Origin of the sequence: Terrabacter sp. 2TAF16 (assembly GCF_052115065.1) — a bacterium.
Taxonomy (GTDB): domain Bacteria; phylum Actinomycetota; class Actinomycetes; order Actinomycetales; family Dermatophilaceae; genus Terrabacter.
In genome coordinates, this window is record NZ_JBFRFZ010000020.1 from 1 (window position 1) to 55,793 (window position 55,793).

A 55,793-nucleotide genomic window follows, 5' to 3' on the forward strand; every position below is an offset into this window, starting at 1 on the left:
CCGCGCGCTCCACCTCAGCAGGTGTGAGCGACTTCTTCGCTGCTCTCTCAAGCGGGCTCACGCCCACCAGTGTGTCGGTCATCATCCGACCCTTCCCGCTGAACCAGTCAGCGCGTTGGGCCAGTTACACCGTTACTCGGACAGTCTCGACCACGGGGCCACTCGACGATCAAGGGGTGTGGGGGGTGGGGCTCGTGGGACGGAGGGGCCACTCGAGTGGGGTTGGGCGCTCACTCGACTCGGCGGGTGGGGCGGGTGGAGTCCCTCAGGCGGGGAGGCGGAACCTCTGCCGCGACAAGGGCTCCACGAGGCCGTCGGCGACGAGCGAGTCGAGGCAGCGCATCACCTGCACGCGGTCGGCGGCGGAGTCCTCGAGACGGGCGAGGGGCAGCGCCGCGTGGGCGTCGCGCAGGCGGCGCAGCAGCTCACCCCGCACCTGGCGATCGGTGCCGTGCCAGGACTGCCCCCGACGGGGCGGTCCGTCGTAGGCCGGTCGGCCCGCGACGTTCCAGGCGCACAGGTCGGCGACCGGGCACTCGTCGCAGCGTGGCCCACGGGCGACGCAGACGAGAGCCCCGAGCTCCATCACGGCGACGTTCCACGTGTTCGCGGCACCGCGGTCGGCCGGCATCGAGTCGGCGGCGAGTAGGGCCTCGGCGCGGTTGAGCGTGAGGTTCGGGAAGGCCTTGCCCTCGACCGTGCGCGCCAGCACGCGCCGGACGTTGGTGTCGACGACGACCTCGGGGATGCCGAAGGCGAAGCACGACACGGCGGCAGCCGTGTAGGCACCGACCCCGGGGAGCGCCAGCAGGCCCTCCGGGGTGTTCGGCACCTCGGCACCGTGACGCTCGACCATGACCCGGGCCGCCTCGTGCAGCCGCAGGGCACGCCGGGGGTAGCCGAGCCGCCCCCAGGCGCGCACCGCGTCTCCCGGCGCAGCGGCCGCGAGGTCGGCCGGCGTCGGCCACCGCTGCATCCACTCGCGCCAGATCGGCTCGACCCGGGCGAGCGGGGTCTGCTGCGACATCACCTCGGAGAGGAAGACGCCCCATGGGCTGGCGTCCGGCGCCCGCCACGGCAGCTCCTTGCGCCCGGACTCGGCGTACCAGGCGTTGACGCGCTCGTGGAGCAGCGACAGCGGGACCTCGCGGGACGGCATACGGAACGATGCGGCGGCGGAGCCGGTCAGACGTAGCGCTCGAGGATGCTCGACTCGGCGAGCCGCGACAGGCCCTCGCGCACGGCGCGGGCACGGCCCTCACCGACGCCCTCGACGAGCATGAGGTCCTCGATGCCGGCGGCGAGCAGGCGCTGGAGCGACTCGAAGTGCGACACGAGCCGGTCGACGATCGCGGTGGGCAGGCGCGGCACCTTGGTCAGGAGGCGGTAGCCCTGCGGCGACACGGGGGCATCGAGGCTGTCGCCGACGACCGAGAAGCCGACGGCGCGGGCACCTGCCGCGAGGTCGAGCAGCTCGACGGAGTTGAGGGCCTGGAGGTTGGCGAGCGCGTCGCCGACTGTGAGGCCCGACTTGGTCGCCGGGAGGTAGTCGCGGATGACGAGCTCGCGGTCGTTGCCGAGCCCGCCGACGAGCTCCTCGAGCTGGAGGCTGAGGAGGCGACCGTCGGTGCCGAGCTCGACGACGTAGTCCTGGATCTCGGCCGAGATGCGCCGCACCATCTCGAGGCGCTGGAGCACGGCGGTGACGTCGCGGATGGTGACGAGGTCCTCGATCTCGAGCGCGGACAGCGTGCCGGTGACCTCGTCGAGGCGGGCCTTGTAGCGCTCGAGGGTCTGGAGGGCCTGGTCGGCGCGCGAGAGCGTCGTGGGCGAGCCCTCGATGACGTGCCGGAGGTCGCCGACGTAGAGCGCGACGACGCCCATCGACTGGCTGACGGAGATGACGGGGAAGCCCGTCTGCTTGGCCACGCGCTCGGCCGTGCGGTGACGCGTGCCGGACTCGGTGGTCTCGATGCGGGAGTCGGGAACGAGCTGGGTGGCGGCGCGCAGGATGCGGGTGCCCTCGCGGTCGAGCACGACGGCGCCGTCCATCTTGCACAGCTCGCGCACGCGGGTCGCCGAGAACTCCATGTCGAGCACGAAGCCGCCCGTGCAGATCGAGTCGACCACGCGGTCGAAGCCGAGCACGATGAGGGCTCCGGTGCGTCCACGGAGGATGCGTTCGAGGCTGTCGCGCAGCTCCGTTCCGGGTGCCACGGCGGCGAGGGCCGCACGCAGCAGCAGCTCGTCGTTCCGGTCCATCACTTCCCTGTTCGCAATGGGGGCGCCGAGCGCGTCCACCCCGGTCGGTCGCAGTCTAGACGGTGCCGACGGCCGGTGCGCTCGTTGACCGTCCACCGGCGAGGCGTCCCATCGCCTCGATGGCCCGCGGGACGTCGGCGACCTCGACGGCACGGATCCCGGCGGGCACGGAGGAGTCGGACAGGCTGCCCGCGGGCACGAGCGCGTGGCGGAATCCGAGGCGGGCCGCCTCCGCGAGACGGCGGTCCAGACCGGTCACCCGACGGACCTCGCCGGCGAGGCCGACCTCGCCGAAGGCGACGACGTCGCTGGCGAGGGGCTTGTCGATGACGGACGACGCGACGGCGCAGACGATGGCGAGGTCGGCAGCGGGCTCGGTGATGCGCACCCCTCCGACGGTGGCCGCGAAGATGTCGCGCGAGCCGACCGGCGCCCCGGCCCGCTTGTCGAGCACGGCGATGATCATCGCGAGCCGCGAGGCGTCCAGACCGCTCGAGGTGCGTCGCGGCGACGGCAGCGTGGACGGTGCGACGAGCGCCTGCACCTCGGCGACGAGCGGTCGGCGACCCTCGAGGGTGACGGTGACGCACGTGCCCGGCACCGCGTGGTCACGCGTCGACAGGAAGAGCCCGCTCGGGTCGGCCAGTCCGGTGATGCCGATGTCGGACAGGTCGAAGCACCCGACCTCGTCGGTGGGGCCGAAGCGGTTCTTGACGGCGCGTACGAGGCGCAGGCGCGAGTGCCGGTCGCCCTCGAACTGGATGACGACGTCGACGAGGTGCTCGAGGACCCGGGGACCGGCGATCGAGCCGTCCTTGGTCACGTGGCCGACGAGGAGCACGGCGGTGCCGCGCGCCTTGGCCGCCGCGATGAGGGCACCGGCTACCTCGCGGACCTGCGAGACGTTGCCGGCCTGGCCCTCGACGTCGGCACTCGCGATGGTCTGGACGGAGTCGACGACGAGCAGCCCCGGCGAGCGGGCCTCGACGTGGCCGAGGACCGTCGCGAGGTCGGTCTCGGCTGCGAGGTAGAGCGTGTCGGCCATGGCCGAGATGCGCTCGGCGCGCGTGCGCACCTGCGCGGCCGACTCCTCACCGCTGATGTAGAGGACCTCGGAGCCCGACCGGGCCGCCCGGGCGGCCACGTCGAGCAGCAGCGTCGACTTGCCGACGCCCGGCTCCCCCGCGACGAGGACGACCCCGCCGGGGACGAGGCCACCGCCGAGCACGCGGTCGAACTCCGCCACGCCGGTGGGCCGCGCGGCCGCCCGGGTCACATCGACGTCGGCGATGCGCAGGGCCGGGGTGACGACGGAGGCCGCCGTGGTGCGGGCGGCCGTGGGCGCACCCGTCTCGGCCACGGTGCCCCACGCCTGGCACTCGCCGCACCGACCGACCCACTTGGCGGTGGTCCACCCGCACTCACCGCAGCGGAAACCGGGGGTGCGTCGGGTCGTCGTCCTCGTAGCCATGGCACGACCGTACGGTGGCGGTGCGACAGCGCTCGTGAGGGGCGGCCGCGGCGCCGTGAGAAAATGTCGGCATGGAATCGGTCATGCCCTATGTGCTCGCCATCGTCCCGACGGTCGGTGTGGGCGCGCTCTTCTACTTCGTCATCAAGAGCATCCTCGAGGGAGACCGTCGCGAGCGCCTCGCCCAGGCCAGGTGGGAGGCCGAGCACGACCGCCGCGAGGCTGCCGCGAACGAGGCGTCGCAGGCCGCCGCGCCGGGCGCCGAGGCCACCCCGACGACGGAGCGCTGAGCGCCGGAGCGCCGAGCGCCGAGCGCGTGTCGACGACCGCGCGTCGACAAAGGACCCGCCACGGCAGGAACACCGCCTTTCCGTCATTCCTGCACGCGTCGGTGCATCTCTTTAGCGGTCGACCGCGCCATTGTTTTCGATGGAAATGCATTTACGGACTCTTCGCGCTAAATTGATCGTGCCCCGCGAGTCGCGTATTCGCGGAATCCCCTCCGAATTAGCGAACAACTTCAGATGGAGAAACATGGCTCAGCGTGTCGAAGTGGTGTTGATCGATGACATCGACGGTGGAAAGGCTGCCGAGACGGTGACCTTCGCGCTCGACGGCGTCACCTACGAGATCGACCTGTCCGACAAGAATGCCCGCAAGCTTCGCGACGACCTCGCGACGTGGACCGGTCACGCACGTCGGGCAGGTTCGGCCAAGGCTGCCTCGCGTCGTCGCGCGGGCGCCGGCTCGGCCAAGCGCAGCGACCTCGGCGCGGTCCGTGAGTGGGCCCGCGCCAACGGCCACACCGTCTCGGACCGGGGCCGCATCTCGGCCGACGTCCAGGCGGCCTACGACAAGGCGCACTGACCCGGTCAGCGATGCCACCGAGAGGGCCCGGCACTCCGAGTGCCGGGCCCTCTCGCACGGCACGGGGAGGGTGTATGCTGTCACGGCCTCGTGCGAGCGGGCCCCCTCGCCTCCCGGCTCGCCCACCGCAGCGGTCAGCCCGTGACCTCGACGGCCAGGTCGCCGTCCCGGGCTACGCGGTCGAGCACCTCGTCGGCCGTCAGCTGCTCGAGCTCGCCGCCGTCGGCGCCCGCCTCGATCTCGTCCCACGACCGCGGCGCCGCCACGGTCGGGCGGTCACGGCCGCGCAGGGAGTAGGGACAGACCGTCGTCTTGGCGGCGACGTTCTGGCTCCAGTCGAGGAAGATCTTGCCCGGGCGCAGCTCCTTGGCCATCTTCCACACGATGAGGTCGGGGTGGGCCTTGGTCAGCTCCTGCGCGAGCTGCTGGACGGTGTCACGGATCTCGTCGCTCGTGTGCGCCCCGGGCAGAACGGCATACAGCTGGAGTCCCTTGCTGCCGCTGGTCACCGGGACGGTGTCGAGCCCGATGCGGCCGAGGCGTTCGCGCACGACGAGCGCGACCCGGGCGCACTCGAGCAGGCCGGTGCCCGGCCCGGGGTCGAGGTCGATGACGAGCCGGTCGGGGCCCCGCGGCACGGCATCACGCCCCTCCCCCTCGTAGCGCCACTGGTGCACGTGCAGCTCGAGCGAGTTGAGGTTGGCGAAGAACGTCAGCCCGGCGAGGTCGTCGATGAGCGGGAAGACGGGGTCGCGCCCAGCGCGCCGGATCCACGCGGGCGTGCCGGCTGGGATGTTCTTCTCGAAGAACTGCATGTCGCCGACCCCGTGCGGGAAGCGGATCCGCGTCACCGCGCGGTCGCGGAGGTGGGGAAGGATCACCGGCGCGATCCGCGCGTAGTAGTCGATGACCTGGGCCTTGGTCGTGCCGGCCCTCGGGTACATCACCTTCTCGAGGCTCGACAGCTTCATCCGTCGGCCGTCGACCTCGACGGTCACCTTGGTCGGCACGTACGCCATCACTCACCATCCCCGTGGTCGTCGACGTCACCGGGCGTGAGGTCGCTGCGCAGGCCCTTGTATGCCGGCTGGCGCAGTCTCCCCTGACCGCTGAGTCCCAGCGACTGCACGTCGGCGACAAGCACCGGGTGCACCCACGTCGCGCCGTTCGAGTCCTCGGCGGGGACGTCTGTGGCGAAAGGCGACTCGGCCGACGTGAGAGCCTGGAGGTCGCGCATGAGCGCCTGCCCCGTCTTGCCGGCCAGGCCGGAGCCGACGCGCCCGAGGTAGCGCAGGCCGCCCGGCCCGGGGACCCCGACGAGGACGGCACCGAGACGGCTCGACACGGTCCCCGTGGCCTCGGGCCGCCAGCCGCCGATGACGACGGAGACGGTGCCGCGGTGGGGCGACTTGAGCCAGTAGGGGGAGCGGAGCCCGGGCACGTAGACGGAGTCGACGCGCTTGGACACGATGCCCTCGAGGCCCTGCTCCTTCGTCGCGGCGTGCAGCGTCGCCCCGTCGGCGAACGTCGGCGGCGTCTGCCAGCGCGCGGCAGAGAGCTCGAGTCGCTCGAGCGTGGCGCGCCGGTCGGTCCACGTGCGCGGCATGAGGTCGACGCCGTAGAGCCGCAGCAGGTCGAAGGTCATCAAGGTGACCGGCGCGGCCTCGGCGAGCATCGCGGCCCGGCGGGCGTCGGTGACGTGGAACCGCTCGGCCATCGCGGCGAACGACGGCACGCCGTCTCGCATCGAGACGATCTCGCCGTCCAGCAGCATGTCGGCGTACTCGTTCGCGAGCCCGCGCAGCTCCGGGAACGCGACGGTGACGTCGCGTTCCGTGCGGGAGAAGAGGCGCATCTCGCCGGCCACGACGTCGGCCAGCACCCGCATGCCGTCCCACTTGACCTCGTGCTGCCAGCGGTCGCCGACCGGAATCGTCGTCGTCGGCGTCGCGAGCATGGGGCGCATGGGTGCATTCTTGTTCTCATGCGAGCCATCTGGAAAGGCGCCGTGTCGTTCGGCCTCGTCAATGTGCCGGTCCGACTCTTTTCGGCGACCGAGAACCACGACGTGCAGTTCCGGCAGGTCCACGAGAAGGACGGCGGCCGCATCAAGTACCAGCGCGTCTGCTCGATCGACGGCGAGGAGGTGCCCTACTCCGACATCGCCAAGGGCTACGAGGCCGCCGACGGGCAGATGGTCGTGCTGACCGACGAGGACCTCAAGAGCCTTCCGACGCGGTCGACGAAGGAGATCTCGATCGAGAAGTTCGTGCCGTCCGAGCAGATCGACCCGCTGCTCTTCGACAAGAGCTACTACCTCGAGCCCGACAAGACGGGACTCAAGCCCTACGTGCTGCTCCGCGACGCGCTCGAGAAGGCCGACCGGATGGCGCTCGTCACCGTGTCGGTGCGCACCCGGATGACGCTCGCGGTGCTCCGCGTGCGCGACGGCGTCATCGTGCTCCAGACGCTGCTGTGGGCCGACGAGGTGCGCGCCCCCGAGTTCGAGTCCCTCTCGGAGGAGACGCACGCGACGGCCAAGGAGCTCGCCATGGCGTCGTCGCTCGTCGACTCGCTGTCGGGCGACTACGAGCCCGACGAGTTCGAGGACGACTACTCCGAGGCCGTGACCCAGCTCGTCGCGACGAAGATCGAGGGCGGCGACATCACCGAGACGCCCGAGGCCAAGGGCGAGGAGACCGAAGTCGTCGACCTGCTCGCAGCCCTGCAGCGCAGCGTCGACAAGGCCAAGGCCGCCAAGACCGGCGGCTCGAGCGCCTCCGACGCCGACTCCGACAAGCCCGCGAAGAAGACCGCTGCGAAGACCACGGCCTCGAAGGCCACGACGCAGAAGAGCGCGGCGAAGAAGTCGACGGCCAAGAAGTCGACGGCCAAGACCACGGCGAAGAAGACGGCCACCAAGAAGGCCAGCTGACCGGCCGGCTCCGCCCCAGTCGCCGACCCGCCCCGACCCCCGCCACGCGCGGAGGGTTGGGGCGACGTTCGTCACGCCGGACGGCATACGCCCTCGCGGTGGCCCGCGCTGCGCGAGGATGAAGGAGTGCGGACGGCGACGATCGACGAGCTCACCCAGCGGCTTCGAGCCCTCCCGGAGAACCCCCGTGTCGTCGTCAGCGGCAACATGGCGGTCCCTTGGGAGGCGGTCCGGGCGCTCGACGCGGCCCAGCCGACCTACGTGCTCCACGCGCTCAATGCTCCCGCCGGCCTGCCCGACCGCGACGGCGTGACCGTCGAGACGTGCTTCGTCGGACCGGGTATGCGTCGGCACCCGCGGCTGCGCTACGTTCCCTCGCGCCTGTCGCTCGTGCCGCTGCTCTACGGCCGGGCGCTGCCGCCGGACGCCGTGCTGCTCCACTGCGCGCCGCCGCGCAACGGCCAGGTCAGCATGGGCCTCGAGGTCAACGTCCTGCCCGCGGCCCTCGAGGCGTGCCGGGCCCGGGGCGGGCTCGTCGTCGCGGTCGTCAACCCGCAGATGCCCTACACGTTCGGCGACGCCCAGGTGCCGATCGAGCACGTCGACCTCGTCGTCGAGGTCGACGCGCCGTTGCCCTCGCACGCAGCGACCGAGCCCGACCCCGAGAGCCGGCTCATCGGCGAGCGCGTGGCGGCCATGGTCCAGGACGGCGCGACGATGCAGCTCGGCATCGGCGCGGTGCCCGACGCGACGCTGTCCGCACTGACCTCGCGCCGCGGCATCCGGATGTGGACGGAGATGTTCTCCGACGGCGTGCTCGCGCTCGACGAGGCCGGCGCCCTCGACCCGGACCACCCGCTCGTCACGTCGTTCAGCTTCGGCTCGACCGACCTCTACGCGTGGCTCGACGGCAACCCACGCGTGCGGATGATGCGCACCGAGAAGACGAACGACCCTGGACTCATCGCCTCGCAGCGGCAGATGACCTCGGTCAACACCGCGCTCGAGGTCGACCTCTTCGGCCAGGCCAACGCCTCGCGCATCAACGCGCGCATCCACTCCGGCTTCGGCGGGCAGACCGACTTCATCGTCGGCGCGCTGCACTCCGCGGGCGGCCAGTCGTTCATCGCGCTCCGCTCGTGGCACCCCCGCGCCGACGTGTCGACGATCGTGCCGCTGCTCGACGAGCCGGTCACGAGCTTCCAGCAGAGCGCGATCGTCACCGAGCAAGGGGTGGCGCCGCTGTGGGGTCGCAGCGAGACGGACCAGTGCCACGACATCATCGAGAACTGCGCCCACCCGCGGGTCCGCGACGACCTCTGGGAGGAAGCCCAGGCCCTCGGCCTGGCCTGAGCCCGCGTCTGCCCGACCGAGGCCGTATGCCGTCCCCCGCCACACTCGAGTGAGCGCCCCCACCGTCCCCGTCGAGTGAGCGCCCCGCAACAGTCGAGTGAGCAGCCCGCCACACCAGCCCCGCGGATCGTGGGACGGAGCGCTCCCTCGAGTGGGACTGAGCGCTCACTCGAGTGGGACTGAGCGCTCACTCGAGTGGGACTGAGCGCTCACTCGAGTGAGGGCGGGGTGGGGCTCGTAGGGTGGCGGGATGAGCTCTGCGCCCCCGTCCGACGCCCCCGCCACCGACGCGGACGGGCGGCCGGTCGCGGTGGTCACCGGCGGCACGCGCGGCATCGGGCTCGCCCTCGTGCGGGACCTCGCCCCGACCCACCACCTCGTCGTCGGCGGGCGCAGCGCCGAGTCGGTCGCGGACGTCGTCGCCTCGCTCCCGTCCGCCGAGGGGCTCGTCGCCGACCTCGCCGACTGCTCCCCCGGCGGGTCGCTCGACACCGCCCTCGCGGCGCTCGTCCCACGCCTACATCGGGTCGACGTGCTCGTCCACTCGGCCGGCGTCCTGCGCAACGGCACCGTCGCCGACGCGCCCGTGCAGGACTGGGCCGACTCGATGACCGTCAACGTCGTCGCCGTCGCAGCCGTCACCCGGGCGCTCCTGCCTGCCCTGCGCGTCGCCCACGGCCTCGTCGTCACCGTGAACTCGGGCTCCGGCCTGACGGCGACCCCTGCCTCGGGCGCCTACTGCGCCTCGAAGTTCGCCCTCCGAGCGCTCACCGACTCGCTGCGGCAGGAGGAGCGCGAGCACGGCGTCCGCGTCACCTCGCTCCACCCCGGCCGGGTCGACACCGACATGCAGCGCGAGCTCGTCGAGTTCGAGGGCGCCGAGTACGACCCGGGCTCCTACCTCGACGTCTCCTCGGTCGTCCGGGCCGCGCGCCTGGCCATCGACGCCGGCCCTGACGCGAGCGTCGACATGGTCTCGGTGCGCCCTCGCGGCTGGCGCCCCACGACCGCCTGATCAGATGCGGCTGGCGCCTCGGGTCGGGACGAGGGAGAGCCGGGCGAAGGCCAGCGCCTCGGCGAGATCGACCTCGCGCTGGTCCCGCCCCACCTTGCGCGTCGACACCTCGACGACGACGTCGCCGCCCCAGCCGCTGTCGGCGAGGTGCTCGAGCACGGCGCCGCACGGCTCGCCACCGCGCCCGGGGACGAGGTGCTCGTCGAGGAACGAGCCGAGTCCGTCGGCGAGGTGCAGGTGCGCGAGTCGCGACCCGAGCGACTGCGCCATGAGCAGCGCGTCGGAGCCGGCGGTCGCCGTGTGCGAGAGGTCGAGCGTCACGTTGTCGTAGGGCTGGCCCACCGGGTCCCAGTGCGGGAGGTAGGCCATGACCTCGCGCCGCGCCGTGCGCCACGGATACATGTTCTCCACCGCGAGCCTGATCCCCGACTCGTGCTCACGCAGCGCCACCCCGTCGACGAACCCGGCGGCATACTCCCGCTGCCAGCGGAAGGGAGGGTGCAGCACGACGGTGCCGGCACCCACCTCGAGCGCGAGGTCGATGGAACGGTCGACCTTGCCCCACGGGTCGGTCCCCCACACGCGCTGGGTCAGCAGCAGGGTCGGCGCGTGCACGGAGACGATCGGCAGGGCGTGCAGCTCCGACAGCGCCCGCAGGGCACCGGCCTCCTGCGTCACGGGGTCGGTCCAGACCATGACCTCGACCGCGTCGTAGCCGAGCCGCGCCGCGGTCGCGAAGGCGGTCGCCGCGTTGTCGGGGTAGAGCGAGGCGGTCGACAGGCCGACCCGGATGGTCATGCGGCCATTCTGCGCCACGCACCCGGGGCGGGTTCGGGCCGGTCCATGCGTCCGCTGTGAATCCGGTGCGTCACGACGTCAGGTGGTCGAGGCGACGGAGGATGAGGCCCTCGCGCAGGGCCCACGGGCAGATGTCGAGCTGCTCGACCTGGAGCAGGTCGAGCGCGGCCTCGGCGACGAGCGCGCCCGCGTAGAGCTGGCGGGCGCGACCCTCGGAGACCCCCGGCAGGTTCGAGCGTGCGGCGGTGTCGAGCCGTCCGACGCGAGCCACGATCTCGTGGAGGTCGTCGCGCGAGAGCGTCCGCGGCACGAACGGGCCCTCGGCGCGCGGCGCAGCACCCGCGATGCGAGCGAGCGAGCGCATCGTCTTGGAGGTCCCGACCGCTCGGTCGGGGCTCCCGGACGTCAGCAGCGGTCGCACGTGCTCGGCGAGGCTCGACCGGACGTGCGCACGCAGCTCGCGAGCGGCCAGCTCCGAGGGCGGGTCACCGGGCAGCCGCTCGCGGGTCAGGCGTCCGGCACCCAGCGGCAGGCTGAGGGCCACGTCGGGCTCCTCGTCGAGACCGCACGCCAGCTCGAGCGAGCCGCCGCCGATGTCGACGACGAGCAGGTGCCCGCTCGACCAGCCGAACCAGCGACGCACGGCGAGGAACGTCATCCGCGCCTCGTCCGCGCCGCTCAGGGCCTCGAGCTCGACGCCGGTCTCGGTGCGCACCCGCTCGATGATCGCCTCGCCGTTCGGCGACTCGCGCAGCGCCGACGTCGCGAAGGCGAAGAGGTCGCTGACGCCCTGGTCCTCCGCGACGTCGAGGCACTCGCGGATGAAGGCGACGAGCCGGTCGGCCGTCGCGTCGCTGACCCGGCCGTCGGCCTCGAGGCTCTCCGAGAGGCGCAGCTCGGTCTTGTGCGAGAAGGCAGGCAGCGGCTGCGCGCCGGGGTGTGCGTCGACGACGAGGAGGTGGATCGTGTTGGACCCGATGTCGATGACGCCCAGGCGCATGCCCCAACCCTAGTCAGGCCGCCGAACCCAGGACGCGGCTCCCGTGCCGGGCCGATCACGGAACGTGGCGTATGCCGTCAGGCGGAGCGGCGGCTCAGCGTGAGCGAGGCGAGGGCGAGGGCTCCGGCGATGAAGGCCGCGACGATGCCGAGGTCGCCGAGCACCGCGGTCACAGGGTCGGCATTGCGCGCGATCTCCTTCATCGCGTCGACGGCGTAGGAGAGCGGCAGGACGTTGCTGACCCATTCGAGGACGGTCGGCAGCTGGTCGCGCGGGATGAGCAGCCCGCAGAGCAGGAACTGCGGCAGGAGGAAGGCGGGCATGAACTGCACCGCCTGGAACTCGGTGCGCGCGAAGCCGCTCGCGAGCAGGCCCAACGCCGTGCCGAGGACGGCGTCGAACACCGCGACGACGACGAGCAGCCACACCGGCCCGGCAACGCCGAGACCGCACACCCAGACCGCGAATCCCGTTGCGATCACGGCCTGCACGACGGCGAGCGCTCCGAAGGCCCCGGCATACCCGAGCATGAAGTCACCCTTGCCCATGGGCGTGGTGAGCAGACGCTCGAGCGTGCCGGACTGGCGCTCGCGCAAGGTCGCGACGGAGGTGACGATGAACATCACGACCATCGGGAAGACACCGAGCAGGGCCGGGCCGATCGCGTCGAAGACGGGCGTGCCGGTGTAGATCCACGCGAGCAGGCCGAGCAGGACGCACGGCACGACGATGATGAGGCCGATGGTGCGGTGGTCGGTGCGCACCTGGCGCAGGACGCGGCCGGAGGTGGCCGCGGTGAGTCCGGCGTTCACGACGAGCTCCTCTCTCCGGACCGGGCGGTCTCGGCGTCGATGAGGGCGAGGAAGGCGGCGTCGGCATCGACGGCGCCCGTCTGCTGGAGCAGCTCGGCCGGCGTGACGTCGGCGAGAACGCCACCCTCGCGGAGCAGCACGAGCCGGTCGCAGCGCGTCGCCTCGTCCATGACGTGGCTCGACACGACGAGCGAGTGTCCGCGATCGGCGAGGTGGCGGAAGAGGTCCCACAGGTCACGGCGCAGGACCGGGTCGAGGCCGACGGTGGGCTCGTCGAGCACGAGCAGGCTCGGCCGGCCGACGAGTGCGGCGGCGAGGGAGACGCGGGACTCCTGACCACCCGAGAGGTCCTGGACGAGCTGGTCGGCGTAGGGCACCAGGTCGACCTCGGCGAGGGTCCGGTCGACGGCCTCGCGCAGCTCGGCGCCACGAAGCCCGATGGCCCGACCGAAGTAGGTGACGTTGTCGCGGACGCTGAGGTCGGCATAGACGCTGGGACTCTGCGTGACGTAGCCGACTCGGTCGCGCAGCGTGGGCGAGCCCGCCGGATGGCCGAGCACCGTGACGGTGCCCGACTCGACGATCTGCACGCCGACGATGCAGCGCATGAGCGTCGACTTGCCCGAGCCGGACGGCCCGAGCAGGCCGACCACCTGGCCGGCGGGGATCTCGAGGTCGAGGCCCGGGATGACCCGCCGCTTCCCGCGCACGACCTGCAGGCCGCTCACGGCGACCGCCGGACCACTGTTATTCATCATGTGATGAAATCTACTCCTGCTCGGGCACCCTGTCCACGAGATGGTGCTGGAGGACGGGTCCGATGCGCTCGACGAGCTGCTCCCGCGTCGCGTCGGCGAGCGCGGGCACCCGGATGACGTAGCGCGCCACGACGAGCCCGATCATCTGCGACGCGGCCAGGGCGCCGCGCAGCTGCGGGTCCGAGGCCCCGGTGCTCGCGGCGATGCGGCCGAAGACCTCGCGCCCGAGGAACTCCCGCAGCATGCGCGCGGCCTCCTCGCTCGTCATGCTCGACCGGACGAGCGCCACGAGGGCGTCACGCCGCTCCGGCGGCTCCCAGACCGTCAGGAAGGTCTCGACGATCCGCCACCCGAGCCGGTCGACGTCACCCGACGTGATGCGCGCGATGAGCTCGGCCGGGTCGACCGGCACGTCGAGCGTGGCCGCGAAGAGGCCCGCCTTGCCCTCGAAGTAGTGGTGCACGAGCGCAGGGTCGACGCCGGCCTCACGGGCGATCCCGCGCATGCTCGCCTTGTCGTATCCCTTGGCCGCGAACGACTTTCGAGCGGCGTCGACGATCACGGCGCGCGTGTCGGTGCCGCCGGGACGGCGTCCGCGCCCCTTCGGCGTCGTGTCGCTGCCGGCTCTCGACGTCATGCCCACACGCTAGCCCTCGAGTCGCGGGGCTCCTGGCGTATGCCGTCCGGCGGCGTCGCGCAGCACGGCCGCGGCGCGCTCGCCGCGGGCCCAGACCGCCCAGCGGTAGGGCGTCGTGCCGTGCATCGCGTCGACGACGGTCGGGTCGGCTCCGGCGTCGAGGAGCGCAGTGACGAGCTCGACGTCGTCCATGAAGGCCGCCTGATGCAGCGCCGTGCGACCGTTGCGGAGGCTGTCGACGCGAGCGCCGGCGGCGACGGCGGCGCGGACGGCTTCGGGCGTGGCCGCTCGATGGATGTCAGGCACCCTCGGGTCACCCGGCCACGTGCCGGTGACCGGGATGTCGTCACCCACCACGTCGTCCGGTGCCAGGTGCAACGCTCCCTGTGGCGCGAGGCCGTGCGCGACGAGGAGCGCGAGGCGGTCGACGAAACCGTGGGCGCGCGCCCAGTCGACCTGCCGCGCGAGCATCTCGTCGATCGTCTCGGCGGGCTCGCCCGTGCGGCGGGCCCAGACGTCGGAGGAGGGCCGGCCGAGCCCGTGCTCGAGGAGCAGCTCGAGGTGGCTGTCGTCGCGGTTGAACATCCGGTTGTAGAGCGCCTGCCGGTCGTTGGGGTCGGCGCCGCGCTCGAGGAGCAGCTCGCCGAGCGCCCGCCACTGCGGGTGCCGGGGCTGGCGGCCCGGCCCCTGCTCGCCCTCACCGAAGACGCCGGTCAGCGCGGTGAAGGCGGTGGGCAGCCCCTGCCAGAGGTAGCCGCTGTCGGGGTCGGCCCCGGCATCGAGCAGCACCCGCGCCGAGGAGACCGCCTCGCCCTGCGGCATCCGCGAGTAGACGACGTAGAGCAGGGGCGGCCATCGGAAGGGGCCGCCCTCGCGGGTCGCCGCTCCGCGGTCTGCGGCGACGTGCGATCGCAGGGCCTCCGCGTCGCCGGCGGCCGCGGCGACGAAGACGTCGCGGTTCACGAGATCCGGATCGTCCGCGAGCAGCCGCACCGCTCGGGCCCATCGCTCGGGCTCGTCGCGGTCCGTGTACGTCAGGCAGGCGAGCGCCGCTGCGAGAGAGGCGGACTCGCCAGTCGCCTCTCCGTCGGCTCGGTCGGCGCCACCCGACGCCGGGTCAAGGACGGCGGGGTCGCGGCTCAGGTCCGCGGCCGCCGTCAGGTAGGAGCGCAGCCGCGGCCAGCTCGCGAAGCCGAGCCGTCGCGCCACGACGAGCTGCGCGTCGGACAGCGCAAACGACGCCGTCTCGCCTCGCAGCCCCTCGGGGTGCAGTCGGGACACCAGGCGCAGTGCGACCGGTTGGGCGGACCGGACGGCGCGCTGCAGGCTGCGTGCATCGCGCCGCAGGTGCTCGAGGTCGGGGTTCTGGGGCAGGGACAGGGCCATGACGGCCTCCTCTCGTCGTGCCCGCGTGCGCTGGTCGGGCCGAAAGGAGGTCGGACCGCATGCTGCCGTGCCCCAGGGAGGCTGAGCCCCTTCCCGCGCACCGGAGGCGCCCTGGACGCCACGGTCAGCGTACGCCGATGCCCGCACCCGGAGAAGCACACGGCATACGCACGCAGGGCCCGCTCGCGACGCACCATCCACGGGGTGGGCGTCGTCGGCGCGGTGGAAACGTCGGCGACATAGGGTGAGCCGGTGGCTGAAGCACCTCTGGACCTCCCCCGCGTCTGGGTCGAGTTCACCGACCCCGCCGACACGAACCAGCGCTACCGCTGTGACCTGACGTGGCTCACGAGCAGCTGGACGTGCATCTTCGGCAGCGGCTGCCAGGGCATCTACGCCGGCCGGCCCGACGACGGGTGCTGCACCCTCGGCGCCCACTTCACCGAGAAGGACGACTGGAAGCGCGTCGCCAAGGCCGTCGAGGACCTCGGCGAGGACGAGTGGGAGTACCACTCGGTCGGCCGCGCCACGGGGAGCAAGGACGACTGGACCGAGAAGGAGGACGGCGCGCGCAAGACGAAGGTCGTCGACGGCGCCTGCATCTTCCTCAACCGACCCGGCTTCCCGGCGGGCGCCGGGTGCGCGCTCCACCAGCACGCGGTCCTCACCGGCGTCGAGCCGCACACCCTCAAGCCCGACGTGTGCTGGCAGCTGCCGATCCGCCGCACCTTCCGCACCGTCGAGCTGCCCGACGACTCGAGCTACCTCGAGGTGACGATCACCGAGTACGACCGCCGCGGCTGGGGCCCCGGCGGCCACGACCTCGACTGGTACTGCTCCGGCAACTCCGCGGCGCACGTCGGCCGCGAGCCGGTCTACCGCTCCAACGCGCCCGAGCTCACCGAGCTCATGGGACCGCTCGCCTACGCCGAGCTGGCGATCCGCGCCGAGGCGCACCTCGCCCAGGTCAAGGCTGTCCGCGCGCGCGGTGTGCGCAAGCTGCTGCCGCTGCTCGTGCACCCCGCCACGATCGAGGCGCAGCGCAACCCATGAGCGACGACTCCGGGATCATCCCCTCCCCCAACATCTGGGAGACCCCCGACGTCTACGAGGTCGAGAACCGCGGCGTCGACCGCGCCCACGTCATCGAGGACGCGATGCGCTCGGTCCTCGACTGGTCGGGTCTCGACGTCGTCGACATCGGGTGCGGCACGGGCTACCACCTGCCGTTCTTCGCCCGCGATGCACACTCGGTCATCGGGGTCGAGCCACACCCACCGCTCGCTTCGCTTGCGGCACAACGCATCTCGGGTCTGCCGTCCGTCTCGGTTCGTGAAGAGGGCGCGGCTGCGATGGGGGTGGCCGACCGGTCGTTCGACGTCGCGCACGCGCGGTGGGCGTACTTCTTCGGCCCCGGGTGCGAGCCGGGGCTCGCCGAGCTCGACCGCGTCATGCGGCCGGGCGGCGCGGCGTTCGTCGTCGACAACGACGCGACCCGCTCGACGTTCGGTCAGTGGTTCCGCCGGGCGCTGCCGGGCTACGACCCGCGCGCGGTCGAGCGCTTCTGGGAGCGGCAGGGCTGGCAGCGCGAGCGCCTCGACATCCGGTGGGACTTCGACTCGCGCGAGGACTTCGAGGCCGTCGTCGGCATCGAGTTCGCACCCGAGCACGCCGACCTCATCCTCGCCGAGCATCCCGACGCCACCGGCGTCGACTACGCCGTCAACCTCTGGCACCGACGCTACTGACGCCCGTCGAGAGGCCAGCTCGGGCCGCCCCAGACCCGTCGAGAGGCCGGACCCGACGTGGTCATTCCTACCCATGCCCTGCGTCGGGGATGGGCACCGCTGCCGACGCGGTGACCGCCCTGCCCCTCCTACCGTCGAGACATCGACCACCGGGAGGACACCATGGAGACCATCGAGACCGTCATCATCGGCGCGGGCCAGGCAGGGCTGGCCATGGCGCACGAGCTCGCCGAGCGGGGGCGTGAGTGCGTGCTCCTCGAGCGCAACGAGGCCGTCGGGGACGGCTGGCGCCAGCAGTACGACTCGCTCCGGCTCTACTCCTCCGTCCGGCACGACTCCCTGCCCGGGATGCCGTTCCCGGGCGACCCCCGGTCGTTCCCCGGCAAGGACGAGGTCGCCGCCTACCTCCAGTCGTATGCCGCCCGCTTCGGTCTGCCCGTTCGCCTCGGCGTGCGGGTGGAGCGGCTTGCAGCCGCGCCGGCGGGTGACGGCTTCGTCATCACGACCGACCGCGGCAGCATCGCCTGTCGCAACGTCGTCGTCGCGACGGGGACCTTCGGGCGGGCGCCGCACGTGCCGGCCTTCGCGGCCGACCTCGACGCGTCGATCCTCCAGCTGCACTCGAGCCAGTACCGGCGGCCCAGCCAGCTGCGCGACGGGTCGGTGCTCGTCGTCGGCGCCTCGCACTCCGGCTGCGACATCGCCTACGAGCTCGCTGAGGGCCGGCGCACCGTGCTGGCCGGGCGTGACTGCGGCCAGATCCCCGTGCGCTGGGACACCCCCGCCGTGCACGTGGCGTTCCCCTTCCTGCTCTTCGTGTGGCGTCACGTGCTGACGCGCCGGACGCCGGTCGGCCGGAAGATGATGGCCGAGATCCGCCACCACGGCGGACCGATGCTCCGGGTCAAGCGGGAAGACCTCGCCGCGCGTGGTGTCGAGCGCCAGGTGCAGCGCGTCACCGGCGTGACCGACGGACGCCCGACCCTCGACGACGGGACGGTCCTCGACGTCGCCAACGTCGTCTGGGCCACGGGGTTCGAGCAGCGATTCGACTGGATCGACCTCCCCATCACCGGCGAGGACGGCTGGCCGCGGGAGTACCGCGGTGTCTCGACGGACGTGCCCGGCCTCTTCTTCTGCGGGCTCGCCTTCCAGTACGCGTTCGCCTCGATGGTGCTGCCCGGCGTCGGTCGCGACGCGGCCCACGTGGCGACCCACATCGCCAGGCGGTCGACCGCGCCCACCACGCCGCTCGAGGTGGGCGCCGCTGCCGGGTGAGACCACCCGGGGGGTGCGGTGCCGGACCGGTCGAGGGTCTCGACCGGTCCGGTTCCCAGTGGTTCGGCGAGGTCAGGGCTGACGGCGTACGAGGTCGTGCTCGAAGGCGAAAGCCGCTGCGGCCGTGCGGCTCCCGACGTCGAGCTTGGTGAAGATGTTGCTCAGGTGGCGGGCCACGGTCCGGTCGCTCAGCACGAGCGCGGTCGCGATCTGGGCGTTGCTCCGGCCCTCGGCGACGAGGCCGAGCACCTCGGCCTCGCGCTCGGTGAGGCCCGCGGGTCGCGTGCCGGGTGAGCCCAGCCGGTCGAGCGCGACGACGTCGGGTCGGGCGCCGAGCGCCACGAGCACCTCTCGCGCCGAGGCCAGTGACCGCCGGGCAGACTCGTCGTCGCCGAGCGCGAGGAGCGCCCGCCCGCCGGCCGCCTGGGCGAGCGCGGCCTCGTGCGGCACGTCGAGGCGCACCCAGGCCTGGTGCGCCTTGCGCAGGTAGGGCAGCGCACCCGCCGGGTCGCCGGCAGCCAGCTCGACGCGGCCCCAGGCCGTGGCCGCCGTCGCGGCGAGCACCTCTGACCCGAAGGACTCCGCGAGGCCGTCGAGCTCGCGAGCGCCGTCCCGGGCTGCGTCGACGTCGTTCGCGGCCAGCAGGACCTCCACGGCGGCCGGCAGGATCCTGCTGCGTCGCACCGCCGGTCCCGGCTCACCGAGCAGCCTGCGCACCGCGGCGAGCGCAGCAGCCGTCCTCCCCCGGGCCAGCCAGAGCAGGGCCGACCCCGGCTGCGGGTCGTAGCCGTGCTCCGCACTCAGCTGGTAGGCCGCGTCGGCGGCCTCGAGGTCGCCGCGCAGGCGCAGCAGGTCGCCGCGTTCGCAGGCGGCCTGCCCGACGGCGTCGGTGGCACTCGCCAGCCGGTAGCGCTCGATGGCGGCCGTGAGCTCGTCGAGCGCGGCGTCCCAGGCGCCGTGGGCGCGCATCACCTGCGCGCGGTGCAGGCTGCACTGCCCGGTGAAGGTCACGAGGCCGGGTTGGTCGGTGCACCAGCGGTGCAGCAGCTGCGTCCACTCGACGACGCGGCGCAGGTCGGAGACCTCCTGACAGCCCTCGATGGCCGTGCAGTAGACGTGCCCGAGCATGACCGGGGCCAGGGTCCGGGTCGTCGCCTCGAGCATCGACTCGTCGAGGAGGGAGAGACCATCGGTCACGCGGTCGCCGTAGATGGCCATCCGACCCTGGGCGCACAGCCCGGTCGCCAGCAGGCCTGCGTCGTCATGGCGTCGTCCGGCCTCGGTCGCCTCGAGCGCGCACGCGTGGGCCTCCGCGAAGCGACCCGCACCGAGGTGCGTGAACATCCGCGCGAACGCGACGTAGCCGGACTCCAGGCTCCCGTCGGGCAGTGCCGCGACGAGGCGGTCACCGCGGCTGAGCCACGCAGCTGCCGCAGAGTGGTCTCCGCTCGTGCGGCCGATCATCGACAGGTGGAAGGCGCACCGAGCGGCCCCTGCGGTGTCGTGCTCGGAGAGCCTGACGTCGAAGGCCCGCCGATAGCGCTCGACGGCGTCCGTCATGCGTCCGAGCAGGTGCGCTGCGGCGGCGGACGACTCGAGGTCGTCGGCCGTCAGCCCCGCGGGCTCGACCGCGGACCACCGGTCGAGGGCGGCCGACCACTCACCGCGCTCGAACTCGGCTCTGGCGCGGACCAGCTCGTCGACGACACCCACGGCACCCTCCTGCCCCGCAGGCTACGCCCGCCGACGTGACCTTTCGACGGGTTCAGTCGGTGAGGTCGAGGGCGATGTCGACGATGGGTGAGCTGTGCGTCAGGCCGCCGACCGACACGAAGTCGACCCCGGTCCCGGCGTACGCCCGCACGACCTCGAGCGTCAGACCACCGGTCGCCTCGATCTCGACGGGCTCGCCGGCGGCGCGGAGCAGGGCGACGGTCTCGCCGAGCACGTCGACGCTCATGTTGTCGCACATGATGAAGCGCGCCCCGGCGTCGTAGGCCTCCTGCGCCTCGGCCGGCGTCGTCACCTCGACCTGCACGTCGACGTCTGGGAAGCGCCCGCGGACGAGCGCGTACGCCGCCGCCACCGAGCCGGCCGCGAGCTTGTGGTTGTCCTTGATCATCGCGACGTCGTAGAGACCCATGCGCTTGTTCGTGCCGCCGCCGCAGCGCACGGCGTACTTCTCGAGCCAGCGCATGCCCGGCGTCGTCTTGCGCGTGTCGAGGACCATCGTCGACGTGCCCTCGAGCGCGTCCGCCCAGCGACGGGTGTGGGTGGCCACGCCCGACAGCCGGCTCAGGATGTTGAGGATCGTCCGCTCGGCCACGAGGATCACCTGGGTGGGCCCGGTCAGCCGCGCGATGACGTCGCCGCGCTCCAGCCGCGAGCCGTCGTCGCCCACGACCTCGACCGTCGGCACGTCGCGGCCGAGCTGCTCCGCGACCGCCGCCAGCACGAGGCCGATGACCGGCACGCCTGCGACGACGCCCGGCGCCCGCGCGACGATCTCGGCCGTTCGCGTCTGGTCGGAGGGGATGGTCGCGAGCGTCGTCACGTCGACACCCTCGGGACCGAGGTCCTCACGCAGGGCGACCGTGACGAGCTCTCGCGCCCACTCGTGCGGGAACCCGCTCAGCCCGTCGCCGCTCACTGCGTCTCCTCCGTCGATCCCACCGGTTGCGTATGCCGTCCAGCCCCGTTCGCGGGTCGCGCCCCGTCCGCGCGGTCCTCGTCGAGCACGTCGAGCGGCACCGAGCCGTCGAGGTCGAGGCCGTCGAGGTTCGAGCGGGGCACGGGCACGACCGTCGCCTCGAGCACGCCGGAGCCGGAGCGCTGCAGGTGCACGTGGTGCAGGAAGTGCGCGTCGTCGCGGGCCGGGTGGTCCTCGCGCACGTGACCGCCACGGGTCTCGTCACGCAGCGCCGCGGCATACGTCAGCGCGCGTCCGAGGTGGAGCAGGTTGGTCGTCTCCCAGCTCTTGGGACCGCCCTGCTTGTCGGCGTCGTCGGCGACGGCGCGCGCCGCGAGCGCCGCGAGGGTCTCTTGTGTCGCGGCGAGCGACGCGGCTGAGCGCACCGTGCCGGACCCCGACGTCATGGCGCGCTGCACGTCGAGGCGGCGCTTGCCGCGGATCAGCTCGGGCTCACCGACCGGTGCGACGGGCGTCGTCTCGGGGAGCTCGCCGGCGCCGAGCCGGGCGGTGAGGTCGTCGGCGATGCGGCGCGCGAAGACGAGCCCCTCGAGGAGCGAGTTGCTCGCGAGGCGGTTGGCGCCGTGGACGCCGGTGCACGAGGTCTCGCCGCACGCGTAGAGGCCCTCGAGCGAGGAGCGACCGCGCAGGTCGGTGCGCACGCCACCGCTCGCGTAGTGCTGCGCGGGTGCGACCGGGAGCAGCTGGGTCGCAGGGTCGAAGCCGAGCTCGCGGCAGCGCTGGACGATCGAGGGGAAGCGCTGCTCGAGGAACTCGGCGCCGAGGTGGCGGCAGTCGAGGTAGACGTGGTCGGCGCCGGTCTCGCGCATCCGGGCGATGATGGCGCGGGCCACGACGTCGCGCGGCGCGAGGTCGGCGAGCGGGTGCTGGCCCTGCATGAAGCGCTCGCCCGCCTCGTCGACGAGGAAGGCGCCCTCGCCGCGGACCGCCTCGGAGATGAGCGGCTGCTGGCCTCGCGAGCCCTCGCCGAGCCACAGGACCGTCGGGTGGAACTGGACGAACTCGAGGTCGGCGAGCACGGCGCCGGCACGCAGTGCGGCCGCCATGCCGTCTCCGGTCGCGACGGACGGGTTCGTCGTCGAGGCGTAGATCTGGCCGAGTCCACCGGTGGCGAGCACGACGGCACGGGCGTGGGCCGCGCCGACCCCGTCGACCTGCCCCTCGCCGATGACGTGGAGCGTCACGCCGCACACCCGGGCGTCCGCGTCGGTCAGCAGGTCGACGACGAGAGCGTGCTCGATCACCTCGATGCCGGGGTCGTCGCGCACGCGGTCGAGGGCGGCGATGAGGGCTCGGCTGATCTCGCGGCCCGTGGCGTCGCCACCGGCATGGAGGATGCGATCGCGGTGGTGCCCGCCCTCGCGGGTCAGCGACAGCCCGCCCGTGTCGCCACGGTCGAACTCGGCCCCGAGGGCGATGAGGTCCCAGACGGCGTCGGTGCCCTCGCGCACGAGCGCCTCGACGGCGTCGACGTCACAGAGACCGACACCGGCGACGAGGGTGTCGTGGATGTGCTCGGCGGCGCTGTCCTCCGGCGACATGACGGCGGCGATGCCGCCCTGCGCCCAGGCCGTCGAGCCCTCGTCGAGGACGGTCTTGGTCACGAGGAGCACGCGGTCGACGCGGCGCCTCAGCCGCAGGGCCGTCGTGAGGCCGGCGACGCCGGAGCCGACGACGATGACGTCGGCGGTGGTCGTCCAGCCGGGCGCGGGCGCACGCAGCCGCCGGGGGACGGTCACGTCGGGGAGCCCGCTCTGCGGCATACGGCTGGCCTCTCAGTCCTGGTACTCGTGGTGTCGCTCGGTGACGGCGGAGGTCATGAGACCGAAGCCGTCGGGCACGTCACCTGCATCGTGCCCCACCTCGATGATGCGGTTGTCGTCGTCGACGAAGACGACCTGCGGCTCGAAGGTGCGTGCCTCGGCATCGTCCATCGCGGCGTACGCGATGATGATGACCGTGTCACCGGGCGAGATGAGCCGGGCCGCCGCGCCGTTGATGCAGACGATGCCCGTGCCGCGCTCGCCCTCGATCGCGTAGGTCGTCAGGCGGTTGCCGTTGTCGACGTCGACGACGTCGACCTGCTGGCCCGGCCACAGGTCGGCGGCGTCGAGCAGGTCGCGGTCGATCGTCAGTGAGCCGACGTAGTGCAGGTCGGCCTGCGTCACCGTGGCCCGGTGGATCTTCGAGTGGAGCATGAAGCGCTGCACGGCAGGGTCCTCGGAATCGTCTGTGTGGAGGGGGACTCAGGGGTGGGAGAAGGTCTCGAGCGCGCCGCCGCCGGGGCCGACGAGCACCGGCAGGTTGTCGATGAGACGAGTCGTACCCACTCGGCCCGCCACAGCGAGCAGCGCCTCGCCGCGATACCACTCCGGCACGTCCTCGAGCGTGTCCGGGTGGACGAGCACGAGGTAGTCGACGAGCGCGAGCGGCTCGCGCACGAGCACGGCCCGCGCGGCCCGACGGACGGCCGACGGGCCCTCGGGAGCGGCGTCGGCTCCCGCTCGCAGCGCGGCCGACAGGCACAGGGCCGTCTCTCGGTCGGAGTCGGTGAGGTAGGTGTTGCGGCTCGACATCGCGAGACCGTCGGGCTCGCGGACGGTCGGCACCGCCACGACCCGCACCGGGAAGTCGAGGTCGCGGCACATCCGGCGGATGAGGAGCAGCTGCTGGGCGTCCTTCTGCCCGAAGTAGGCGGCGCTGCACCGGGTCAGATGCATGAGCTTGCCGACGACGGTGAGCATGCCGTCGAAGTGGCCGGGTCGCGACTGGCCCTCGAGGACGTCACCGAGCGGGCCGGCGGAGACGCGGACGCCCGGGTCGCCGTCGGGGTAGATGACGTCGGGCGTCGGGGCGAAGACGACGTCGACGCCCGCGGCCGTGCAGATCTCGAGGTCGGCGTCGAAGGTGCGCGGGTAGCGCGAGAGGTCCTCCTTGGGCCCGAACTGGAGCGGGTTGAGGAAGATCGTCACGACGACGTGGCGGTGGGTCTTGCGTGCCTGGTGGATGAGCGTCGCGTGCCCCTCGTGCAGCGCGCCCATCGTCATGACGACGGCGACGTCGTCGTCGTCGAGCGCCGACCGGGCGTCGCTCAGCTCGTCCCTCGTCCGCGCCACCACGGGCGACGCGGGGCGCGTGTCGGTGATGACGGCGGCGTCGGCGGTGTGGTCGCCGGCGCCGGTGGTCGTGCCGGTGGTCGTGCCGGGTGTCGTGCCGGTGGCGGTGGTGTCAGTCACGGTTGGTCCTCCTCGTGCGCGAGCAGCTCGAGCAGCGGGCCGGCGTCGGAGGCGCGGAGGCGTCCGCTGAGCAGCGCTCGCTGCGCCGTCGCGCGGGCCAGGGCGAGGTAGGTCGGGCGAATGTCCGGGGCGACCTTGCGCAGCATCGCGACGTGCCCGGCCACGGTACCGGCATCGCCGCGCGCGACCGGACCGGTGAGGGCTGCGTCACCCCGGCGGAGGGTGTTGGAGAGCGCGGCGGTCAGGAGCGGTTCGAGCACGCGGGCCGGGTCGTCGACGCCGGCCTCGCCGAGCAGCTGCATCGCCTGGGCCACGAGCGTCACGAGGTGGTTCGAGCCGTGCGCGAGGGCCGCGTGGTAGGTGACGCGGTCCTCCTCGGCGATCCACACCGGGTCGCCGCCCATCTCGATGACGAGCGCCTCGCCGAGGGGCCGCGCGAGGTCGAGGGTCGTCACCCCGAAGCAGCAGTCCTGGAGCCGGTCGAGGTCGAGCTCGGTGCCGGTGAACGTCATCGCCGGGTGGATCGCGAGGGGCACGATGTCGCTTCCGGCCGCCGCCTCGAAGACCGAGATGCCGTGCGCCCCGGACGTGTGCATGACGAGCTGTCCGGGCGTGAAGGTGCCCGTGGCGCTGAGACCCGCGACGAGGTCGGCGAGGGCGTCGTCCGGCACGGCGAGGACCACGAGGTGGGCACCCGAGACGACCTCGGGGATCGGCTTGACCGGTACACCCGGCAGCAGCATGGCCGCCCGTTCGCGGCTCTCCTCGCTGACGGCCGAGACGCCGCTGACGACGTGACCGGCTCGTGCGAGGGCGGCCCCGAGGACGGCGCCGACGCGACCGGCGCCCACGACGCCGACGTCGAAGCGCGCGGGACGCTCGTGCGGGGTGCTCACCCACGGCACGCTATCGCCTACAGTCGGCGGTCGTGGATCCCGTTCCCTGGCGCGAGGCGTGGCACGAGGCGTTGTATGCCGCCGGGCAGGGTTTCTACGTCACGCGCGGTGGGCCCGCGGCGCACTTCACGACGGCCGCCCACGGTCCGACGGGGGCGGCCCTGGCCCGGGCCCTGCTCAGACTCCCCGAGCACCCCGTCCGAGTGGTCGTGGACCTCGGCGCCGGACGCGGCGAGCTGGCCACGCACCTCGTGGAGGCCATGGACCCGACCGAGCCCCGGGGTCGGCGCACCCCCGACACCACGAGGGTGGTGGCGGTCGACGTCGTCGACCGGCCGGACGGGCTCGACGACCGGGTGGACTGGGTCCGCTCCCCCGGGGGCTCAGTCCTGCCGCCCGAGCTGACCGGCCTGCACGACGCCCTCGTCATCGCCCACGAGTGGCTCGACGTCGTGCCGTGCACCGTCGCCGAGGTCGACAGCGACGGCGTCCTGCGCGAGGTGCTCGTCGACCCGACGATTGGCGTGGAGTCGCTCGGGCCCCGGCTCCGCGACGCCGACCGGCGCTGGGCCGAGGCCCACTGGCCCACGAGCACGCCGGGCGACCGCCTCGAGATCGGCCTGACCCGCGACGAGGCGTGGGCCGACCTCGTCTCCCGGGTCGAGGACGGGACGCTCATCGCCGTGGACTACGGCCACACGGCGACGGAACGTCCGTCCGGGGGGACGCTCACGGCATACGCCAGCGGTCGGCTGACGACGCCCGTGCCCGACGGCTCGTGCGACGTGACGGCCCATGTCGCGATGGACACCCTCGACGCCGACGAGGTGCTGACCCAGCGCGAGGCACTGCAGGCGCTCGGGCTGACGGGCACCACGCCGTCGCACGCGGTCGCGACGACCGACCCGCTCGCCTACCTCGCCGCGCTCGAGCGGGCGAGCGTCGAGGCACGGCTGCTCGCCCGGGACGGCTTCGGCCGCTTCCGGTGGGCGGTGAAGCGCGTCCGCGGGCACGACGTAACCTGAACGGCATGCGTCGTCTCGCCTCCGCGCTGCTCGCCCTCGGACTCCTCGTCGCCGTGCCGGCGACCGCCTTCGCGCACGACGTCCTCGAGCGCACGAACCCCGCCGACGGCACGAGCGTCACGCAGCTGCCGGGCACCGTGGTGCTCACCTTCTCGGAGGCCCCGCTCGAGATCGGCACCCAGGTCGTCGTCACCGGGCCGACGGGACCCGTGTCGTCCGGCAGCCCGACGATCGAGGGCCGCGACGTGACGCAGGCCCTCGCGCCGAACGCGCCCGGGGGCGACTACACGGTGTCCTACCGCGTCACCTCCGACGACGGCCACCCCGTCACCGGCACGTTCTCCTTCCACGCGGCGATCGGGCTCGACGGGTCCACCGCCACGGCCGGTGCGACCGTGCACGTCAAGCCCGCCGCCGGCACCGACGACGCCGAAGGCTCGCTCCTCGTGCCGATCCTGCTCACCATCGTGGGCACCGTCGTGCTTCTCGGGGTCGGTGGCTTCCTCGTGCTGCGTGGCCGCGAGGCCGACCGCACCTGACGAAGGCTGGCGCGGCCAGACGCGGCCGGCGAGCCCGTCAGTCGGGCTCGGGCAGCGACTCCGGCAGCGACTCCGGCACCGGGTCCGGCACCGGCTCGGGCAGGGGCTGGTTGAGGAACCAGCGGTGCCCGAACGGGTCGTGGAAGACGGCGAGCCGGCCGATCGGCGGGTTGTCCTCGGGTGCGCGGTCAACGGTGGCCCCTGCGCCCTGCACCCGGCGGCAGAGGGCGTCGACGTCCGTCACCGTGAGGTGCAGCGTGACGGCGTTGCCACGGCCCGGGTCCGGCGGGGCGACTCCCGCGGACTCGAACGCGTCGGACATCATCCACCGGGCGCCGTCGACAGCCAGCTCGCAGTGCCCGACGTGCCCGTCGTCCATGACGATCGGGTCGACGACGACCTCCGCGCCGAGGTGAGCGCGGTACCACTCGATCGCGGCCCGCGAGTCGGCCACGCAGATGTACGGCGTCAGCTCAGCCATGTCGTTCTCTCCCTCGGTCGGTGCTCCGGTCAGGTCCTGCGCTCGGCGCGACGACGAGCCGCTCGTAGCCGCGCAGCACGAACGTCGGTCGCCGCACCGCGTCGACGACCTCGATCGGCCCGAGCCGCTCGAGGAGGGCTCGAGTCGAGATCTGCAGCTCCATCCGCGCCAGCGGCGCCCCGAGGCAGAAGTGGATGCCGGCGCCGAAGGCCAGGTGCGGGTTGGGCTCGCGCGATGCGTCGAAGCGGTCGGGGTCGGCGAAGACGGCCGGGTCGCGGTTGGCGGCCCCGAGCAGCGCCGCCACCTTCTGGCCGGCCCTGACCGTGACCCCGTGGAGCTCGACGTCGGCCGTGGCGGTGCGCTCGAAGAGGTGCAGCGGTGAGTCGTGCCGGAGCATCTCCTCGACGAGTCGCTCGACGGAGGCCTGGTCGTCGAGGGCGTCGAGCACCGCGTCACGCTCCCCCGCGTCGGCGAGCAGCGACGCCAGACCGTTGCCGAAGCCGTTGACGCTCGCCTCGTGCCCGGCGTTGAGCAGCAGCACGACCGTCGCGACGAGCTCGCGCGGCGAGAGGCGGTCGCCGCCGTCCCGCTCCTGGACGAGCGAGGTCAGCAGGTCCTCGCCGGGCGCGGCCGCCCGCTCCGCCGCGAGCGCGTCGACGTACGAGGCGAACTCGTCGCAGGCGCGCTGGGCGTCCCGCTGGGACTCGGGGTCGGGGTCGACCTCGTACATCCGGACGATGGCCTGGGACCAGTCCCGTAGCACCTTCCAGTCCGCGGTCGGCGCACCGAGCAGCTCACAGATGACGAGGACGGGCAGCGGCTCGGCGTAGGTGGAGATCACGTCGACCCGGCCGTCCCGGTCGAGGATCCGCTCGACATCGTCGAGCAGCCCTGCCGCGATCTCCTCGACCCGCGGACGGAGTCGCGCCACGTGCCCCCGGGCGAACGCGCCGGCCACGAGGCGGCGCAGCCGCGTGTGCTTCGGCGGCTCCGAGTCGAGGATCGAGTCGGCGTGCAACCAGTCGAACGTCGTCCACGCGTCGTCACCCTCGGAACGCGGCCGCAGGATCCGCCCGAGCCGCCGGTCACGCAGGACGTCGTTGGCAGAAGCGTGCGTCGTCGTCACCCAGAGGCCCAGACCCTCGTGCCACAGGACCGGCGCCTGCTCACGGGCTGCGGCGAGGGGCGCGTAGGGCTCGGTCACGACGGCGGGGCCGCGCAGGTCGAACAGGTCGGTCACCCCCACACTCTGCCCGACCGGGGCCGCCCCGGGGAGGGGCCACACGGCATACGCCCTCCGCATGGGCCGTAGGCTCGGGCCCATGACGGAGACCACCGCCTCGTCGCCGAGCCGGCGTCAGGCCCTGACCGTCGGCATCGGCGCGGGCGGGCTCGCGACCGCCGACATGGTGCTCAACATCGGGCCTCAGCACCCCGCGACGCACGGCGTCCTCCGCCTGCGCATCGTCGTCGACGGCGAGCGGATCATCAGCGCCGAGCCGATCGTCGGCTACATGCACCGGGGCGCCGAGAAGCTCTTCGAGGTCCGCGACTACCGCCAGATCATCGTGCTCGCCAACCGGCACGACTGGCTCAGCGCCTTCTCCAACGAGCTCGGCGTCGTGCTCGGCGTCGAGCAGATGCTCGGCATGGAGGTGCCGGAGCGGGCCGTCTGGGCGCGCACCGCACTCGCCGAGCTCAACCGCGTGCTCAACCACCTGATGTTCCTCGGCTCCTATCCCCTCGAGCTCGGCGCCATCACGCCGGTCTTCCACGCGTTCCGCGAGCGCGAGGAGCTCCAGGCCGTCATGGAGGAGGTCTCCGGCGGGCGCATGCACTACATGTTCAACCGCGTCGGCGGCCTCAAGGAGGACCTCCCGGCCGGCTGGATGGGCCGTGTCGACAAGGCGATCGCCAACGTTCGGAGGCGCCTGCCCGACCTCGAGCGGCTCATCGTCGGCAACGAGATCCTCGAGGCCCGCACCCGGGGCGTCGGGGTGCTGCCCCTGGCCACGGTCCAGGCCTACGGCGTCTCGGGCCCCATCGCACGCGCCAGCGGCCTCGACGTCGACCTGCGCCGCGACGCGCCCTACCTCGCCTACGGCGAGCTCTTCGGCGACAAGGGCCCGGGCCGCGTCGTGACCCGGACCGCCGGCGACTGCCTCTCGCGCCTCGAGGTGCTGCTCGAGCAGGTGCACGTGTCGCTCGACCTCGCGCAGGCCTGTCTCGACCGGCTCGTCCAGCTGCCGCAGGGCCCGATCAACGTCAAGCTCCCCAAGGTGCTCAAGGTGCCCGAGGGCGAGATCTACTGCGCGACCGAGAACCCCCTCGGCTTCAACGGCTACTACCTCGTCTCGCGCGGCGAGAAGACCCCGTGGCGCCTCAAGCTGCGCTCGGCGTCGTTCAACAACGTCAGCGTGCTGAGCGAGATGCTGCCCGGCCAGCTCATCGCCGACATGGTCGCGATCCTCGGTTCGATGTTCTTCGTCGTCGGGGACGTCGACAAGTGAGGGGTCGTATGCCGTCCGCCCGGGTCTCGCGCGCGACGCTCCTCCGCGCCGCCGCCGTCACCGTCATCACCGCGACCGTGACGCTCGCGGCGGCCTGCTCCGACGAGGACACCGTCGACACGATCCCGCCGCCGTGGCCCGTCCGGACGACGACGCCGGACGGCCCCCCTCAGCCACCGTCGGTGTCGACCACGACGCCAGCACCCACCTCGACGATCACCGTCGCCGGCACCACGTAGGGCCCGGCCGCTCAGAAAGCCGGCACCCCGAGCACCCGCGGCCTGCCCGAGGCGATGTCGATGACCGGCCGCGTGCCGAGCGGCTGCGCCAGGTGCAGCCGCGCGGGGCGCGACGCGTAGTCGGCGGTGCAGGCCGTGTCCTTCGGCAGCGGCGGCGTCGTGCCGCCGACGACCACCATGTCGTCGAGCTCGACGACGTGCGCGACGAGACCCGCGTCGCAGCCTCCCCCGGCGATGCCGACGTCGACGGTCGCGCCCTCGACGCGCCTGAGCGAGTCCGCGCCGTGAAGCTCGGGCGGCGCGTCGGGCAACCCGGGCAGCGGCCCCAGGTGCTGAGGCTGCGCGAACACCCCGTCGGCGACGGCGATCACCGAGATGGGGTGAGCGAGGCCCTCGACGGTGAGGCGCCAGACCGGCACGGTCGCGTCTCCTCCGCTCGTGCGCACCGCGGCCTCGACCAGTACCGCCTCGGACACGACGAGCCGGCACTGCGCGGCGGGGATGCCGTCACAGTCCCTGGGCTTGCTCAGAGCACCCTCGAGAGCACGGTCCAGGGCCGGGCGGACTCCGACGAGGTCGACCGGTCGAGACGAGCCGTCGGGCAGCCGGAGGGTCCCGGAGCCTGCGACAGCCTGGCCGACGGCCGGCGCGAGCGTGACGTGCCCGTAGGTCCACGCGACCTTCTGCTCGCCCGTGTCGAAGCCCTCGAGGAGCGCCCAGCTCGACAGGAGCACGGGTTGGGTGGGGACCGGCGGCGGGCCGGCGCGGCGTACGGCATCGGCGACGACCTTTGCGCGGTCGGCGAACTCGGCCGACGGAGCACGGACGGGCAGCATGCCGGGGTCCGGGCTCGGCAGGGGCGGCACCGGTGCCCAGGCCGTGGCATCGTGTGCCGGCACGCTGGTGCCGACGCCACCGTCCGCACGACCCGGAGCATCGGCCGAGCCGCATCCCGTCAGCAGCACGAGCCCCAGGGCGAACGTGCCCATCCTCGATACCGCGCGACGAGAGCCCCGTGACGTCATACCTGTGATGACAGCACGGGAACGCCGATCGTTGCATCCAAACCCGTCACGATCCGGCCACGCGTCACGCGTCAGCGGCGGGTGTCCGCCTCGCGCTCGTCCTCGTCCTCGTCGTCTCGCGGCCGGAGGCGGCACCAGTTCTGCACGACCATGCCGGCGACGGCGAGCAGCAGCGCGACGACGGCGTGCAGCACGAACGGCAGGATGCGCCCGCGCTGGGAGTCGACGTCGGCGTCCGGCAGCAGGACGAGGGCGTTGGCGAGGTACCAGCCGACGAGCACCGAGCCCGTGAGCGCGCCGGCCTGTCCGAGCACGAGCGTGCGGGCCGCGCGGAGCGGCGTGACGGCGGGGTTGGGCGCGCCGTCGCGGACCTTGCGCACCTGCCAGCCGGCGAGGACCAGCCCGCCGGTCAGGAAGAGCATCGCAGCGGCGCCGACCCAGCCGGGCTCGGGCACGGCGCTGCCGCCGGACATCATCCAGCGCAGCGCGAGCCACGCGACCACGGCCATGGCCAGTCCCGCGAGCACGAGAGTCGTGACGCGGATGCCGGAGTGTGGTCTCACTGCTGCTCCCATCGGGGACCGGGACGCACGCCCGATCGGTCGAGGTCGGCCAGCAGGTCGACCACCGCGCGTATGCCGTGGACACCCTCACCGACGCGCAGCGTGGCTCGCGGGTCGGCGTCGAGCCACGGCACGAGCACGAACGCCCGCTCGTGGGCCCGGGGGTGAGGCAGCGTGAGGCGCTTGTCGTCGCTCGTGACCTCGCGGTGGCCGCCGGGGTGGCCGTACTGGACGAGGTCGAGGTCGAGCGTCCTTGCGCCCCAGCGCACCTCACGCGTGCGACCATGATCGGCCTCGATGCGGTGCAGCTCGGCGAGCAGGTCGGTGGGATGCAGCAGCGAGCGGCCCACGACCACGGCATTGAGGTACTCGGGCTGCTCGGGGCCACCGACGGGGTCGGTGGTCACGATGTCCGACACCCGGGTGAGAGTGAGCCCCGGTAGGGCGGTGAGGGCTGCGATGGCGTCGGTCAGCGTCTGGCCGCGGTCGCCGAGGTTGGTGCCGAGCGCGATGACGACATGGGCGGCGTTGCTGCGCGAGACCTGCACCTGGACGTCCGTGAACGGGTGACCGACCGGCGCTTCGGGCTTGTGCACGACGACCTCGACAGCGTCGACGAGGTCGTAGCGCAGGACGTCGTCGGCGATGACCTCGGCGAGGCGCTCGATGAGGTCGAACGAAGGACCCGTGATGCGGGCGACGACGTCGCTCGCGACCGCGGCGTAGTTGACGGTGGCGGCGAGGGCGTCGGTGCGACCGGCGGGCTCGAGGTCGAGCGTCATCGTGACGTCGACGAAGAACGTCTGCCCGTCGCGCTTCTCGACGTCCAGCACGCCGTGGGTGCCGCGGGCGGAGACGCCCTGGAGCACGATGCGGTCGGTCATCGGTGAAGGCCCTCCGGGTCTGCAGAGTCGTCTGGTTCGGGGTCGTCGGCAAGGTCGTCGGGGGCGTGCTCGAGCGCGGCCTGGACGACGGTCAACGCGCGCACCGTGGAGGCGACGTCGTGGACGCGGACGCACCACAGCCCCGCCATGGCGGCCATGACCGACGTGGCCGTCGTCTCGACGTCGCGCTCGGCCGCAGGCCGAGGGGGCTCACCCTCGTCGCGTCCCAGCCGTCCGAGGAAGGTCTTGCGCGAGGCACCGAGCAGGATGGGCTGGCCGAGGTCGTGCAGCGCGGGGAGCGCGGCCATGAGGGTCCAGTTGTGGTCGGAGTTCTTGGCGAAGCCGAGACCCGGGTCGAGGACGAGGTGCTCCTCGTCGATGCCCCCTTCGAGGAGGGCGTCGCGCCGCTCCCCCAGCTCGCGCAGGACGTCCTCGACGACGTCGTCATAGACGGCGCGCGACTGCATCCCGGTGCTGTGCCCGCGCCAGTGCATCGCGATGTAGGGCATGCGGTTGGCGGCAACCCACGGGACCATGTCGGGGTCGGCGAGGCCACCCGAGACGTCGTTGACGATGGAGGCGCCGGCGTCGACCGCCGCACGCGCGACCGACGCGCGCATCGTGTCGACGGAGACCACGGCGCCGTCGGCGGCGAGGGCGGTGACGACAGGCACGACCCGGCGCAGCTCCTCCTCGACGGACGGGCGCTCCGCGCCGGGGCGGGTGGACTCGCCACCCACGTCGACGATGTCGGCGCCGGCCGCGAGCACGTCACGTCCGTGCGCGATGGCGGCGTCCTGCTCGAACCACTCCCCACCGTCGGAGAAGGAGTCGGGCGTGACGTTGACGACCCCCATGACGATCGTGCGGTCGCGCACGCCGAGCAGGGAGGTCGCGTCGAGGTCGGGACGGCGCGCGGTCATGGCCGCCATTGTGTCGCGGTCGGTGGTGCGGGTGTCGGGCCGTCGGTCACTTGTTGCCCTCGAGCATGAGCGCCATGGCCTCTGCTCGAGTGGCCGGGTCGCGCAGCTGGCCGCGCACCGCCGAGGTGATGGTGCTCGCGCCGGGCTTGCGGATGCCGCGCATGGACATGCAGAGGTGCTCCGCCTGGACGACGACGATGACGCCCTGCACGTCGAGGTGCTCGACGAGCGCGTCGGCGATCTGCGTCGTGAGCCGCTCCTGCACCTGCGGGCGCCGGGCGAAGACGTCGACGAGACGCGCGAGCTTGGACAGTCCGGTGACTCGCCCGTCCTTGCTCGGGATGTAGCCGACATGCGCCACCCCGTGGAAGGGCACGAGGTGGTGCTCGCACGTGCTGTAGAGCTCGATGTCCCGCACGATGACGAGCTCCTGGTGGTCGATCTCGAACGTCGTGCGGAGCACGTCGGCTGCCGTCATGTCGAGGCCGGCGTAGATCTCGGCGAACGACCGGGCCACCCGGCCCGGGGTGTCGAGCAGGCCCTCGCGGTCGGGGTCCTCACCGATGGCGAGGAGCAGCTCCCGGACGGCCGCCTCGGCGCGCGGCTGGTCGATCGACACGCCTCAGCTCTTCTCGGTGGGGTTGACGGGGCGGTCGTCCGGCACCTCGATGACCTGCTCGACGGGGTGCTCCTCGGCGAGGGGGTGCGCGCCGACGGCGGCCGCCTCGTCGATCTTGTCCTCGATGACGCGGTCGGCGGGCACCGGCGGGGGCAGGTGGCCGTTCTGGCCCGAGCCGTTCTGCGCGGCGATCTCGGCCGGCGTCAGGACCGGCGGACGGTCGCCGAGCTGGCGCGTCTGGGACGAGAGCCACGTCGGACGGGACGGCTGCTTGACGACCGGCTTGAAAAGCTCGGCGAGCTCGTGGACGTTGAGCGTCTCCTTCTCGAGCAGCTCGAGGACGAGGTGGTCGAGCAGGTCGCGGTTGGCGTTGATCGCCGCGTACGCCTCGTCGTGGGCCGCGTCGATGAGCGAGCGGACCTCCTCGTCGACGATGCGGGCGACCTCCTCGGAGTAGTCGCGCTGGTGCCCCATGTCGCGGCCGAGGAAGACCTCGCCGGTGCTCTGGCCGAGCTTGATGGCGCCGACCCGCTCGGACATGCCGAACTCGGTGACCATCTTGCGGGCCATGCCGGTCGCCTTCTCGATGTCGTTGCTGGCACCGGTGGTCGGCTCGCGGAAGACGATCTCCTCGGCGACGCGGCCACCGAGGGCGTACGCGAGCTGGTCGAGGATCTCGTTGCGCGTCGTGGAGTACTTGTCGTCGATCGGCATGACCATCGTGTAGCCGAGGGCCCGTCCACGCGGGAGGATCGTCACCTTCGTCACCGGGTCGGTGTGGTTGAGCGACGCGGCGACGAGGGCGTGGCCGCCCTCGTGGTAGGCCGTGATCTTGCGCTCCTTGGCCGACATGATGCGGGTGCGCTTCTGCGGGCCGGCGATGACGCGGTCGATGGCCTCGTCGAGGACCTCGTTGTCGATGACCTTCTTGTCACCGCGGGCGGTGAGCAGGGCGGCCTCGTTGAGGACGTTGGCGAGGTCGGCGCCGGTGAAGCCGGGCGTGCGGCGGGCGACGGCGAGCAGGTCGACGTCAGCCGTGACGGGCTTGCCCTGGGCGTGCACCTCGAGGATGCGGTGGCGGCCGATCATGTCGGGCGCGTCGACGGCGATCTGGCGGTCGAAGCGGCCCGGCCGCAGCAGAGCCGGGTCGAGGATGTCGGGGCGGTTGGTCGCCGCGATGAGGATGACGTTGGTCTTGACGTCGAAGCCGTCCATCTCGACGAGCAGCTGGTTGAGCGTCTGCTCGCGCTCGTCGTGGCCGCCGCCCATGCCGGCGCCGCGGTGGCGTCCGACGGCGTCGATCTCGTCGACGAAGACGATGGCGGGCGCGTTGGCCTTGGCCTGCTCGAAGAGGTCGCGGACGCGGCTCGCGCCGACACCGACGAACATCTCGACGAAGTCGGAGCCGGAGATCGAGTAGAACGGCACGCCGGCCTCACCCGCGACGGCGCGGGCCAGGAGGGTCTTGCCGGTACCGGGCTGGCCGTAGAGCAGCACGCCCTTGGGGATCTTGGCGCCGACGGCGAGGAACTTCGCCGGCTCCTGGAGGAACTCCTTGATCTCCTGGAGCTCCTCGATGGCCTCGTCGCAGCCGGCGACGTCGGCGAAGGTGACCTTCGGGGTGTCCTTGGTGGCGAGCTTGGCGCGCGACTTGCCGAACTGCATGACGCGGTTGCCGCCGCCCTGCATCTGGCCCATGAGGAACCAGAAGAGGCCGAGGATGATGATGATCGGCAGGATCGAGAAGAGCAGCGAGCCGAACCAGCTGGGCTCGTCGATCTGGTCGTCGACGCCCTGTGCCGGCGGCTTGGCGTTGAGGGCCTCGACGACGTCGGTGCCGCGGGCGTCGACGTAGTAGGCATAGACCGACTTCGCGTCCTTCACCGTGCCGTCGGGCGAGGTGTAGGGGGTCTTGAGGGTCAGCTCCATGCGCTCGTTGTTGAGCAGCTTGGCCGACTCGACGTTGCCGTCGGTGATCTGCTTCATGGCAGCCGAGGTGTCGATCCGGGGCGGCCCGGACTCGGAGAACATCATGCCGAAGACGAGCGCGCTGATGAGGACCAAGATCCACAACAGTGGTGTGCGCAGAATCCGCTTAGCGTCCATGTACGTGCGGGGCCTGTGGGGCCCCGGTCCTCCTGCTCGTCCGGTGAGTTTGTCCACCGGCACAACGTCCGGCGGACTACCAGTGTTCCGCATGCGGCGGGCCGGTGACGAACCAGCCCACGCAGGGTTGGACGGTCCCGTCCGCGGGCGGGCGCCGCTCGCGTATGCCGTGTGCCGTGCTCCCGGCCCAAAACCGGTTGCCGCACGCTCCTCCGCCTTGCTGCACTGGAGCGGTCGACGGTCCCGTCGACGTCAGGCACGGCCGAGGAGAGAGGCACCGGGATGCGCCGCAGCTTCATGTCACCCGAGCAGGTCACCCACACCTACGCACAGGACATGGAGCACCTTGGACACCCCACCCACCCCACCCGTGCGTCCCGGACGCACCCTCGGCCTCGGGATCCTCGCCCACGTTGACGCGGGCAAGACGAGCCTGACCGAACGTCTGCTCCTGCACGCCGGAGTCATCACCGAGCTCGGCAGCGTCGACGACGGCAGCACGCAGACCGACACCCTCGCGCTCGAGCGCGCCCGCGGGATCACGATCAAGGCCGCCGTCGTCTCCTTCGAGCTCGGCGGCCCCGACGACCCCGTCACGGTCAACCTCGTCGACACCCCGGGCCACTCGGACTTCATCGCGGAGGTCGAGCGCTCGCTGGCGGTGCTCGACGGAGCCGTGCTCGTCGTCTCCGCCGTGGAGGGCGTGCAGGCCCAGACCCGCGTGCTCATGCGGGCCCTGCGGCGGCTGCGCATCCCGACGGTGCTCTTCGTCAACAAGGTCGACCGCTCCGGCGCCCGCACCGACGCGGTCCTGCAGGAGGTCGTCGACCGGCTCGGCGTCACGCCAGTGCCCCTCGGCCGGGTCGTCGACGAGGGCACGCGCGGCGCCGCCGTCGTCCCGGACGGCCTCATGGCCCTGGGCCTGGCGACGCGGGGGCCGGCCGAGCACGAGGGCGCCGACCGGGCCACCGCAGCTGCCCGCGAGCGAGTCGTCGAGGCGTTGAGCCGGGAGGACGACCGCCTGCTCGCGGACTGGCTCGACGCCCCGCACCGGGTCGACGGCTCTCGGCTGCGAGCAGCCCTCGGTGAGCAGACGGGCCGAGGTCTCGTGTGCCCCGTCCTCCTCGGCTCGGCGATGACGGGGGCCGGCGTCGAGGAACTCGCCCTGGCCCTGCCGGACCTGCTGCCGGCGCGGACAACCGACCCCGAGGCGCCGCTCGCGGCCACCGTCTTCGCGGTCCAGCGCGGCGGCGCCGGTGAGAAGGTGGCCCTCGTCAGCGTCACGTCGGGCTGCCTGGCGGTGCGCGACCGGGTGCTCGTCCACGACGGTCGCACCGTCGGGACCATGGCATCGGACCCGGGCACACGGCATACGCCCTCGGTCTCCGGCGACGACGTGCGGTGCCGCGAGGAGCGGGTCACCGGGCTCTCGGTGCACGCTCGCGGCGGGGTGCAGCGCGTCGCGCGGGTACCTGCGGGGCGCATCGCGCGGGTCGTCGGGCTCGAGCGGGCCCGGATCGGCGACCTCGTCGGCGATGCCGCCCTCGCGCGGCCGCTCGTCCACGAGTTCTCGCCGCCGACGCTCGAGACGGTCGTCGAGGCGTGCGACCCCGCCGAGCGCGCGACCCTGCACACGGCGCTGACCCGGCTGGCGGAGCAGGACCCGCTCATCGACCTGCGGCACGACGAGGTGCGCGGCGAGACCCACGTGTCGCTCTACGGCGAGGTGCAGAAGGAGGTCATCGGCGCGACGCTCGAGGCGGAGTACGCCGTGGCGGCGCGGTTCAGCACGACGACGGTCATCTGTCGCGAGCGGGTCACCGGTTCGGGGGGCGCGTTCGAGGTCATCGACGTGGCGCCGAACCCGTTTCTCGCGACGGTCGGTCTGCGCGTCGACCCCGGCCCTCCGGGCAGCGGCGTCTGCTTCGCCCTCGGGGTCGAGCTCGGCTCGATGCCGGCGTCGTTCTTCACCGCCGTCGAGGACACCGTCCGGGCGACGCTCGGACAGGGGCTGCACGGGTGGCCGGTCACCGACTGCGTCGTCACGGTGACGCACTCGGGCTACTGGCCACGGCAGAGCCACATGCACCAGAAGTTCGACAAGTCGATGTCGAGCACGGCCGGCGACTTCCGTGCCCTGACGCCGCTCGTGCTCATGGAGGCGCTGCGCCTCGCGGGCACGGCGGTCGAGGAACCGGTGCACCGGTTCGATCTCGAGGTGCCGAGCGACGTGCTCGGTGCGGCGCTCTCGATGCTCGGCCACGTGCGGGCGACCCCACGCGAGACGGCCGTGCTCGGCCCGGTGACGCGGCTGCGGGGGGAGGTGCCGGCCGGGCGGCTGCACGAGCTGCAGCAGCGGGTGCCCGGCCTCACGAGCGGGCTGGGCGACCTCGTGACGGCGTTCGACGGCTACCGGCCCGTCGTCGGACCGGCGCCGACCCGGTCACGCACCGACCTCGACCCGCTCCACCGTCGGGAGTACCTCCTCCGCCTCGCCGGCAAGCTCTGAGCCCCCGAGCACCGCCTCCCGACGGTTCGGGGCCACAGCGCGCGGCTGGTCGACACCCCACCCACCAGGCCGCCGGTTCGGGGGCCGCGGCGCGCGGGGTGGTGGGTCAGTCGGTGGCGGCGCGGAGGGCCTCGAGGACCCGGCCGTCGATGCCGTCGGGGCTCAGGCGCGCCTCGTAGTTCGCGTTGCCCGCCCAGTCGGCGAGAGCCGTCGCGACGTCGGCCTCGCTGAACCCGGCCTGCGCCAGCCTTCCGCGCACCTCGTCGGCGAGCTCGCCCTCGAGCGGCGCGACGTCCTCGGGCTTGCCGAAGTACATCTCCCAGTCGGAGAGCAGGCGCCCGAGCTCGGTCACCGGGTCGGCGTGGTCGTCGACGCGCAGGTCGGCAAGCACCCCGCACGCGTCGTAGCCGGAACCCGGCTCGACGGCGTACATGGCTGCGCTCTGGCGTCCGCGGGAGTCGCCACCGGCGGCGTCGCCGGCCACGAGGGCGGCGAGCAGACGCCGGGCGAGCGGCTGCCCTGCCGTCTCGTGCCAGGCGCGCTCCATCTCCTCGACGACCTCGGGCCCGGTGAGGATGTTGCCCTGGATGGCGTATGCCGTGTGGCCGTCATCGCGGGCGACGCCGCCCGCCCAGTCGTTGCACTCCGAGCCCGTGAAGGTCGCGGCCGAGGCGAGCCCGACGACGCCCACCTGGCGGGTCTCGCGACCCTCGTCGAGCGCGGTCGCGGCCGCAAGCGCCTCGTCCGCGGGCTCGCCGGCAGCGAGGCGGCCGAGGAGCTCGTCGAGGTAGGCGACCCGGGCGAAGGACTGCGTCGCGACCGCGCCCACGCCGAGACGGGCGGCCGGGACGACCGCCCCGACCGCGAGGAACTTGCTCGCAACGGCGATGCCGTGGGCGTCACCCTGGCGGGCGACGATCGAGAAGGTCACCGGAGGCCGCCGCGGTCAGGCGTAGACGTGCGGCGCGAGGGTGCCGACACAACGCAGGTTGCGGTACTTCTCGGCGTAGTCGAGGCCGTAGCCGACGACGAACTCGTTGGGGATGTCGAAGCCGACGTACTTGACCGGGATGTCGACCTTGACGACGTCGGGCTTGCGCAGCAACGTGCAGATCTCGACCGAGGCGGGCTTGCGCGACTCGAGGTTGGACTTGATCCACGAGAGCGTCAGCCCGGAGTCGATGATGTCCTCGACGATGAGCACGTGGCGGCCGCTGATGTCGGTGTCGAGGTCCTTGAGGATGCGCACCACGCCCGAGGACTTCGTGCCGGAGCCGTAGGACGAGACCGCCATCCAGTCCATCGGTGCGGTGCCGGGCAGGGCGCGCATGAGGTCGGCCATGACGACGACGGCACCCTTGAGGACGCCGACGAGCAGGAACTCCTTGCCCTCGTAGTCCCGCCAGATGTCGGCGGCGAGCTCGGAGAGGCGGGTCTGGATCTGCTCCTCGGTGAGCAGGACCTTGGCCAGGTCATCTCCCATGTGCTCGTGGTCCACGGAGGCTCCTCAGTGCGTTGCGGGGGGTGGTGCAGGGTCGTGGGGGGCGGGTCCATTCAACCGCACTCAGGGTGCCGTCCCCGCCGGGATGCGGCCGGGCCCACTCAGCCGAGCAGCTTTAAGCGGTGGTATGCCGTCGGTCCCGTGACGATGAAACCGCGGGTTCGGGCGCCACGGCCCCGAAACCAGCGGGGCCGTCGCGGCCAGCCGGATCAGGCGTTGGCGGTCTGTCGCAGCGGGCTGAAGACGATGGCACCACCGGTGCGCGCGACGGCGATGCCGCCGGGCACGTGGAGCGGGCCCTGTCCGTGCCACGACGTGAGGAGCGCGTCGAGCGACTCGACGTGCGCGGCGCTGACGTCGGCGAGCGGTGCGCCGGCCTCGGCGGCGAGGATCCGCCAGACACGCGTGCGGATCGCCCGCGGCAGGGCCGCGAGCGCGTCGAGGTCGACGCCCTCACCGCCAGGACCGCCGGGCAGGTCGGCCCGGGCCCGGACGGCCAGGCTCTCGAGGTAGTCGGCGTCCTCGCGCAGCAGGTCGGCACTGCGGGCGAGGGCTGCCCCGAAGCCGGGGCCGAGGTCGGACTCGAGGGTGGCGAGCAGCCGGCGGGCGCGGACCCGACGGAACGAGTCGTCGCTGTTGTGCGGGTCGTCCCACGGGTCGATGCCGTAGGCCGCGCAGGCGGCCAGCGTCGTGGCGCGCGGCAGGCCGAGGAGGGGACGGACGAAGCGGTCGCGGCGCACCGGCATACCGCTCAGCGACCGCGCTCCCGACCCGCGGGACAGGCCGAGGAGCACCTGCTCCGCCTGGTCGTCGCGGGTGTGGCCGATGAGCACCATGGACGCGCCGACGCGGTCGGCCGCACCCTCGATGGCGGCGTAGCGGGCCGACCGGGCGTCGGCCTCGAGGCCGGCGCCGCTCGTGCGCACGTCGGCGCGGACGACCTCGACGGGGTCGAGACCGATCTCGCGGCACAGGGCTGCCGCGTCCTCGGCGACCTGGGCCGAACGGTCCTGGAGGCCGTGGTCGACGACGACGGCACCGGCACGCACACCGGAGCGCGGGGCCTCGAAGGCGAGGGCGGCGGCGAGCGCCACGGAGTCGGGGCCGCCCGAGCACGCGACGAGGACGACACCGCCCTCGGGCACGTCGGCAAGGTGCTCACGCACCGCGAGCCGGGTGGCGGCGACGGCGGGGTCAGGACCGGGCATGTCTGCGGGACCTCGCATCGCTCACCCGTGGACCCGACGCACCCAGGCGCCCGGATCGAGGATCTCGGCGGCCCGGGGCAACGTCTCCGGGGAGGACCACACGGCGTTGAAGCCGTCGCGGCCCACCTGGTCGGTGACGGCCCGGACGAAGACGGCGCCGTCGCGGTACTGACGCATCTTGGCCTCGAGACCGAGGAGCTTGCGCAGCAGGCGGTCGATGCCGACCGAGCTGCTGCGGCGCTCGTCGAACTTGCGGCGGATCTCGCCGACGCTCGGGATGACCTGGGGACCGACGGCGTCCATGACGACGTCGGCATGGCCCTCGAGCAGCGACATGACGGCGGTGAGCTCGGCGATCTGGGCCTTCTGCTCCGGGGTCGCGAAGAGCTGGCCGATGCCCTCGCCGGAGCTGAACACCTCGGGGAGGTTCTTCGTCAGCTGCTCGAACCGCTTGGAGAGGTCCTCGGGGGTCGGCGCGAGGTCGACGGCGAGCGCCTGGGTGCGGGCCACCATGTGGTCGCGCAGCCACGGCACCGCGGTGAACTGCACCCGGTGCGTCTCCTCGTGCATGGCGACCCAGCGGCGGAAGTCGGTCGGGTCGACCTCGAGGCGGCGCTCGGTGGCGACGATGTTCGGGGCGACGAGGAGGAGCCGGGGCGTGCCGCCGGGTGCGAGGTCGTACTGCCCGAGCACCTTGCTCGACAGGAAGGCGAGCAGCCCGCCCATCTCGGCGCCGGTGACCTTGCCGCCGATCGCCGCGGCGGTGGCGTTCGTCGACGACTTCTTCCTCGCGTTCAGCTTGTCGACGACCGGGTCGAGCATCGACTTGAACGAGTCGACGTTGGCGCTGATCCAGCCCGCACGGTCGACGACGAGGGGCGCCGGCGCGTCGGCGGGCGCGGTCAGCGCGCTCGTCTCGGCGACCGGAGCCACGGCGGACGCGGCAGCTGCACGCAGGTCGGCGACGATCGCCGCGGCCTCGTCGCTCGAGACCTGGGGGCCCGGGTTGACGATCGCCCGACCGGTCCGCTTCGCGAACTCGTAGTCGACGAACGCGGCCGGCGCACCACCCCTCGAGCCATCGGGACGTCCGGCGTCCACGGGAGTCGGGAGGGTCGTGTCGGTCATGCCAGCCCTTTCGGTGCCGTGACGGTGTCGACGTCGCTCGAGGTGTCTGGGAAGCCCAGCCGGCAACACGGAGAGGTCACGACCACCGTCGCTCACCAGGACCCCGAGCGGCCCACCGGCCCGTCAGCGGCACCCGCACGAGGCGATCGCCGCTACAAAACGGTCCAACGCCGCTCGCGCGTCGTTGGTTCCCACTCCGGCGACCATACCCACGAAGACGAGGAGCCGACCGTCGTCGTCGACGACGCTCCCGGCGAGGGCGTTGGCCCCGGTCAGGGTGCCCGTCTTGGCCCGGGCGCGTCCTGCGGCGTCGTGCTGGGCGCCGGTGAACCGGTCCGCCAGGGTGCCGGTCAGGCCACCGATCGGGAGTCCGTCGAGGGCTCGCCGCAGCACGGCGTGCTTCCCGTCGTAGCCGAGCACGAGCACGTCGGACAGGAGCGAGGCGGGGACCCGGTTCTCGCGGGAGAGGCCGCTCGCGTCGGAGAGGGTCACGCCGGCCGTGTCGAGGCCGAGCGCGGCCACCTGCGACACGACCCACGCGCCGACCTCGGCGAAGTCGGTGCCGGCGCCGGAGCGGTAGGCCGCTTGGCGGGAGAGGATCTCGGTCAGCGCGTTGTCGCTGTCGGTGAGGGCGAGGGCCAGCTGCTCGCGCACGGGCGCGGACTCGACGCTGCCGAGGACCGCTCCCGGGCCGCTCGCGGGCGCGGTCGGCGTCACGGCCGCGGTCGTCGGGGCCTGCGCGCCGTCGGGCGTCGCCCCTTCGGACGGTGTTGCCCCGTCGGACGGGGTGGCCCCGTCGGACGGCGTCGTCCCGTCGGACGGCGTCGTCCCGTCGGACGGTGTGGCGGACGCTCCACCGTCGGCAGCCGGCGTCGGCATCGGCGACCCGGGGACGCCGGGTGCCTGACCTCGCGCGGCCAGCCTCACGTCGATCCCGCGCCCCTCCAGCTGCCGGGCGAAGGCCGACCGGACGGCGGCGACGGGGTCGGCTGGGCCGGGCGCCCCACCATGGGCGCGCTGGCTCGACAGCCCGAGCATCGCGACCGCGCCGGTGATGCCCGAGCTGCGGAAGGTCGACGCCCACGTCGGCGCCGTCGTCGGCCCGGCGGCATACGTCTCGTCGACGTAGAGGGTGACACTGGTGGTGCCGCTGCCCTTGAGTGCCGTGGCCACCTGCTCGGCCAGGTCGCGCAGTCCGGCTCGGCCGGCGACCGCGTCGGGGTCGCCCGTGCCGGGGTTGAGCAGGGAGTCGCCGCCCGCCACGAGGACGATCTCGTCGGGCGTGTCCCCCTCGCGCACGACGGTGCGCAGCGTCTCGTCGGGTGCGAAGGTCTGGCCGATCGCCGCGGCGGAGAGCAGCTTGGTCGTCGAGGCCGGGATGCGCAGCTCGTCGCCGCCCTGGTCGAGCAGCACGTCGCCGGTCTGCCCGTCACGGACGACGAGGGCCGAGTCGCCCAGCGCCGGGAGCGCACGCACCGACGCGAGCGCCTGCTCGATGCCGGCGGCCGACGGGGCGGCCGTGTCGCCGGCGAGCGAGGGCAGCGGCGGCGCGACCGAGGTCGACATTGTCGGCTGCGGGACCGAGGGCAGCGTCCGCGTCGCGACCGTCTCGGTGGGCGGGGGCGGCGGCAGCGGCCGCACCGTCAGCGCACCGGGCGCGGCGTCGGCGACGTCGAGGACGGCATACCCCAGCAGGATCGCGACGACCGACCACACCGCGGCCATGCCGTAGGTCAGGCGGGGACCGCGCCGCGCCGGCTGCGTCTCGTGCGCCACGTCGCGTCACCCCCTGTCCGTCGTCCGTCGCTGTTTCGCGCAAGGACCGCCCTTGCTGACACACTGTCGCGGACGATTCTGTCAGCCGCCGACGGATGCTCCGGCACCCGAGCCGCACCCGAGACAGCACCCGAAGACCGTGAAGAAGGGGAAGACGTGGAGTTCGACGTCACCATCGAGATCCCGCGCGGACAGCGCAACAAGTACGAGGTCGACCACGAGACCGGTCGGATCCGCCTCGACCGCTACCTCTTCACGCCGATGGCCTACCCCGCCGACTACGGCTACATCGAGGACTCGCTCGGTGAGGACGGCGACCCCCTGGACGCGCTCGTGCTGCTGCCCGAGCCGGTCTTCCCCGGCGTCGTCGTCGAGGCGCGCCCGATCGGTGTCTTCCACATGACCGACGAGGCCGGCGGTGACGACAAGGTGCTCTGCGTGCCCGTCGACCCGCGCACCGCCGACGTCCAGGACATCTCTGACGTCAGCACGTTCACCCTCGACGAGATCCAGCACTTCTTCGAGCGCTACAAGGACCTCGAGCCCGGCAAGCACGTCGAGGGATCCGACTGGGGCAACCGCGAGGCCGCCGAGAAGATCATCGGCGAGGCCTTCGACCGCGCCAAGGAGCAGGGCACCTCGACCGCCCGCTGGGCGATGCCGCAGGGTCACTGAGCCACCCGCAACACCTGCCCACACGCGTTCGTATGCCGTGTGCCTGACCCCCGCCGCCGTCCCGGTCGCGGGGGTCAGCCGTCTCCGGCGGCGGGTGCGGCACCAGGGCGGGCCTGCACGTGAAATGCGCGTCGGACCGGCGTCCGGTGGGGTGATCACCCCACCGGCGATGTGGTCACCGCCTGGGCCGGACGCGGCCGGAGCACGAACGCCGCGACGAGCAGCGCCACGAGGGTGAACGTCGCCGACGTGAGGAACGCCGGCTCGACGCCCGGCACGAACTGGCCCGGGACGGCCTGCGAGGCGTAGACACTGACGATCGCGGCGAGGCCCACGGCGCCACCGAGCTGCTGCGCGGTCTGGAGCAGCCCGGAGACCGTGCCGGCCTGGGCGCGGTCGACGCCGCCGAGGACGACGACCGTGACCGGCATGAAGACGAGCGCGGCCGACACGCCGTTGAGCACCAGCGCACCCAGGAGGTGGGCGGCATACGTGCTCGTCGTCGACATGGTGCTCAGCCACACGAAGCTGGCGGTCAGGCCCAGCGTGCCCACGAGGAGCATCGGCCGGGGGCCGACCTTGGCGACGAGGCGGGCGCTGACCCGCGACGTCGCGAAGATCGCGAGGCTGAGCGGGAGGAACGCGGCGCCGGTCGCGACCGGGCTGAAGCCGAGGACGAGCTGGAGGTACTGCGTCACGAGGAAGAACGTCGAGAACTGCGCGCCGACGACGAGCGCCATGAGCACGAGGGCTCCCCCGCGGGTGCGGTTGCGGACGAGCGCGAGCGGCAGCAGCGGGGAGCTGACCCGACCCTCGGTGCGCACGAAGAGCGCGATGAGGAGCACGCCGACGACGAACGAGCCGATCGTCACGGGCGACGCCCAGCCGCGGTCGGCCGCACTGATGAAGCCGTGCACGACGGAGACGGAGCCGAGGGTGGCGGTGATCGCGCCGACCACGTCGAAGCGGCCACGGATCCTCGGCGTCTCGGTCACGTAACGGCGCGCGAGGACGAGCACGACGGCCCCGATCGGGACGTTGACGAAGAGCGTCCAGTGCCAGCTCACGTAGTCGGTGAGGATCCCACCGAGGAGCAGGCCGATGGACGCGCCCGCGGACGACACGGCCGTGAAGAGCGCCAGCCCGCGGTTGCGCGCGGCCTCGTTCGGGGCGCTCGTCGTGACGAGGGCGAGGACGCTCGGCGCGGCGAAGGCGGCGCCGACGCCCTGGAGGGTGCGCGCGGCGATGAGCCAGGCGGGGGACGTGGCGAGGCCACCGAGCAGGCTCGCGACGGTGAAGATCGCCAGGCCGATCTCGAAGATGCGCAGTCGCCCGAAGACGTCGCCGAGGCGCCCGCCCAGGAGCAGCAGCCCGCCGAAGGCGAGGGTGTAGGCGTTGAGCACCCAGGAGAGACCCGCGGGCGTGAACCCGAGGTCGGTCTGGATGTGCGGGAGCGCGACGTTCACGACGGTCGCGTCGAGCACGAGCATGAGCTGGGCGACGAGGACGACGCCTAGGCCGATGGCGCCGCGGCGGGCGGCCCGCTCCCGCGTGGAGCGCTCGGGTTGTCGGGTGACGGGTGATGCGGTGGTGCTGGTCGACATCTCTGACCTCAGGATTCGTGGTGCGTGAACGGGCGGTGCGAGCTCTCGTCGGTGAGGTCGCGGGCCATGGGCGTGAAGGAGGTGGCGCGGGTGCGGCGTCGGCGCTCGCCGTCGCTGGCACCCTGCGTGCCGTGCGTGCCCTCGGCTCCGTGGGTGCCGCGGGGCACGAGCGGGGCACGGTGGGTCGTGGCGAGGTGCGACAGGTGGACGCGTCGGGCCTGTCGGGTGGGCTGGATCGTGGTGGTCATGGGTGCCGGACTCCTCTGTGACGACGATCGGCGCTACGATTAGCGGAGAACCACTCCGGTTCTGCCTGACCCACAATACGGAGACTGTCTCCGTTTTAGCAAGGGAGATTTCTCGTGAGGCCTGCCGAAGCTGGCAGTGCGACGCTCGAGTCGTCGCCGGGATCTGTTGCCACCCAAGGGGATTCGGCTGCCGGACCGGCTCAGGAGAGCTCCGAGAAAATGCCTCGCCCGATGCGCGCCGACGCCAGGCGCAACTACGACAAGATCCTCGCGACCGCCCGCATCGTCTTCACCGAGCGCGGCACCGACTCCTCGCTCGACGAGATCGCGAAGCGGGCCGGGGTAGGCCCCGGCACGCTCTACCGCCACTTCCCCACCCGCGAGGCCCTCGTCGACGCCCTCATGCAGGACTGGACCGACCGCGTTTCCGCCGACGCCGACGCCGCCATCGCCACGGGGCAGCCCGCCCGGGAGATGCTGCTCGGCTGGTTCGAGCACTTCATCGACCACATCACGCTGCACCGGGGCGCGGCCAGCAAGATCTGCGCCGCCATGGACGACCCCGCGTCCCCGATGTACCGCAAGTGCCGCGTCATGGGCGAGGCCAACCGCCGCGTCATCGACCACCTCGACGCCGGGGGCGAGCTGCGCCCGGGCGTCGACGCCGCCAACGTCATGCGCCTCGTCAGCGGCGTCGCGAGCGTCGCCGACACGAGCCACGCCGACCTCGACGTCCGGCCCATGCTCGAGGTCGTCGTCGACGGGATCGTCCGCGGCTGACACGTCGCTGCAGGGGCATGACCGTCGACCTGGCGCGTGAGACGTCGACGATCCTCCTCGGCACGCTCGTCACCTCCACCACCTACCGCCTGCCCCGGTGGCGTGCCGATCACCATCGGTGGTGGCGGCACGCGGCGCACCCCGGCGCTCGCCGCGAGGCATGCCGGGCGTCGCGCCGACGCCGTGCTCGGCCAGCTCAGCTGAGTCCCAGTCGAGTGAGCGCCCCGTCCCACTCGAGTGAGCGCTCCACCCCCGTCCCATGAACTGGACTTGATATACATAGGTTGTCTATGTAAATTGGAGCGAGTGACCGAACCGACCACCCTGGGCAACGACCTGCTGCGCTCGGCCGCGCGACTCTCGCGCTGGGCCAGCCGGCACGCGTCGTTCGACGTGCCCTTCGCGCAGGCCCGCCTCCTCGCCCTGCTCGACGAGCTCGGACCCTCCCGCGTCAGCGCCCTCGCGGCCGCCGATCACAGCAGCCAGCCGACGATCACCACCCAGCTCCAGCGCCTCGAGGCGTCGGGCTGGGTGCACCGCGCGTCCGACCCCGACGACGCGCGCGCCACGGTGATCTCCCTCAGCGACGAGGGCCACGCCGCGCTCGAGACCGTGCGTCGGGCCCGACTGGCCGTCCTGTCCCCCGCCCTCGACCAGCTCGACGGACCGGCCCTCGACCGCGTCCGCGTCGCCATCGACGTCATGAACGAGCTGCTCGCCGCCGCGGCGGACGCCCCTGTCCCGCACCCCACCCGAAAGGACGGATGACCACCACCATGTGGCGCCAACCCAAGACCGTCTGGTCGATCGCCTTCGCCTGCGTGATCTCCTTCATGGGCATCGGCCTCGTCGACCCCATCCTCAAGCCGATCGCCGACGAGCTCGGTGCAGGCCCGTCGCAGGTCTCGCTCCTCTTCACCAGCTACCTCGCCGTCATGGGCATCGCGATGCTCGGCACCGGCTGGGTCAGCAGCCGCGTCGGTGCCAAGCGCACCCTGCTGCTCGGCCTCGCCCTCATCATCGTCGGCGCCGCCTTCGCCGGCAGCCAGGACACCGTCGGCGGCATCGTCGCCTTCCGCGCCCTCTGGGGCCTCGGCAACGCGCTCTTCATCGCGACCGCCCTGGCGACGATCGTCAACGCGGCTGCCGGCTCGGTCAAGCAGGCGATCATCCTCTACGAGGCCGCTCTCGGTGTCGGCATCGCGACCGGCCCGCTGCTCGGCGGCTGGCTCGGCGGCATCTCCTGGCGCTGGCCGTTCTACGGCGTCGCCGTGCTCATGGCCGTCGCGTTCATCGCGACGCTGACCACGTTGCCGAAGACCCCGCCGGCGGAGAACCCGACCTCGATCACGGCGCCCCTGCGTGCCCTCGGCCACCGTGGCCTGCTCACCGTCGGCATCACGGCGCTGCTCTACAACTTCGGCTTCTTCACCCTGCTCGCCTTCACGCCCTTCCCGCTCGCCATGGGGGCGCACGAGATCGGGTTCATCTTCTTCGGCTGGGGCGTGCTGCTCGCCATCACGTCGGTCTTCGTCGCCCCGATGATCCAGCGCCGCTTCGGCACGCTGGCCGGCATCGTCGGCGCGCTGCTCGGCTTCGCGGTCATTCTCGCCGCCATGGCGATGTGGACCGAGAACAAGACCGTGCTCGTCGTCGGCGTCATCCTCGCCGGCGCCTTCCTCGGCGTGAACAACACGCTCATCACCGAGACGGTCATGAAGGTCTCCCCCGTCGAGCGCGGGGTCGCGTCTGCGGCCTACTCCTTCGTGCGCTTCAGCGGCGGCGCCGTCGCCCCGTGGCTCGCCGGCAACCTCGGCGAGAAGTCGATCCACCTGCCCTTCTGGGTGGGCTCGGCCGCGGTCGTGCTGGCCGTCCTCGTGCTCCTCACCGCTCGCCGGATCATCAGCGCGCTCGACGAGGCGCCCGGACACGGCGCCGAGGAGGTCACGTCCCGCACCGAGGCCGAGGCCCTCACCGTCGGCGACGCCTGAGGCCCACCCTCTTCCACCGTCGAAAGGCCACGAACCGGGCCGCCCCCGCAGGGCGAGGCCCGGTTCGTGGCCTTCTACGGTTCAGGGCAGGAGGTCCGCCAGGTCGGTGTCACCCCGCCGGCGGCGCCCGCCGCGAATGTCATAGGAGTCGACGAGCAGCTCCGCGAGCTCGGCCCGGTCGAGGCGGTCGAGGCGCGCCCACGTCGTGACGCGGTAGCGGAACGTGTCGATCCGCACGAACGTGTCGCGCCGGTCGGCGAGCGCCTGCTCGGTGTCCATCTCGCCGGTCCACACCTGGACGAGCTCGCGCCCGTCGTCGTCCCAGCGCAGACGCGCGAACGTATGCCGTCCGGCGTGCCAGGCGGGAGAGCCCTCGTGGGCGACCCCGAGCACCGCGCCGGGCAGGCGACCGGCCAGCTCGTCCACGTCCGCCCACGTCGCCATCGCTCCTCCTCCCGAGCAGGCTAGACCGCAGAACGTGGCCTTTCGAGGGGTCGGCACCCACGAAACGTGGCCTCTCGACAGGTGCGGACCCGCAGAACGTGGCCTCTCGACGGTTGAGAGCGGCCCCGGTCAGTGGAAGGTGACGGAGCGGCCGGCCTGCATGGCGGCGTACGCGTCGGGGTCGGCCTCGAGGGCCGCGCGCCGCGCCTTGTGCCGGTAGCGCAGGATCTGCACGATCCCGAGAGCCCACACGGGGTACTGCACCGTCATCGCGACCCGGAACGCGTCGACGTCCCACGTCGGCGGCCCGCCCGGAGCGACCCGGTCGAGGACGACGCCGACGAGGGCGACCGCCGTCAACGTCGCGATGAAGCCGCCGGTGTTGACGATGCCCGAGGCGCTGCCGATGCGGGTCGGCGGGTTGAACGTGCGCGCGAGGTCGAAGCCGATCATCGAGCCCGGGCCGCCGATGGCGATGAGCACGACGAGGACGACGAGCATCCACAGCGGCGCGCGTCCGGGCCAGAGCAGCACCACCGTCCAGGCGGCGATCGCGGCGGCGACGATCCACAGCACGAGGGTGCTGCGCGAGAACGGGTAGCGCATCGTCAGCGTGCCGATAACGGGGCTCGACACGACCGTCGTGACGACCATGAGCATGAGCAGCACGCTTGCCGTCGACGCCGAGACTCCTTGTCCTGCAACGAGGAACGGGAAGCCCCACAACATCGTGAACATGTTGGCGGCGAACTGCGACGTGAAGTGCGACCACAGCCCGAGCCGGGTCCCCGGCACGAGCCACGCCGCCCGAAGGGTGCGCGCGATGGCCCGCAGCCGCAGCTCGTCCCGGTGGTGGTCGACGTAGGGGCTGTCCTTGACGACGACGACGAGCGCGACCCCCGTGAGCACACCGACCGACGCCGCGACGGCATACGACGGGGTCCACCCGAAGTGGTGGAGCGCGGCCGCGAGCGGCCCGGCGGCGGCGAACGCCCCGAGCTGCCCGAGGACGCCGGTCAGCTGCGTCACCATCGGCGTGCGGCGCGGTGAGAACCACAGCGCGACGAGGCGCAGCACCGAGATGAACACCATGGCGTCGCCCATGCCGAGCAGCACCCGGCAGAGCAGCGCGGCCGGGAAGGCGTGGACGAACGCGAAGCCGAACTGGGCCAGCGTCAGCAGGGTGAGCCCGACCCCGAGCATGCGCTTGCTGCCGTAGCGGTCGAGCAGCGCCCCGACCGGCAGCTGCATCGCTGCGTAGACGAAGACCTGGACGATCGTGAAGGTCGACAGCTGCGAGCTGCTGATGCCGAAACGGTCGGCGGCCTCGAGACCGGCGACGCCGAGCGAGGTGCGGTGGAAGACGGCGAGGACGTAGACCGAGATGGCGGCCGCCCACACCGCCCAGGCGCGGCGGCCGTCGAGCGGATAGCGCTGTCCGGGATGGGTCGTGCTCGTCATCCGGTGGGTCGTGCTCCTCAGTTGGCGCCGGTCATCGGGATGTTCATCGCCGGGGCCTTGGGCACGCAGTCGACGATCGCCTTGGCGACGGTCTTGCTCATGTCGGGCTGGAAGACGCTCGGGATGATGTAGTTCGGGTTGAGCTGCTCATCGGTGACGACCGAGGCGATGGCGTCGGCGGCCTTGATGAGCATCTCGGTCGTGACGTCGGTCGCCCGGGCGTCGAGCAGACCACGGAAGACGCCGGGGAAGGCCAGCACGTTGTTGATCTGGTTCGGGTAGTCGCTGCGGCCCGAGGCCACGACGGTGGCGCGCTGCGTCGCCTCGTAGATGTCGACCTCGGGGTCGGGGTTGGCGAGCGCGAAGACGATGCGCTTCTCAGCCATCTCGTCGATCCACTCGGGCGCGAGGATGTGGGGTGCGCTCACGCCGATGAAGACGTCGGCGCCCTGGAGGCCGTCGCGCAGGGTGCCGGTGAGGCCGCGCGGGTTGGTCTTCTCGGCGAGGTCGCGCCACGCCGGTGTCAGGGACTCGTCGTCCTGGTTGAGCAGGCCCGGACGGTCGGAGACGGTGACATCCACCGCGCCGGCGGCGAGCAGCAGCTGGACGATCGCCGAGCCGGCCGCGCCGCCACCGGAGACGACGATGCGCGCGTCGGGCAGCTTCTTGTCGATGCAGCGCAGCGCGTTCTTCAGCGCGGCGAGCACGACGATGGCCGTGCCGTGCTGGTCGTCGTGGAAGACGGGGATCGAGAGGCGCTCACGCAGCTTGGCCTCGATCTCGAAGCAGCGCGGGGCGGCGATGTCCTCGAGGTTGATACCACCGAAGCCGGGGGCGATGAGCTCGACGGTGCGCACGATCTCGTCGACGTCGGTCGTGTCGATGCAGATCGGCCACGCATCGATGTCGGCGAAGCGCTTGAAGAGCGCCGCCTTGCCCTCCATGACCGGAAGCGCCGCCATCGGGCCGATGTTGCCGAGCCCGAGCACGGCCGAGCCGTCGGTGACGACGGCGACCGAGTTGCCCTTGATCGTCAGGCGCGGCACGTCCTCGGGGTGCTCGAAGAGGGCCTGGCTCACGCGGCCGACGCCGGGCGTGTAGGCCATCGCGAGGTCCTGGCGGTTGCGCAGGTTGACCTTGGACTCGACGGAGATCTTGCCGCCGAGGTGCAGCAGGAAGACGCGGTCGGAGACCTTGTGGACGCGGACGCCCTCGAGCGTCTCCACGGCGTCGACGACCTCGGTCGAGTGCTCGGCGTTGCTGGCGGAGCAGGTGAGGTCGATGACGAGCCGGTCGGGGTGCGAGTCGACGATGTCGAGCGCCGTCGTGATGCCACCGCTCTCGGCGACCTTCACCGCGAGGGCCCCGATGACCGCCGGGTCGGTGCCGGCGTGGATCCGCATCGTGATCGAGTAGGAGGCAGTGGTGGCGCGGGCACGTTGGATCGACTCAGTCACGCGCCCCATCGTCCCACGACCGGAGAAGCGCCCCGGACCTCGTCCGAAGACCGATCAGTAACCTTTGTCCACCACCGGGGCGACGGCGGTCGTATGCCGTCGCGCCGCCTTCCCGAGACGCCTCCGCAGCGCTCGCGCGCGTTCCACCGCGGAGGCCAGCACCCGGCATACGACAATGGGCCGGTGACGACAGACGGGGCGACACACGGCTCGACACACGGGACGACGGACGGCCCGACCCCTGGCGGGGCGACCCTGACCCGGCCCGAGGGGCTGACGGGTGCCGAGGTGGCCGAGCGCGTCTCGCGTGGCGCCGTCAACGCGCTGACCGAGCGGACGTCACGCTCGATCGGCGAGATCGTCCGGGCCAACGTGCTGACCCGCTTCAACGCGATCCTCGGCGCTCTCTTCGTCCTCGTCATGGTGACGGGGTCGTTCGCCGACGGGCTCTTCGGGATCGTGCTCGTCGTCAACTCCGCCATCGGCATCGTCCAGGAGTACCTCGCCAAGCGGAAGCTCGACCGGCTCGCGCTGCTCAACGCCCCGACGACGCGGGTCGTGCGCGACGGCGAGGTGCGGGTGGTGCCGACGACCGAGGTGGTGCAGGACGATCTCATCGAGCTGCGCACGGGCGACGAGGTGCCTGCCGACGGCACCCTCCTGGCGAGCGCCGGGCTCGAGCTCAACGAGGCGAACCTCACCGGCGAGTCCGATCCGGTGCCGCACGGCGAGGGCGACGACATCATGTCGGGCACGAGCGTCGTCGCGGGGTCGGGCCGCTACCACGCGAGCCAGGTCGGCGCCGACGCCTACGTCAACCGGATCGCCGCTGACGCAAGGAAGTTCACGCGCACCCGCTCGGAGATCCAGGACTCGATCAACACCCTGCTGACCTACATCACCTGGGTCATCGTCGGCGCCCTGCCCATCGCCATCTGGTCGCAGTGGCGCACCGTCGGCGACCAGGGCTGGCGCGAGGTCGTCCTCCGCTCGGCGGCGGGCGTCGTCGGCCTCGTGCCCGAGGGTCTCGTGCTCCTCACCTCGGTCGCGTTCCTGCTGTCAGCGGTGCAGCTGACGCGCCGCAACGTCCTCGTCCAGCAGCTCCCGGCCGTCGAGGGCCTCGCCCGGGTCGACGTCGTCTGCCTCGACAAGACGGGGACGCTGACCGCGGGCGAGATCGCCTTCGAGGACGCGCACACCCTCGACGGGCAGGACGCCGACGAGATCCGTTGCGCGCTGGGGGCGCTCGCCGACGACCCGAACGCCAACGGCACCCTGACCGCCGTGGCCGCGGTCATCGAGGCGCCCGGCTGGGAGCGCACGCAGACGATCCCCTTCACCTCCTCCCGCAAGTGGAGCGCGGCGTGCTTCGCCGAGCGCTCGACCTGGGTGCTCGGCGCGCCGGAGGTGCTGCTCGCCGCCGACCCGCAGCCGTCGCCGCCCGAGGTGCTCGAGGCGATCCGGGCACGGGTCGCCGCGCTCGCGGACTCCGGGCGACGCGTCGTCCTGCTCGCCCGGAGCGAGGCGCACCTCACGGAGTCGACGCTGCCGGCCGACATCACCCCGGCCGCCCTCGTGACCCTCACCGAGCAGGTGCGCCCCGACGCCAAGGCGACGCTCGACTACTTCGCCGAGCAGGGGGTCGCCATCAAGGTCATCTCGGGCGACAACCCCGTCACCGTCGCCGCCGTGGCCCGGACCGTGGGGCTCGACGTCGGCGAGCCCGTCGACGCGCGCACCCTGCCCGACGACGAGGACGCCCTGCGGGAGGTCCTCGCGACGCACACGGTCTTCGGCCGGGTCACCCCCGAGCAGAAGCGCGCCTTCGTCCACGCGCTCCAGGCCGACGGTCACGTCGTGGCGATGACCGGAGACGGCGTCAACGACGCGCTCGCCCTCAAGGACGCCGACATCGGCGTGGCCATGGGCAACGGGGCCCAGGCCACTAAGGCGGTCGCCGAGCTCGTCCTGCTCGACGGGAGGTTCTCGCACCTGCCCGACGTGCTCGCCGAGGGACGCCGGGTCATCGGCAACGTCGAGCGCGTCGCCAACCTCTTCCTCGCCAAGAACGCGATGAGCCTCGTCGCCATCCTCGCTGCAGCGCTCATCGCCGTGCCCTTCCCGTTCCTGCCGCGCCACCTGACGCTCGTGTCGGCCGTGACCATCGGCATCCCGGCGTTCTTCCTCGCCCTCGGACCCAACAAGCGCCGCTACCTCTCCGGCTTCCTCGGACGCATCCTGCGTTTCGCCGTGCCGTCCGGCGCCGTCGCGGGAGTCGCCGTCATCACGTCCTACCTGCTCGCGGGCAGCAGCTACGGCGTGCCGCCGGACGAGTTCTCGACCCGGTGTGCCGTCGAGGCCGGCGCGAAGACCGTCGCCGACGTCGCGTGCTGGCAGCCGGGCAGCGGAGCGACGATCACGCTCCTCACGGTCTTCTTCTGGATCCTCGTCGTGCTCGCCCGGCCCTTCCGGCTGTGGAAGGCCGTCCTCGTCGCCGCGATGGTCGGGCTCGCCGTCACGGCGTTCGCGTGGCCGTCCGCCGCGTCCTTCTTCAACCTCGACGCGCCCCTGCCGCTAGTCTGGCAGTCGCTCGCGGTCGGTGCCGTCGGCGCGGGGCTGGTCGAGGCGATCTACCGGCTCTCGCCGTCCGTGCGCCAAGCCCACCACATGCGCGACTGACGCACCTGGGCGGATCGTCGCCGCCCTCCACCCGGCGCCCTCCACCCGGCGCCCCCACCCGGCGCCCCCACCCGGCGCCCCCACCCGGCGCCCCCACCCGGCGCCCCCACCCGGCGCCCCCACCCGGCGCCCCCACCCGTCCCGGCCGGTGAGCAGCGACCGGGCTCCGGTCCGCGACGCCCTACACTGGGAGGTGCACAGGGATCTGGCGTGACCTGTTGGGCGGGTAGGCACGCACCCGTTGTCGCGTACCCCG

The 55,793-nt window shown here is 72.6% G+C and carries 53 protein-coding genes; 18 read left to right on the top strand and 35 right to left on the bottom strand.

The window, feature by feature from the left end:
* Window positions 1-265: 265 nt before the first annotated feature.
* The 3 genes from AB4Z14_RS20625 to radA are packed head-to-tail and all read right to left on the bottom strand — an operon-like array spanning window position 266 to window position 3,733.
* Window positions 266-1,159, bottom strand: coding sequence for an A/G-specific adenine glycosylase (locus AB4Z14_RS20625; protein ID WP_442276858.1), 894 nt, complete (start codon window positions 1,157-1,159; stop codon window positions 266-268).
* 26 nt (window positions 1,160-1,185) lie between these two features.
* Entirely contained in the window at window positions 1,186-2,262 is a 1,077-nt protein-coding gene (gene disA, locus AB4Z14_RS20630; protein WP_056773551.1) for a DNA integrity scanning diadenylate cyclase DisA, read from the bottom strand.
* Window positions 2,263-2,317: 55 nt separating this feature from the next.
* Entirely contained in the window at window positions 2,318-3,733 is a 1,416-nt protein-coding gene (gene radA, locus AB4Z14_RS20635; protein WP_442276859.1) for a DNA repair protein RadA, read from the bottom strand.
* A 71-nt stretch (window positions 3,734-3,804) separates the two neighbouring features.
* Here radA and AB4Z14_RS20640 point away from each other — a divergent pair, with 71 nt between their 5' ends.
* A complete protein-coding gene (locus tag AB4Z14_RS20640; protein ID WP_442276860.1) occupies window positions 3,805-4,023 on the top strand; it encodes a hypothetical protein in 219 nt (72 codons plus the stop codon).
* A 244-nt stretch (window positions 4,024-4,267) separates the two neighbouring features.
* Complete coding sequence (locus AB4Z14_RS20645; RefSeq protein WP_020145083.1) at window positions 4,268-4,600, top strand: histone-like nucleoid-structuring protein Lsr2; 333 nt, start codon at window positions 4,268-4,270, stop codon at window positions 4,598-4,600.
* 134 nt (window positions 4,601-4,734) lie between these two features.
* Here the strand turns inward: AB4Z14_RS20645 and ligD (AB4Z14_RS20650) are convergent, their stop codons facing one another.
* Both ligD (AB4Z14_RS20650) and ligD (AB4Z14_RS20655) read right to left on the bottom strand, forming a co-directional pair.
* Window positions 4,735-5,619: a non-homologous end-joining DNA ligase gene (gene ligD / locus AB4Z14_RS20650; RefSeq protein ID WP_442276861.1), complete on the bottom strand. Its 885-nt coding sequence runs from the start codon at window positions 5,617-5,619 to the stop codon at window positions 4,735-4,737.
* Window positions 5,619-6,566, bottom strand: coding sequence for a non-homologous end-joining DNA ligase (ligD, locus tag AB4Z14_RS20655; protein WP_442276862.1), 948 nt, complete (start codon window positions 6,564-6,566; stop codon window positions 5,619-5,621). The genes ligD (AB4Z14_RS20650) and ligD (AB4Z14_RS20655) overlap by 1 nt, the downstream gene beginning before the upstream one ends.
* An 18-nt stretch (window positions 6,567-6,584) precedes the next feature.
* Between ligD (AB4Z14_RS20655) and ku the strand changes: the two genes are divergently transcribed.
* The 3 genes from ku to AB4Z14_RS20670 all read left to right on the top strand — a co-directional run bounded on the left by ku (window position 6,585) and on the right by AB4Z14_RS20670 (window position 9,903).
* Window positions 6,585-7,535: a non-homologous end joining protein Ku gene (gene ku / locus AB4Z14_RS20660; RefSeq protein ID WP_442276863.1), complete on the top strand. Its 951-nt coding sequence runs from the start codon at window positions 6,585-6,587 to the stop codon at window positions 7,533-7,535.
* Window positions 7,536-7,661: 126 nt separating this feature from the next.
* A complete protein-coding gene (locus AB4Z14_RS20665) occupies window positions 7,662-8,888 on the top strand; it encodes an acetyl-CoA hydrolase/transferase family protein (protein WP_442276864.1) in 1,227 nt (408 codons plus the stop codon).
* 250 nt (window positions 8,889-9,138) lie between these two features.
* Window positions 9,139-9,903 carry an SDR family oxidoreductase gene (locus AB4Z14_RS20670; RefSeq protein ID WP_442276865.1) on the top strand — a complete coding sequence of 255 codons (765 nt, stop codon included), beginning with the start codon at window positions 9,139-9,141 and terminating at the stop codon, window positions 9,901-9,903.
* Here AB4Z14_RS20670 and AB4Z14_RS20675 read toward each other — a convergent pair whose 3' ends face one another.
* The 6 genes from AB4Z14_RS20675 to AB4Z14_RS20700 form a co-directional block, all read right to left on the bottom strand.
* A complete protein-coding gene (locus AB4Z14_RS20675) occupies window positions 9,904-10,701 on the bottom strand; it encodes a sugar phosphate isomerase/epimerase family protein (RefSeq protein ID WP_442276866.1) in 798 nt (265 codons plus the stop codon). It abuts the gene before it with no gap.
* A gap of 70 nt (window positions 10,702-10,771) precedes the next feature.
* Window positions 10,772-11,701 (bottom strand): Ppx/GppA phosphatase family protein, encoded by a 930-nt coding sequence (locus tag AB4Z14_RS20680; RefSeq protein WP_442276867.1) that lies wholly within the window; start codon window positions 11,699-11,701, stop codon window positions 10,772-10,774.
* 77 nt (window positions 11,702-11,778) lie between these two features.
* Window positions 11,779-12,513 (bottom strand): ABC transporter permease, encoded by a 735-nt coding sequence (locus tag AB4Z14_RS20685; RefSeq protein ID WP_056773583.1) that lies wholly within the window; start codon window positions 12,511-12,513, stop codon window positions 11,779-11,781.
* Window positions 12,510-13,271 (bottom strand): ABC transporter ATP-binding protein, encoded by a 762-nt coding sequence (locus AB4Z14_RS20690; RefSeq protein WP_442276868.1) that lies wholly within the window; start codon window positions 13,269-13,271, stop codon window positions 12,510-12,512. Before AB4Z14_RS20690 ends, AB4Z14_RS20685 begins: the two co-directional genes overlap by 4 nt.
* Before the next feature lie 10 nt (window positions 13,272-13,281).
* Entirely contained in the window at window positions 13,282-13,908 is a 627-nt protein-coding gene (locus AB4Z14_RS20695) for a TetR/AcrR family transcriptional regulator (RefSeq protein WP_442276869.1), read from the bottom strand.
* A gap of 9 nt (window positions 13,909-13,917) precedes the next feature.
* Window positions 13,918-15,294 (bottom strand): hypothetical protein, encoded by a 1,377-nt coding sequence (locus AB4Z14_RS20700; protein ID WP_442276870.1) that lies wholly within the window; start codon window positions 15,292-15,294, stop codon window positions 13,918-13,920.
* A gap of 252 nt (window positions 15,295-15,546) precedes the next feature.
* Here AB4Z14_RS20700 and AB4Z14_RS20705 point away from each other — a divergent pair, with 252 nt between their 5' ends.
* The 3 genes from AB4Z14_RS20705 to AB4Z14_RS20715 all read left to right on the top strand — a co-directional run bounded on the left by AB4Z14_RS20705 (window position 15,547) and on the right by AB4Z14_RS20715 (window position 18,320).
* Window positions 15,547-16,347: a hypothetical protein gene (locus tag AB4Z14_RS20705; RefSeq protein ID WP_442276871.1), complete on the top strand. Its 801-nt coding sequence runs from the start codon at window positions 15,547-15,549 to the stop codon at window positions 16,345-16,347.
* A complete protein-coding gene (locus tag AB4Z14_RS20710; RefSeq protein ID WP_442276872.1) occupies window positions 16,344-17,042 on the top strand; it encodes a class I SAM-dependent methyltransferase in 699 nt (232 codons plus the stop codon). The genes AB4Z14_RS20705 and AB4Z14_RS20710 overlap by 4 nt, the downstream gene beginning before the upstream one ends.
* Before the next feature lie 162 nt (window positions 17,043-17,204).
* Window positions 17,205-18,320 (top strand): flavin-containing monooxygenase, encoded by a 1,116-nt coding sequence (locus AB4Z14_RS20715; RefSeq protein ID WP_442276873.1) that lies wholly within the window; start codon window positions 17,205-17,207, stop codon window positions 18,318-18,320.
* A 72-nt stretch (window positions 18,321-18,392) separates the two neighbouring features.
* Here the strand turns inward: AB4Z14_RS20715 and AB4Z14_RS20720 are convergent, their stop codons facing one another.
* From AB4Z14_RS20720 to AB4Z14_RS20745, 6 genes are all read right to left on the bottom strand, one after another.
* On the bottom strand, window positions 18,393-20,033 hold the full coding sequence (locus AB4Z14_RS20720; protein ID WP_442276874.1) for a LuxR C-terminal-related transcriptional regulator: 1,641 nt from the start codon (window positions 20,031-20,033) through the stop codon (window positions 18,393-18,395).
* A gap of 52 nt (window positions 20,034-20,085) precedes the next feature.
* A complete protein-coding gene (gene nadC, locus AB4Z14_RS20725; protein WP_442276875.1) occupies window positions 20,086-20,970 on the bottom strand; it encodes a carboxylating nicotinate-nucleotide diphosphorylase in 885 nt (294 codons plus the stop codon).
* Window positions 20,967-22,793, bottom strand: a complete 1,827-nt coding sequence (locus AB4Z14_RS20730; protein ID WP_442276876.1) for an L-aspartate oxidase — start codon at window positions 22,791-22,793, stop codon at window positions 20,967-20,969. The genes nadC and AB4Z14_RS20730 overlap by 4 nt, the downstream gene beginning before the upstream one ends.
* A gap of 12 nt (window positions 22,794-22,805) precedes the next feature.
* On the bottom strand, window positions 22,806-23,240 hold the full coding sequence (panD, locus tag AB4Z14_RS20735; protein ID WP_442276877.1) for an aspartate 1-decarboxylase: 435 nt from the start codon (window positions 23,238-23,240) through the stop codon (window positions 22,806-22,808).
* Window positions 23,241-23,276: 36 nt separating this feature from the next.
* Window positions 23,277-24,176 (bottom strand): pantoate--beta-alanine ligase, encoded by a 900-nt coding sequence (panC, locus tag AB4Z14_RS20740; RefSeq protein WP_442276929.1) that lies wholly within the window; start codon window positions 24,174-24,176, stop codon window positions 23,277-23,279.
* An 86-nt stretch (window positions 24,177-24,262) separates the two neighbouring features.
* Window positions 24,263-25,171: a Rossmann-like and DUF2520 domain-containing protein gene (locus AB4Z14_RS20745; RefSeq protein ID WP_442276878.1), complete on the bottom strand. Its 909-nt coding sequence runs from the start codon at window positions 25,169-25,171 to the stop codon at window positions 24,263-24,265.
* A 23-nt stretch (window positions 25,172-25,194) separates the two neighbouring features.
* Here AB4Z14_RS20745 and AB4Z14_RS20750 point away from each other — a divergent pair, with 23 nt between their 5' ends.
* Together AB4Z14_RS20750 and AB4Z14_RS20755 are read left to right on the top strand one after the other, a co-directional pair.
* Window positions 25,195-26,187, top strand: coding sequence for an SAM-dependent methyltransferase (locus AB4Z14_RS20750; RefSeq protein ID WP_442276879.1), 993 nt, complete (start codon window positions 25,195-25,197; stop codon window positions 26,185-26,187).
* A 5-nt stretch (window positions 26,188-26,192) separates the two neighbouring features.
* Entirely contained in the window at window positions 26,193-26,726 is a 534-nt protein-coding gene (locus AB4Z14_RS20755) for a copper resistance CopC family protein (protein WP_442276880.1), read from the top strand.
* Window positions 26,727-26,763: 37 nt separating this feature from the next.
* Here the strand turns inward: AB4Z14_RS20755 and AB4Z14_RS20760 are convergent, their stop codons facing one another.
* Together AB4Z14_RS20760 and AB4Z14_RS20765 are read right to left on the bottom strand one after the other, a co-directional pair.
* A complete protein-coding gene (locus tag AB4Z14_RS20760; RefSeq protein WP_442276881.1) occupies window positions 26,764-27,207 on the bottom strand; it encodes a VOC family protein in 444 nt (147 codons plus the stop codon).
* A complete protein-coding gene (locus AB4Z14_RS20765; protein WP_442276882.1) occupies window positions 27,200-28,447 on the bottom strand; it encodes a cytochrome P450 in 1,248 nt (415 codons plus the stop codon). Before AB4Z14_RS20765 ends, AB4Z14_RS20760 begins: the two co-directional genes overlap by 8 nt.
* A gap of 82 nt (window positions 28,448-28,529) precedes the next feature.
* On the opposite strand from AB4Z14_RS20765, the gene AB4Z14_RS20770 reads away from it, so the two are divergent.
* Both AB4Z14_RS20770 and AB4Z14_RS20775 read left to right on the top strand, forming a co-directional pair.
* Window positions 28,530-29,717, top strand: coding sequence for an NADH-quinone oxidoreductase subunit D (locus AB4Z14_RS20770; protein ID WP_442276883.1), 1,188 nt, complete (start codon window positions 28,530-28,532; stop codon window positions 29,715-29,717).
* Window positions 29,718-29,725: 8 nt separating this feature from the next.
* Complete coding sequence (locus AB4Z14_RS20775) at window positions 29,726-29,956, top strand: hypothetical protein (RefSeq protein WP_442276884.1); 231 nt, start codon at window positions 29,726-29,728, stop codon at window positions 29,954-29,956.
* An 11-nt stretch (window positions 29,957-29,967) separates the two neighbouring features.
* Here the strand turns inward: AB4Z14_RS20775 and AB4Z14_RS20780 are convergent, their stop codons facing one another.
* From AB4Z14_RS20780 to ftsH, 6 genes are all read right to left on the bottom strand, one after another.
* Complete coding sequence (locus AB4Z14_RS20780; RefSeq protein ID WP_442276885.1) at window positions 29,968-30,945, bottom strand: hypothetical protein; 978 nt, start codon at window positions 30,943-30,945, stop codon at window positions 29,968-29,970.
* 107 nt (window positions 30,946-31,052) lie between these two features.
* Entirely contained in the window at window positions 31,053-31,544 is a 492-nt protein-coding gene (locus AB4Z14_RS20785) for a DUF3180 domain-containing protein (RefSeq protein WP_442276886.1), read from the bottom strand.
* Entirely contained in the window at window positions 31,541-32,428 is an 888-nt protein-coding gene (folK, locus tag AB4Z14_RS20790) for a 2-amino-4-hydroxy-6-hydroxymethyldihydropteridine diphosphokinase (protein ID WP_442276887.1), read from the bottom strand. The genes AB4Z14_RS20785 and folK overlap by 4 nt, the downstream gene beginning before the upstream one ends.
* Window positions 32,425-33,351 carry a dihydropteroate synthase gene (gene folP / locus AB4Z14_RS20795; RefSeq protein ID WP_442276888.1) on the bottom strand — a complete coding sequence of 309 codons (927 nt, stop codon included), beginning with the start codon at window positions 33,349-33,351 and terminating at the stop codon, window positions 32,425-32,427. Before folP ends, folK begins: the two co-directional genes overlap by 4 nt.
* A 46-nt stretch (window positions 33,352-33,397) precedes the next feature.
* Window positions 33,398-33,970, bottom strand: coding sequence for a GTP cyclohydrolase I FolE (gene folE, locus AB4Z14_RS20800; RefSeq protein WP_056773646.1), 573 nt, complete (start codon window positions 33,968-33,970; stop codon window positions 33,398-33,400).
* Window positions 33,971-33,973: 3 nt separating this feature from the next.
* The gene (gene ftsH, locus AB4Z14_RS20805) at window positions 33,974-36,076 is read right to left on the bottom strand and encodes an ATP-dependent zinc metalloprotease FtsH (RefSeq protein WP_442276889.1); all 2,103 of its coding nucleotides are present in this window, start codon (window positions 36,074-36,076) and stop codon (window positions 33,974-33,976) included.
* A gap of 346 nt (window positions 36,077-36,422) precedes the next feature.
* Between ftsH and AB4Z14_RS20810 the strand changes: the two genes are divergently transcribed.
* Window positions 36,423-38,585 carry a GTP-binding protein gene (locus tag AB4Z14_RS20810; RefSeq protein ID WP_442276890.1) on the top strand — a complete coding sequence of 721 codons (2,163 nt, stop codon included), beginning with the start codon at window positions 36,423-36,425 and terminating at the stop codon, window positions 38,583-38,585.
* A gap of 106 nt (window positions 38,586-38,691) precedes the next feature.
* On the opposite strand, the gene AB4Z14_RS20815 is transcribed toward AB4Z14_RS20810, so the two are convergent.
* The 5 genes from AB4Z14_RS20815 to AB4Z14_RS20835 all read right to left on the bottom strand — a co-directional run bounded on the left by AB4Z14_RS20815 (window position 38,692) and on the right by AB4Z14_RS20835 (window position 44,198).
* Window positions 38,692-39,516 (bottom strand): DUF1028 domain-containing protein, encoded by an 825-nt coding sequence (locus tag AB4Z14_RS20815; protein ID WP_442276891.1) that lies wholly within the window; start codon window positions 39,514-39,516, stop codon window positions 38,692-38,694.
* A gap of 15 nt (window positions 39,517-39,531) precedes the next feature.
* On the bottom strand, window positions 39,532-40,083 hold the full coding sequence (hpt, locus tag AB4Z14_RS20820) for a hypoxanthine phosphoribosyltransferase (RefSeq protein WP_020145118.1): 552 nt from the start codon (window positions 40,081-40,083) through the stop codon (window positions 39,532-39,534).
* A gap of 212 nt (window positions 40,084-40,295) precedes the next feature.
* Complete coding sequence (gene tilS, locus AB4Z14_RS20825; protein ID WP_056773658.1) at window positions 40,296-41,294, bottom strand: tRNA lysidine(34) synthetase TilS; 999 nt, start codon at window positions 41,292-41,294, stop codon at window positions 40,296-40,298.
* A 21-nt stretch (window positions 41,295-41,315) separates the two neighbouring features.
* Window positions 41,316-42,422, bottom strand: coding sequence for a zinc-dependent metalloprotease (locus AB4Z14_RS20830; RefSeq protein ID WP_442276892.1), 1,107 nt, complete (start codon window positions 42,420-42,422; stop codon window positions 41,316-41,318).
* Between the two features lie 123 nt (window positions 42,423-42,545).
* Window positions 42,546-44,198 (bottom strand): D-alanyl-D-alanine carboxypeptidase/D-alanyl-D-alanine-endopeptidase, encoded by a 1,653-nt coding sequence (locus tag AB4Z14_RS20835; RefSeq protein WP_442276893.1) that lies wholly within the window; start codon window positions 44,196-44,198, stop codon window positions 42,546-42,548.
* A 156-nt stretch (window positions 44,199-44,354) separates the two neighbouring features.
* Here AB4Z14_RS20835 and AB4Z14_RS20840 point away from each other — a divergent pair, with 156 nt between their 5' ends.
* The gene (locus tag AB4Z14_RS20840) at window positions 44,355-44,873 is read left to right on the top strand and encodes an inorganic diphosphatase (protein ID WP_020145122.1); all 519 of its coding nucleotides are present in this window, start codon (window positions 44,355-44,357) and stop codon (window positions 44,871-44,873) included.
* Window positions 44,874-45,028: 155 nt separating this feature from the next.
* Here the strand turns inward: AB4Z14_RS20840 and AB4Z14_RS20845 are convergent, their stop codons facing one another.
* Window positions 45,029-46,477, bottom strand: coding sequence for an MFS transporter (locus AB4Z14_RS20845; protein WP_442276894.1), 1,449 nt, complete (start codon window positions 46,475-46,477; stop codon window positions 45,029-45,031).
* An 8-nt stretch (window positions 46,478-46,485) separates the two neighbouring features.
* Window positions 46,486-46,725 carry a hypothetical protein gene (locus tag AB4Z14_RS20850; protein ID WP_056773671.1) on the bottom strand — a complete coding sequence of 80 codons (240 nt, stop codon included), beginning with the start codon at window positions 46,723-46,725 and terminating at the stop codon, window positions 46,486-46,488.
* Between the two features lie 231 nt (window positions 46,726-46,956).
* Here AB4Z14_RS20850 and AB4Z14_RS20855 point away from each other — a divergent pair, with 231 nt between their 5' ends.
* The 3 genes from AB4Z14_RS20855 to AB4Z14_RS20865 all read left to right on the top strand — a co-directional run bounded on the left by AB4Z14_RS20855 (window position 46,957) and on the right by AB4Z14_RS20865 (window position 49,496).
* Window positions 46,957-47,505, top strand: coding sequence for a TetR/AcrR family transcriptional regulator (locus tag AB4Z14_RS20855; RefSeq protein ID WP_442276895.1), 549 nt, complete (start codon window positions 46,957-46,959; stop codon window positions 47,503-47,505).
* Window positions 47,506-47,811: 306 nt separating this feature from the next.
* Window positions 47,812-48,273 carry a MarR family winged helix-turn-helix transcriptional regulator gene (locus AB4Z14_RS20860; RefSeq protein WP_442276896.1) on the top strand — a complete coding sequence of 154 codons (462 nt, stop codon included), beginning with the start codon at window positions 47,812-47,814 and terminating at the stop codon, window positions 48,271-48,273.
* A complete protein-coding gene (locus tag AB4Z14_RS20865; protein WP_442276897.1) occupies window positions 48,270-49,496 on the top strand; it encodes an MFS transporter in 1,227 nt (408 codons plus the stop codon). Before AB4Z14_RS20860 ends, AB4Z14_RS20865 begins: the two co-directional genes overlap by 4 nt.
* A gap of 81 nt (window positions 49,497-49,577) precedes the next feature.
* On the opposite strand, the gene AB4Z14_RS20870 is transcribed toward AB4Z14_RS20865, so the two are convergent.
* The 3 genes from AB4Z14_RS20870 to AB4Z14_RS20880 all read right to left on the bottom strand — a co-directional run bounded on the left by AB4Z14_RS20870 (window position 49,578) and on the right by AB4Z14_RS20880 (window position 52,867).
* A complete protein-coding gene (locus AB4Z14_RS20870) occupies window positions 49,578-49,940 on the bottom strand; it encodes a hypothetical protein (protein WP_442276898.1) in 363 nt (120 codons plus the stop codon).
* Window positions 49,941-50,069: 129 nt separating this feature from the next.
* Window positions 50,070-51,401 carry an MFS transporter gene (locus tag AB4Z14_RS20875; protein ID WP_442276899.1) on the bottom strand — a complete coding sequence of 444 codons (1,332 nt, stop codon included), beginning with the start codon at window positions 51,399-51,401 and terminating at the stop codon, window positions 50,070-50,072.
* A 17-nt stretch (window positions 51,402-51,418) separates the two neighbouring features.
* Window positions 51,419-52,867, bottom strand: coding sequence for an NAD-dependent malic enzyme (locus AB4Z14_RS20880; protein WP_442276900.1), 1,449 nt, complete (start codon window positions 52,865-52,867; stop codon window positions 51,419-51,421).
* A gap of 174 nt (window positions 52,868-53,041) precedes the next feature.
* On the opposite strand from AB4Z14_RS20880, the gene AB4Z14_RS20885 reads away from it, so the two are divergent.
* On the top strand, window positions 53,042-55,537 hold the full coding sequence (locus AB4Z14_RS20885; protein ID WP_442276901.1) for an HAD-IC family P-type ATPase: 2,496 nt from the start codon (window positions 53,042-53,044) through the stop codon (window positions 55,535-55,537).
* Window positions 55,538-55,793: the final 256 nt, after the last annotated feature.

Excerpts from the sequence above, each read along its gene's own strand:
- AB4Z14_RS20625 (WP_442276858.1), bottom strand. The coding sequence starts at position 1,159 with ATGCCGTCCCGCGAGGTCCCGCTGTCGCTGCTCCACGAGCGCGTCAAC.
- disA (WP_056773551.1), bottom strand. The coding sequence starts at position 2,262 with ATGGACCGGAACGACGAGCTGCTGCTGCGTGCGGCCCTCGCCGCCGTG.
- radA (WP_442276859.1), bottom strand. The coding sequence starts at position 3,733 with ATGGCTACGAGGACGACGACCCGACGCACCCCCGGTTTCCGCTGCGGT.
- AB4Z14_RS20640 (WP_442276860.1), top strand. The coding sequence starts at position 3,805 with ATGGAATCGGTCATGCCCTATGTGCTCGCCATCGTCCCGACGGTCGGT.
- AB4Z14_RS20645 (WP_020145083.1), top strand. The coding sequence starts at position 4,268 with ATGGCTCAGCGTGTCGAAGTGGTGTTGATCGATGACATCGACGGTGGA.
- ligD (WP_442276861.1), bottom strand. The coding sequence starts at position 5,619 with ATGGCGTACGTGCCGACCAAGGTGACCGTCGAGGTCGACGGCCGACGG.
- ligD (WP_442276862.1), bottom strand. The coding sequence starts at position 6,566 with ATGCGCCCCATGCTCGCGACGCCGACGACGACGATTCCGGTCGGCGAC.
- ku (WP_442276863.1), top strand. The coding sequence starts at position 6,585 with ATGCGAGCCATCTGGAAAGGCGCCGTGTCGTTCGGCCTCGTCAATGTG.
- AB4Z14_RS20670 (WP_442276865.1), top strand. The coding sequence starts at position 9,139 with ATGAGCTCTGCGCCCCCGTCCGACGCCCCCGCCACCGACGCGGACGGG.
- AB4Z14_RS20675 (WP_442276866.1), bottom strand. The coding sequence starts at position 10,701 with ATGACCATCCGGGTCGGCCTGTCGACCGCCTCGCTCTACCCCGACAAC.
- AB4Z14_RS20680 (WP_442276867.1), bottom strand. The coding sequence starts at position 11,701 with ATGCGCCTGGGCGTCATCGACATCGGGTCCAACACGATCCACCTCCTC.
- AB4Z14_RS20690 (WP_442276868.1), bottom strand. The coding sequence starts at position 13,271 with ATGATGAATAACAGTGGTCCGGCGGTCGCCGTGAGCGGCCTGCAGGTC.
- AB4Z14_RS20695 (WP_442276869.1), bottom strand. The coding sequence starts at position 13,908 with ATGACGTCGAGAGCCGGCAGCGACACGACGCCGAAGGGGCGCGGACGC.
- AB4Z14_RS20700 (WP_442276870.1), bottom strand. The coding sequence starts at position 15,294 with ATGGCCCTGTCCCTGCCCCAGAACCCCGACCTCGAGCACCTGCGGCGC.
- AB4Z14_RS20710 (WP_442276872.1), top strand. The coding sequence starts at position 16,344 with ATGAGCGACGACTCCGGGATCATCCCCTCCCCCAACATCTGGGAGACC.
- AB4Z14_RS20715 (WP_442276873.1), top strand. The coding sequence starts at position 17,205 with ATGGAGACCATCGAGACCGTCATCATCGGCGCGGGCCAGGCAGGGCTG.
- AB4Z14_RS20730 (WP_442276876.1), bottom strand. The coding sequence starts at position 22,793 with ATGCCGCAGAGCGGGCTCCCCGACGTGACCGTCCCCCGGCGGCTGCGT.
- AB4Z14_RS20755 (WP_442276880.1), top strand. The coding sequence starts at position 26,193 with ATGCGTCGTCTCGCCTCCGCGCTGCTCGCCCTCGGACTCCTCGTCGCC.
- AB4Z14_RS20760 (WP_442276881.1), bottom strand. The coding sequence starts at position 27,207 with ATGGCTGAGCTGACGCCGTACATCTGCGTGGCCGACTCGCGGGCCGCG.
- AB4Z14_RS20770 (WP_442276883.1), top strand. The coding sequence starts at position 28,530 with ATGACGGAGACCACCGCCTCGTCGCCGAGCCGGCGTCAGGCCCTGACC.
- AB4Z14_RS20775 (WP_442276884.1), top strand. The coding sequence starts at position 29,726 with ATGCCGTCCGCCCGGGTCTCGCGCGCGACGCTCCTCCGCGCCGCCGCC.
- AB4Z14_RS20780 (WP_442276885.1), bottom strand. The coding sequence starts at position 30,945 with ATGGGCACGTTCGCCCTGGGGCTCGTGCTGCTGACGGGATGCGGCTCG.
- folK (WP_442276887.1), bottom strand. The coding sequence starts at position 32,428 with ATGACCGACCGCATCGTGCTCCAGGGCGTCTCCGCCCGCGGCACCCAC.
- folP (WP_442276888.1), bottom strand. The coding sequence starts at position 33,351 with ATGACCGCGCGCCGTCCCGACCTCGACGCGACCTCCCTGCTCGGCGTG.
- ftsH (WP_442276889.1), bottom strand. The coding sequence starts at position 36,076 with ATGGACGCTAAGCGGATTCTGCGCACACCACTGTTGTGGATCTTGGTC.
- tilS (WP_056773658.1), bottom strand. The coding sequence starts at position 41,294 with ATGCCCGGTCCTGACCCCGCCGTCGCCGCCACCCGGCTCGCGGTGCGT.
- AB4Z14_RS20830 (WP_442276892.1), bottom strand. The coding sequence starts at position 42,422 with ATGACCGACACGACCCTCCCGACTCCCGTGGACGCCGGACGTCCCGAT.
- AB4Z14_RS20845 (WP_442276894.1), bottom strand. The coding sequence starts at position 46,477 with ATGTCGACCAGCACCACCGCATCACCCGTCACCCGACAACCCGAGCGC.
- AB4Z14_RS20850 (WP_056773671.1), bottom strand. The coding sequence starts at position 46,725 with ATGACCACCACGATCCAGCCCACCCGACAGGCCCGACGCGTCCACCTG.
- AB4Z14_RS20855 (WP_442276895.1), top strand. The coding sequence starts at position 46,957 with ATGCGCGCCGACGCCAGGCGCAACTACGACAAGATCCTCGCGACCGCC.
- AB4Z14_RS20865 (WP_442276897.1), top strand. The coding sequence starts at position 48,270 with ATGACCACCACCATGTGGCGCCAACCCAAGACCGTCTGGTCGATCGCC.
- AB4Z14_RS20870 (WP_442276898.1), bottom strand. The coding sequence starts at position 49,940 with ATGGCGACGTGGGCGGACGTGGACGAGCTGGCCGGTCGCCTGCCCGGC.
- AB4Z14_RS20875 (WP_442276899.1), bottom strand. The coding sequence starts at position 51,401 with ATGACGAGCACGACCCATCCCGGACAGCGCTATCCGCTCGACGGCCGC.
- AB4Z14_RS20880 (WP_442276900.1), bottom strand. The coding sequence starts at position 52,867 with ATGGGGCGCGTGACTGAGTCGATCCAACGTGCCCGCGCCACCACTGCC.